The 54958-nt window shown below is 56.9% G+C and carries 61 protein-coding genes, 1 tRNA gene and 2 riboswitches (1 of these 64 cut by a window edge); of the genes, 32 read left to right on the top strand and 30 right to left on the bottom strand.

Features of this window, described 5'->3' with window-relative positions:
- The 4 genes in view from gcvPA to lipA (ACYCZJ_RS10740) are tightly spaced (at most 38 nt apart) and all read right to left on the bottom strand, a layout consistent with a single transcriptional unit that may run on beyond the window.
- Positions 1-394: the beginning of an aminomethyl-transferring glycine dehydrogenase subunit GcvPA gene (gene gcvPA, locus ACYCZJ_RS10755; protein WP_461554220.1), read on the bottom strand. It extends 986 nt beyond the left edge of the window; only the first 394 of its 1380 coding nucleotides appear in the window; its start codon is at positions 392-394; the stop codon falls past the left edge of the window.
- Between the two features lie 38 nt (positions 395-432).
- Complete coding sequence (gcvH, locus tag ACYCZJ_RS10750; RefSeq protein WP_461554219.1) at positions 433-822, bottom strand: glycine cleavage system protein GcvH; 390 nt, start codon at positions 820-822, stop codon at positions 433-435.
- A gap of 28 nt (positions 823-850) precedes the next feature.
- On the bottom strand, positions 851-1924 hold the full coding sequence (gcvT, locus tag ACYCZJ_RS10745; protein ID WP_461554218.1) for a glycine cleavage system aminomethyltransferase GcvT: 1074 nt from the start codon (positions 1922-1924) through the stop codon (positions 851-853).
- On the bottom strand, positions 1917-2846 hold the full coding sequence (gene lipA / locus ACYCZJ_RS10740; RefSeq protein ID WP_461554217.1) for a lipoyl synthase: 930 nt from the start codon (positions 2844-2846) through the stop codon (positions 1917-1919). Before lipA (ACYCZJ_RS10740) ends, gcvT begins: the two co-directional genes overlap by 8 nt.
- A gap of 59 nt (positions 2847-2905) precedes the next feature.
- A riboswitch (glycine riboswitch) is annotated at positions 2906-3019 on the bottom strand.
- A riboswitch (glycine riboswitch) is annotated at positions 3020-3108 on the bottom strand.
- Between the two features lie 160 nt (positions 3109-3268).
- Between lipA (ACYCZJ_RS10740) and ACYCZJ_RS10735 the strand changes: the two genes are divergently transcribed.
- Together ACYCZJ_RS10735 and ACYCZJ_RS10730 are read left to right on the top strand one after the other, a co-directional pair.
- Positions 3269-3610, top strand: a complete 342-nt coding sequence (locus ACYCZJ_RS10735) for a type II toxin-antitoxin system RelE/ParE family toxin (RefSeq protein WP_461554216.1) — start codon at positions 3269-3271, stop codon at positions 3608-3610.
- Positions 3611-3617: 7 nt separating this feature from the next.
- A complete protein-coding gene (locus ACYCZJ_RS10730) occupies positions 3618-3920 on the top strand; it encodes an addiction module antidote protein (protein WP_461554215.1) in 303 nt (100 codons plus the stop codon).
- A gap of 133 nt (positions 3921-4053) precedes the next feature.
- On the opposite strand, the gene ACYCZJ_RS10725 is transcribed toward ACYCZJ_RS10730, so the two are convergent.
- Complete coding sequence (locus tag ACYCZJ_RS10725) at positions 4054-4365, bottom strand: CcdB family protein (protein ID WP_461554214.1); 312 nt, start codon at positions 4363-4365, stop codon at positions 4054-4056.
- A gap of 3 nt (positions 4366-4368) precedes the next feature.
- Positions 4369-4620 (bottom strand): type II toxin-antitoxin system CcdA family antitoxin, encoded by a 252-nt coding sequence (locus ACYCZJ_RS10720; RefSeq protein ID WP_461554213.1) that lies wholly within the window; start codon positions 4618-4620, stop codon positions 4369-4371.
- A 382-nt stretch (positions 4621-5002) separates the two neighbouring features.
- Here ACYCZJ_RS10720 and ACYCZJ_RS10715 point away from each other — a divergent pair, with 382 nt between their 5' ends.
- From ACYCZJ_RS10715 to ACYCZJ_RS10705, 3 genes are read left to right on the top strand one after another with little or no spacing between them, the layout of a single operon-like run.
- Complete coding sequence (locus ACYCZJ_RS10715; protein ID WP_461554212.1) at positions 5003-5746, top strand: dual OB domain-containing protein; 744 nt, start codon at positions 5003-5005, stop codon at positions 5744-5746.
- Positions 5747-5754: 8 nt separating this feature from the next.
- A complete protein-coding gene (locus ACYCZJ_RS10710; protein ID WP_461554211.1) occupies positions 5755-6195 on the top strand; it encodes a DUF488 domain-containing protein in 441 nt (146 codons plus the stop codon).
- A 7-nt stretch (positions 6196-6202) separates the two neighbouring features.
- Positions 6203-6799: a DUF4326 domain-containing protein gene (locus ACYCZJ_RS10705; protein WP_461554210.1), complete on the top strand. Its 597-nt coding sequence runs from the start codon at positions 6203-6205 to the stop codon at positions 6797-6799.
- Positions 6800-7052: 253 nt separating this feature from the next.
- On the opposite strand, the gene ACYCZJ_RS10700 is transcribed toward ACYCZJ_RS10705, so the two are convergent.
- The 8 genes from ACYCZJ_RS10700 to cutA all read right to left on the bottom strand — a co-directional run bounded on the left by ACYCZJ_RS10700 (position 7053) and on the right by cutA (position 14814).
- The gene (locus ACYCZJ_RS10700) at positions 7053-8093 is read right to left on the bottom strand and encodes a zinc-ribbon and DUF3426 domain-containing protein (protein WP_461554209.1); all 1041 of its coding nucleotides are present in this window, start codon (positions 8091-8093) and stop codon (positions 7053-7055) included.
- Positions 8090-8980 (bottom strand): 50S ribosomal protein L11 methyltransferase, encoded by an 891-nt coding sequence (gene prmA / locus ACYCZJ_RS10695; protein WP_461554208.1) that lies wholly within the window; start codon positions 8978-8980, stop codon positions 8090-8092. The genes ACYCZJ_RS10700 and prmA overlap by 4 nt, the downstream gene beginning before the upstream one ends.
- A 5-nt stretch (positions 8981-8985) precedes the next feature.
- Positions 8986-10338 (bottom strand): acetyl-CoA carboxylase biotin carboxylase subunit, encoded by a 1353-nt coding sequence (accC, locus tag ACYCZJ_RS10690; RefSeq protein ID WP_461554207.1) that lies wholly within the window; start codon positions 10336-10338, stop codon positions 8986-8988.
- 136 nt (positions 10339-10474) lie between these two features.
- Complete coding sequence (gene accB, locus ACYCZJ_RS10685; protein WP_461554206.1) at positions 10475-10930, bottom strand: acetyl-CoA carboxylase biotin carboxyl carrier protein; 456 nt, start codon at positions 10928-10930, stop codon at positions 10475-10477.
- Between the two features lie 2 nt (positions 10931-10932).
- Positions 10933-11424: a type II 3-dehydroquinate dehydratase gene (gene aroQ / locus ACYCZJ_RS10680; protein WP_461554205.1), complete on the bottom strand. Its 492-nt coding sequence runs from the start codon at positions 11422-11424 to the stop codon at positions 10933-10935.
- A gap of 103 nt (positions 11425-11527) precedes the next feature.
- Complete coding sequence (locus ACYCZJ_RS10675) at positions 11528-12091, bottom strand: TlpA family protein disulfide reductase (protein WP_461554204.1); 564 nt, start codon at positions 12089-12091, stop codon at positions 11528-11530.
- Positions 12092-12098: 7 nt separating this feature from the next.
- Positions 12099-14363, bottom strand: coding sequence for a protein-disulfide reductase DsbD (locus ACYCZJ_RS10670; RefSeq protein WP_461554203.1), 2265 nt, complete (start codon positions 14361-14363; stop codon positions 12099-12101).
- 127 nt (positions 14364-14490) lie between these two features.
- Positions 14491-14814, bottom strand: a complete 324-nt coding sequence (gene cutA / locus ACYCZJ_RS10665) for a divalent-cation tolerance protein CutA (protein WP_461554202.1) — start codon at positions 14812-14814, stop codon at positions 14491-14493.
- A gap of 23 nt (positions 14815-14837) precedes the next feature.
- On the opposite strand from cutA, the gene ACYCZJ_RS10660 reads away from it, so the two are divergent.
- Positions 14838-15248 (top strand): FxsA family protein, encoded by a 411-nt coding sequence (locus ACYCZJ_RS10660; RefSeq protein ID WP_461554201.1) that lies wholly within the window; start codon positions 14838-14840, stop codon positions 15246-15248.
- A gap of 69 nt (positions 15249-15317) precedes the next feature.
- Here ACYCZJ_RS10660 and ACYCZJ_RS10655 read toward each other — a convergent pair whose 3' ends face one another.
- Positions 15318-15932 carry a DUF4124 domain-containing protein gene (locus tag ACYCZJ_RS10655; RefSeq protein WP_461554200.1) on the bottom strand — a complete coding sequence of 205 codons (615 nt, stop codon included), beginning with the start codon at positions 15930-15932 and terminating at the stop codon, positions 15318-15320.
- A 10-nt stretch (positions 15933-15942) separates the two neighbouring features.
- On the bottom strand, positions 15943-16584 hold the full coding sequence (gene pyrE, locus ACYCZJ_RS10650) for an orotate phosphoribosyltransferase (protein WP_461554199.1): 642 nt from the start codon (positions 16582-16584) through the stop codon (positions 15943-15945).
- A gap of 23 nt (positions 16585-16607) precedes the next feature.
- Between pyrE and ACYCZJ_RS10645 the strand changes: the two genes are divergently transcribed.
- The 13 genes from ACYCZJ_RS10645 to ACYCZJ_RS10585 all read left to right on the top strand — a co-directional run bounded on the left by ACYCZJ_RS10645 (position 16608) and on the right by ACYCZJ_RS10585 (position 29954).
- A complete protein-coding gene (locus ACYCZJ_RS10645) occupies positions 16608-17387 on the top strand; it encodes an exodeoxyribonuclease III (protein ID WP_461554198.1) in 780 nt (259 codons plus the stop codon).
- On the top strand, positions 17384-18637 hold the full coding sequence (locus tag ACYCZJ_RS10640; RefSeq protein ID WP_461554197.1) for an AmpG family muropeptide MFS transporter: 1254 nt from the start codon (positions 17384-17386) through the stop codon (positions 18635-18637). Before ACYCZJ_RS10645 ends, ACYCZJ_RS10640 begins: the two co-directional genes overlap by 4 nt.
- Positions 18630-19301, top strand: a complete 672-nt coding sequence (locus tag ACYCZJ_RS10635; RefSeq protein ID WP_461554196.1) for a sulfite exporter TauE/SafE family protein — start codon at positions 18630-18632, stop codon at positions 19299-19301. Before ACYCZJ_RS10640 ends, ACYCZJ_RS10635 begins: the two co-directional genes overlap by 8 nt.
- On the top strand, positions 19294-20571 hold the full coding sequence (gene rsmB / locus ACYCZJ_RS10630; RefSeq protein WP_461554195.1) for a 16S rRNA (cytosine(967)-C(5))-methyltransferase RsmB: 1278 nt from the start codon (positions 19294-19296) through the stop codon (positions 20569-20571). Before ACYCZJ_RS10635 ends, rsmB begins: the two co-directional genes overlap by 8 nt.
- Complete coding sequence (locus ACYCZJ_RS10625) at positions 20558-21124, top strand: DUF4390 domain-containing protein (protein ID WP_461554194.1); 567 nt, start codon at positions 20558-20560, stop codon at positions 21122-21124. Before rsmB ends, ACYCZJ_RS10625 begins: the two co-directional genes overlap by 14 nt.
- A gap of 10 nt (positions 21125-21134) precedes the next feature.
- Positions 21135-23267 carry a sensor histidine kinase gene (locus tag ACYCZJ_RS10620; RefSeq protein WP_461554193.1) on the top strand — a complete coding sequence of 711 codons (2133 nt, stop codon included), beginning with the start codon at positions 21135-21137 and terminating at the stop codon, positions 23265-23267.
- Positions 23264-24529 carry a sigma-54-dependent transcriptional regulator gene (locus ACYCZJ_RS10615; RefSeq protein ID WP_461554192.1) on the top strand — a complete coding sequence of 422 codons (1266 nt, stop codon included), beginning with the start codon at positions 23264-23266 and terminating at the stop codon, positions 24527-24529. Before ACYCZJ_RS10620 ends, ACYCZJ_RS10615 begins: the two co-directional genes overlap by 4 nt.
- On the top strand, positions 24526-25899 hold the full coding sequence (gene trkA, locus ACYCZJ_RS10610; RefSeq protein WP_461554191.1) for a Trk system potassium transporter TrkA: 1374 nt from the start codon (positions 24526-24528) through the stop codon (positions 25897-25899). Before ACYCZJ_RS10615 ends, trkA begins: the two co-directional genes overlap by 4 nt.
- Positions 25900-27357 (top strand): TrkH family potassium uptake protein, encoded by a 1458-nt coding sequence (locus tag ACYCZJ_RS10605; RefSeq protein ID WP_461554190.1) that lies wholly within the window; start codon positions 25900-25902, stop codon positions 27355-27357.
- Between the two features lie 2 nt (positions 27358-27359).
- A complete protein-coding gene (locus tag ACYCZJ_RS10600) occupies positions 27360-27701 on the top strand; it encodes a tetratricopeptide repeat protein (RefSeq protein ID WP_461554189.1) in 342 nt (113 codons plus the stop codon).
- A 74-nt stretch (positions 27702-27775) separates the two neighbouring features.
- Complete coding sequence (locus ACYCZJ_RS10595) at positions 27776-28471, top strand: glutathione binding-like protein (protein ID WP_461554188.1); 696 nt, start codon at positions 27776-27778, stop codon at positions 28469-28471.
- 69 nt (positions 28472-28540) lie between these two features.
- A complete protein-coding gene (locus tag ACYCZJ_RS10590) occupies positions 28541-29467 on the top strand; it encodes a glutathione S-transferase family protein (RefSeq protein WP_461554187.1) in 927 nt (308 codons plus the stop codon).
- A 139-nt stretch (positions 29468-29606) separates the two neighbouring features.
- Positions 29607-29954: a high-potential iron-sulfur protein gene (locus ACYCZJ_RS10585; RefSeq protein WP_461554234.1), complete on the top strand. Its 348-nt coding sequence runs from the start codon at positions 29607-29609 to the stop codon at positions 29952-29954.
- A gap of 161 nt (positions 29955-30115) precedes the next feature.
- Here ACYCZJ_RS10585 and ACYCZJ_RS10580 read toward each other — a convergent pair.
- A tRNA-Ala gene (locus ACYCZJ_RS10580) sits at positions 30116-30191 on the bottom strand.
- A gap of 286 nt (positions 30192-30477) precedes the next feature.
- Between ACYCZJ_RS10580 and ACYCZJ_RS10575 the strand changes: the two genes are divergently transcribed.
- On the top strand, positions 30478-30681 hold the full coding sequence (locus ACYCZJ_RS10575) for a cold-shock protein (RefSeq protein WP_461554186.1): 204 nt from the start codon (positions 30478-30480) through the stop codon (positions 30679-30681).
- A gap of 90 nt (positions 30682-30771) precedes the next feature.
- Here ACYCZJ_RS10575 and ACYCZJ_RS10570 read toward each other — a convergent pair whose 3' ends face one another.
- On the bottom strand, positions 30772-31389 hold the full coding sequence (locus tag ACYCZJ_RS10570) for a sigma-70 family RNA polymerase sigma factor (RefSeq protein WP_461554185.1): 618 nt from the start codon (positions 31387-31389) through the stop codon (positions 30772-30774).
- Positions 31390-31527: 138 nt separating this feature from the next.
- Between ACYCZJ_RS10570 and ACYCZJ_RS10565 the strand changes: the two genes are divergently transcribed.
- Together ACYCZJ_RS10565 and ACYCZJ_RS10560 are read left to right on the top strand one after the other, a co-directional pair.
- Entirely contained in the window at positions 31528-32244 is a 717-nt protein-coding gene (locus tag ACYCZJ_RS10565) for a winged helix-turn-helix domain-containing protein (protein ID WP_461554184.1), read from the top strand.
- Entirely contained in the window at positions 32244-33734 is a 1491-nt protein-coding gene (locus ACYCZJ_RS10560; protein ID WP_461554183.1) for a sensor histidine kinase, read from the top strand. The genes ACYCZJ_RS10565 and ACYCZJ_RS10560 overlap by 1 nt, the downstream gene beginning before the upstream one ends.
- Before the next feature lie 45 nt (positions 33735-33779).
- On the opposite strand, the gene ACYCZJ_RS10555 is transcribed toward ACYCZJ_RS10560, so the two are convergent.
- The 11 genes from ACYCZJ_RS10555 to gatC all read right to left on the bottom strand — a co-directional run bounded on the left by ACYCZJ_RS10555 (position 33780) and on the right by gatC (position 44318).
- Positions 33780-34238: a DUF302 domain-containing protein gene (locus ACYCZJ_RS10555; protein WP_461554182.1), complete on the bottom strand. Its 459-nt coding sequence runs from the start codon at positions 34236-34238 to the stop codon at positions 33780-33782.
- Positions 34235-35281, bottom strand: a complete 1047-nt coding sequence (locus ACYCZJ_RS10550) for a c-type cytochrome (protein WP_461554181.1) — start codon at positions 35279-35281, stop codon at positions 34235-34237. Before ACYCZJ_RS10550 ends, ACYCZJ_RS10555 begins: the two co-directional genes overlap by 4 nt.
- Before the next feature lie 196 nt (positions 35282-35477).
- Complete coding sequence (locus ACYCZJ_RS10545) at positions 35478-36146, bottom strand: class I SAM-dependent methyltransferase (RefSeq protein ID WP_461554180.1); 669 nt, start codon at positions 36144-36146, stop codon at positions 35478-35480.
- A gap of 60 nt (positions 36147-36206) precedes the next feature.
- Positions 36207-36545, bottom strand: a complete 339-nt coding sequence (locus ACYCZJ_RS10540) for a hypothetical protein (RefSeq protein ID WP_461554179.1) — start codon at positions 36543-36545, stop codon at positions 36207-36209.
- A 125-nt stretch (positions 36546-36670) separates the two neighbouring features.
- Positions 36671-37162, bottom strand: a complete 492-nt coding sequence (locus ACYCZJ_RS10535; protein WP_461554178.1) for a hypothetical protein — start codon at positions 37160-37162, stop codon at positions 36671-36673.
- Between the two features lie 33 nt (positions 37163-37195).
- On the bottom strand, positions 37196-37627 hold the full coding sequence (locus ACYCZJ_RS10530) for a hypothetical protein (RefSeq protein ID WP_461554177.1): 432 nt from the start codon (positions 37625-37627) through the stop codon (positions 37196-37198).
- A 155-nt stretch (positions 37628-37782) separates the two neighbouring features.
- A complete protein-coding gene (glmS, locus tag ACYCZJ_RS10525; protein WP_461554176.1) occupies positions 37783-39612 on the bottom strand; it encodes a glutamine--fructose-6-phosphate transaminase (isomerizing) in 1830 nt (609 codons plus the stop codon).
- A gap of 16 nt (positions 39613-39628) precedes the next feature.
- Positions 39629-41005 carry a bifunctional UDP-N-acetylglucosamine diphosphorylase/glucosamine-1-phosphate N-acetyltransferase GlmU gene (gene glmU / locus ACYCZJ_RS10520; RefSeq protein ID WP_461554175.1) on the bottom strand — a complete coding sequence of 459 codons (1377 nt, stop codon included), beginning with the start codon at positions 41003-41005 and terminating at the stop codon, positions 39629-39631.
- A gap of 58 nt (positions 41006-41063) precedes the next feature.
- On the bottom strand, positions 41064-42563 hold the full coding sequence (gene gatB / locus ACYCZJ_RS10515) for an Asp-tRNA(Asn)/Glu-tRNA(Gln) amidotransferase subunit GatB (RefSeq protein ID WP_461554174.1): 1500 nt from the start codon (positions 42561-42563) through the stop codon (positions 41064-41066).
- 1 nt (position 42564) lies between these two features.
- A complete protein-coding gene (gene gatA, locus ACYCZJ_RS10510; RefSeq protein WP_461554173.1) occupies positions 42565-44019 on the bottom strand; it encodes an Asp-tRNA(Asn)/Glu-tRNA(Gln) amidotransferase subunit GatA in 1455 nt (484 codons plus the stop codon).
- A gap of 11 nt (positions 44020-44030) precedes the next feature.
- On the bottom strand, positions 44031-44318 hold the full coding sequence (gatC, locus tag ACYCZJ_RS10505; RefSeq protein WP_461554172.1) for an Asp-tRNA(Asn)/Glu-tRNA(Gln) amidotransferase subunit GatC: 288 nt from the start codon (positions 44316-44318) through the stop codon (positions 44031-44033).
- A 147-nt stretch (positions 44319-44465) separates the two neighbouring features.
- Between gatC and ACYCZJ_RS10500 the strand changes: the two genes are divergently transcribed.
- The 10 genes from ACYCZJ_RS10500 (at position 44466) to lipA (ACYCZJ_RS10455) (ending at position 53905) form a co-directional block, all read left to right on the top strand.
- Positions 44466-45509 (top strand): rod shape-determining protein, encoded by a 1044-nt coding sequence (locus ACYCZJ_RS10500; RefSeq protein ID WP_147069728.1) that lies wholly within the window; start codon positions 44466-44468, stop codon positions 45507-45509.
- Between the two features lie 63 nt (positions 45510-45572).
- A complete protein-coding gene (mreC, locus tag ACYCZJ_RS10495; protein ID WP_461554171.1) occupies positions 45573-46454 on the top strand; it encodes a rod shape-determining protein MreC in 882 nt (293 codons plus the stop codon).
- On the top strand, positions 46451-46972 hold the full coding sequence (gene mreD / locus ACYCZJ_RS10490; protein ID WP_461554170.1) for a rod shape-determining protein MreD: 522 nt from the start codon (positions 46451-46453) through the stop codon (positions 46970-46972). Before mreC ends, mreD begins: the two co-directional genes overlap by 4 nt.
- Positions 46969-48879: a penicillin-binding protein 2 gene (gene mrdA / locus ACYCZJ_RS10485; protein WP_461554169.1), complete on the top strand. Its 1911-nt coding sequence runs from the start codon at positions 46969-46971 to the stop codon at positions 48877-48879. Before mreD ends, mrdA begins: the two co-directional genes overlap by 4 nt.
- Positions 48863-49966 carry a rod shape-determining protein RodA gene (gene rodA, locus ACYCZJ_RS10480; protein WP_461554168.1) on the top strand — a complete coding sequence of 368 codons (1104 nt, stop codon included), beginning with the start codon at positions 48863-48865 and terminating at the stop codon, positions 49964-49966. The genes mrdA and rodA overlap by 17 nt, the downstream gene beginning before the upstream one ends.
- Positions 49963-50844 (top strand): septal ring lytic transglycosylase RlpA family protein, encoded by an 882-nt coding sequence (locus ACYCZJ_RS10475; protein WP_461554167.1) that lies wholly within the window; start codon positions 49963-49965, stop codon positions 50842-50844. Before rodA ends, ACYCZJ_RS10475 begins: the two co-directional genes overlap by 4 nt.
- 25 nt (positions 50845-50869) lie before the next feature.
- The gene (locus tag ACYCZJ_RS10470; protein ID WP_461554166.1) at positions 50870-52006 is read left to right on the top strand and encodes a D-alanyl-D-alanine carboxypeptidase family protein; all 1137 of its coding nucleotides are present in this window, start codon (positions 50870-50872) and stop codon (positions 52004-52006) included.
- 12 nt (positions 52007-52018) lie between these two features.
- The gene (locus ACYCZJ_RS10465; RefSeq protein ID WP_461554165.1) at positions 52019-52282 is read left to right on the top strand and encodes a DUF493 family protein; all 264 of its coding nucleotides are present in this window, start codon (positions 52019-52021) and stop codon (positions 52280-52282) included.
- Between the two features lie 2 nt (positions 52283-52284).
- On the top strand, positions 52285-52896 hold the full coding sequence (lipB, locus tag ACYCZJ_RS10460; protein WP_461554164.1) for a lipoyl(octanoyl) transferase LipB: 612 nt from the start codon (positions 52285-52287) through the stop codon (positions 52894-52896).
- A 22-nt stretch (positions 52897-52918) separates the two neighbouring features.
- Positions 52919-53905 (top strand): lipoyl synthase, encoded by a 987-nt coding sequence (gene lipA, locus ACYCZJ_RS10455; protein ID WP_461554163.1) that lies wholly within the window; start codon positions 52919-52921, stop codon positions 53903-53905.
- A gap of 231 nt (positions 53906-54136) precedes the next feature.
- Here the strand turns inward: lipA (ACYCZJ_RS10455) and ACYCZJ_RS10450 are convergent.
- On the bottom strand, positions 54137-54958 hold an 822-nt coding region (locus ACYCZJ_RS10450; RefSeq protein ID WP_461554162.1), incomplete at its 5' end, for an N-acyl amino acid synthase FeeM domain-containing protein.

Genomic DNA, 54958 nt, shown 5'->3' with positions numbered 1-54958 from the left:
CGTAGAGCGAGGCGTTGGACACATCCAGACCGGTCAGCGAGGCCATCATGGTCTGGTATTCGTAGATCAGTTGCAGCGTGCCTTGCGAAGCCTCTGCCTGATAAGGCGTGTAGGCCGAATAGAATTCGCCGCGCGTCGTAATCTGCCACACCGCTGCCGGGATGTGGTGCTCGTAGGCGCCGGCGCCGATGAAGTTGAGATAGCGGCCGTCGGCCTCGGCGCGTTCCTGCATCAGGCGGTTGATTTCCATTTCGCTCAGCGCGGTGGGTACCTTGGTGAGCTTGCCGTTACGCAGTGCTGCGGGAATTTCGTCGAATAGCGCGTCGATGGAAGGCGCGCCGATCGCGGCCAGCATGGCCTGGATGTCGTGTTCAGTGTGCGGGATGAAAGGCATGATGTGTCCTGCTGATTCGGTTGAGTGCGCCAGATTTTTTAATGCGCCTCGGATTCCACCAGCGCCTGATAGGCGGCAGCGTCGAGCAGGCTGTCGAGGTCGGCGGCATTATCCGGCTTGAGGGTGAACATCCAGGCGGCGTGCGCGTCCTTGTTGATGGCCTCGGGCGTGGCTTCCACTTCAGCGTTGACGGCGACCACTTCACCGGCGATGGGTGCGTACACGTCGGATGCGGCCTTTACTGATTCCACGACTGCGCATTCTTCGCCGGCGTTCAGTTTGCGGCCCACTACAGGGGCTTCCACGAACACCATGTCGCCCAGCAGATCCTGGGCGTGTTCGGTAATGCCAACGGTGACAGTACCGTCGGCATTGAGTCTGGCCCATTCGTGGGATTGGGTGTATTTCAGATCGGCGGGAATGTTCATTGTGTGCTCCTGGAGAAATGTCGAATGTTTAAACCAAAGCTTTACCATTGCGAGCGAAAGGGTAGTTGACGACCTTCGCCTTGAGTTTTTTGTCGCGGATTTCCACTTCGACTTCCGTACCCGGGGCGATGCCCAGCGGAATGCGCGCCAGCGCGATGGATTGCTGCAGCGTGGGCGAGAAGCTGCCGCTGGTAATTTCGCCGACACCGTTTGCGGTATGAACTTGCTGATGCGCGCGCAGTACGCCTTTATCCAGCAACACCAGACCGACCAGCTGTTGATTGATGTCGCGCGATTGCAGCGCGGGCTTGCCGATGAAATCGCGCTCGCTGTTCAGATCAACCGTCCATGCCAGGCCGGATTCCAGCGGGTTGGTGGTTTCATCCATATCCTGGCCGTACAGGTTCATGCCCGCTTCAAGGCGTAGCGTATCGCGCGCACCCAAACCGATCGGTTTGACGCCCAGCGTGGCAAGCAAGCGCCAGAAAGCTTCGGCATCGGTTGCCGGCAGAATGACCTCGAAGCCGTCTTCACCGGTATAACCGGTGCGGGCAATGAAATATTTCTGGAATGCGACGGCATTAAATGGTTTGAGATCTTCGGTCTCGGCTTGTGCGCCGGGTATGGCAGACCATACGCGAGCTCGGGCATGCGGGCCTTGTACCGCAATCATGGCGAGGTCGCGGCGCGGGGTGATGGCCAGGCCGCGGCCTTCCGCCTGCTTTTGCATCCATGCCAAATCCTTTTCTGCAGTACCGGCATTGACCACAATACGGAACCAGTCTTCCGTCAGAAAATAAATGATGAGGTCGTCGATCACACCGCCCTCGGGGTTCAGCATGCATGAGTACAGTGCCTTGCCCGGCAGTTTGAGCTTGTCCACGTTGTTGGCAACCAGTTTGCGCAGGAAGCCGCGCACGTTGGCGCCTTTCACATCCACGACCAGCATGTGGCACACATCGAACATGCCGGCGTCGGCGCGTACCTGATGGTGCTCCTCAATCTGCGAGCCGTAATTGACCGGCATGTCCCAGCCGCCGAAATCCACCATTTTGGCGCCCATGGAACGGTGCGCGGCGTTAAGCGGGGTTTGTTTAAGCATGGTGGCGTCCTTGTTGTTCTTCGGCGTAATAACTGCTGCGCACCAGCGGGCCGGCCTTGACCCAGGCAAAGCCCATGGCACGCGCATCGTGTTCATATTCGGTAAATACATCGGGGTGGATATATTCCACTACCGGCAGGTGATCCAGTGATGGACGCAAGTATTGACCCAGTGAGACCCTTGCCACGCCCGCAGTGCGTAAATCATGTAGCACTTCCAGCACTTCCGCGCGGGTTTCACCCAACCCCAGCATTAATGCTGATTTGGCTTCTATGCCCGGCTGTTGTGCGGCCTTGTTCAGCATGTCGAGCGAGCGCGCGTATTGCGAACCCTTGCGCGCCGTTTTATACAGGCGTGGTACGGTTTCCACATTATGTCCCCACACCAGGTCGCGGCGCGTGCCTGCGGGCAGGTTCGCCAGTGCATTGTTAATGGTGGCGATAGCCTGATCCTGGCAGGCGCGGAAATCCGGCGTGAGGTATTCCACGCCGATCTGTGCGTCACGCAAGCGTAGTTGCTTCAGGGTGTCAGCAAAAATGCCCGCTCCACCATCGGGTAGGTCATCGCGGTTGACCGAAGTGAGCACGATGTATTGCAGCCGCAATGCCATCACCGCCTCAGCCACGCGACGCGGTTCGTCGGCATCGAACCAGGCGGGCTTGCCGGTTTTGACCGAGCAAAACCCGCAGGCACGCGTGCAGGTATCGCCCAGCAGCATGAAGGTAGCGGTGCCGCGACTCCAGCATTCGCCGCGATTCGGGCAGCGCGCTTCTTCGCAAACGGTGTGCAGGCGGTTGCCATGCACGGCCTCGCCGGTTTTGCCGTAGTGGACGTCGTTGCCGAGATTCTGGCGGATCCAGATCGGCATGCGCGCGGTATTCGGAATGCGTGCAGGCTGGATGGTGAGGGTGTCAGGTGTCATGGACTCGGTAAATAAAATAAAGGGATATCGACCGGCGTATTCAATTGCGCAGTTTCAGCCGTCACCCCCCTGTCCTGTTTACCTGAGAGATTACGATGTGAGTGAAACACCGTGTGCCCCTTCGGTGGACGCTGGCCGTGTGTTTTGGCGCGCCGCTCTCCAGAGATGCCCGTGCTTTCACTGCGGTTCGGGAGCCTGAGCGGTTCTGGGTGAATTACGCCTTCGGCGGCGCGTCGGGCGCGCACTCTCCCGCAATGACTGCGGACAAGCGCGCACTATACCGTATTCGGCAGGCTCTGGACAACCGTAGCGAAGCAGCGTGTTGGCGCAAAGTCAGATGTGTCGACGTTTTTAAAATGTAGAAATATTCGGGTTAAGTCTGGCTTGGAACCCCAGACGTTGGGTTGCCCGTATGGGCACACATGGGCGAAGCAGGCATTGACAATATGTATCCACAAGGCTACATTCGATCCATGTTCGAGATTCGTAAGACTGAAATCTACGCCCGGTGGCTTGATGAGCTGCGCGATATTCGTGCGCGTGCGCGCGTTCAGGTTCGTGTTGAGCGTCTGGCGGCTGGAAACGCGGGGGATACCAAGCCGGTAGGCGAAGGTGTCTCCGAGTTGCGGATCGATTATGGCCCCGGTTACCGGGTGTATTTCACAAAGCGCGGGCGCGATGTAGTCATTCTGCTGGCGGGTGGCGACAAAGGCACGCAGTCCGCCGACATCAAAACTGCCTTGCGCCTTGTACGCAACCTTTAGGAGCACCATGATGAGCAAAACCATGACCACTCGCTACGATGTCGCCGAGCACCTCCGCACCCCGGAGGAAATGGCGGCCTACCTGGAAGCTTGCCTGGATGAGGCCAACGGCGACGCTGCGTTCATCGCCAAAGCGCTAGGCGATATTGCCCGCGCCAAGGGCATGTCACAGGTCGCACGCGATGCGGGGCTGTCGCGTGAAAGTCTTTACAAGGCACTCTCCGGCGAGCGTAGCCCAGACTTCGACACGATCCTCAAGGTTGTGGGAGCGCTGGGGTTGAAGCTGCATGCCGAAGCAGCTCATGGTTGACCCGAAGAATCCGTCGATTCTAACCACATGATCACTTCCTGAAAACTCAGTGACACCGGGTGTCTTCATTCTGCGCAGTAACGATTGTGCTTCACGCAGGCTGGTCTCGGACAACTGCGGCGGCGCAGATCAATCAGTATTCGCCGATTACTTTGTCTATTGCGGGTTTGATTTTTGCACGATCAGGTTTGCTGAGAATGGCGCACGGCGCTTTGAGTCTGGCTGTATCAATCGCGAAAATTTCGTCGGTCGATAAAACGAACTGCCCTTGTCCCGCCACTTCAACCAGTGGCGCCATGATCTCTACAGGCTGGGCATTGGCGCGTAAGGGGATGACAACGGTCGCGCCGGTTTTGCTGCTGATATGGTCATTCTGAATTGCAACGAGATACGGTATTTCGGCTTTTTTTGTGCCTGGATTGGGATAGATGTCAAATTGAGCCAAGGTTTAAATTCGGTCAAATTCAGCACCCGCCAGGCCTGTGTCGGCGATATCTACGCCGTGTGTGGCCAACGCGTCGGCGTTGCGTTCTGCCCAGGCACGGTTCTCAAGTTCTTCGAGCATGCGCGCAAGCAACTGCTCGGCTTGCGCGGAAAAATTCAGCTGTTGCTTATAGGGTTCGAGGCGGTCCAGCAGGTCTTGATTGATCGACAAGGACAGGCGGCCTTTTTTGGCGGTTGGATTGTAATGGGTTTGCATGGCGTATCCGCTCGGGGAACAAGATACGTACGATCATACGCATCCTTATCCTTGCGTCAACGCTTTTTCAGACTTGGAGAATGTAACCCGCGCAAGGTGCAATGTAGGGTGCCAATAAGCGAAGCGCATTGCATCGGATGTTTTGCGAGTTGGACGGCAAGTCCCCCATCCCTGCGAACCCCATTTCATTCGGCGCAATAACGATTGCGCCCTACGCGGTCTGGTAATATTAGACTGTTTTTGGGACAAAAATCTTGCAGTGCAAGACACGACCATCACCCTCTTGAAAGATTGGTTGATCAGGCAGAAAGTGTAGTGAATGTTTGTGAGATTTTGGGCAGGTTTTCTGCGTCAAAATTTTCGTTAAGCTCGTGGGAGGAAAATGGACTGGAAGACCATTGTGGTGTTGGCCAAGTCTTACAAGAATAATAAATGGTGTATTGCAGGTAGGGAGTTGATTAAAGCAGAAAACGGAAAATATCAGATTCATGGCTGGGTTCGCCCTACCTCTGAGGAACAGCATGGTGCGATTTCCAGCCAGCAATGCATTCTAAACATTGGTCGAGAAGTGCAGGTTCTTGATATTGTGCGTGTCCCAATTGCTATGCATGCCCCAACATCAGGGCAGCCAGAGAACTATCGTATCGACGATAGTACTTGGCAATATGAAAGAATTTTTCCGTCTGGGTATTTGAGTAAACTTATCGAAAAGCCAATAAATATATGGCTTGAGGACGAAGATGAAAGTGACTCGGTTAGTTCAATTTATGTGGAACAGGAATCTATTAATCATTCATTGTTCTTGATAAAACCGGAGCTACTCTGCGTAAAGCTAGCACTAAATTGGAATGACCATGATCAAAAATATAAGGGAAAGATGTCTGCTGAATTTCAGTATGCAGGTAAAGCATATAGCGGGCTATCAATCACAGACCCTAAGGTTCGAAAAATGCTCAAGAACCAATTTCCTGAAGAGGGCACAGAACCTCGTACAGTAAAGCTGATTAAAGAGGACAACTATTATTTGTGTGTCAGCTTAGGCCCACTATTTGGTTATGAAAATCGCCACTATAAATTCGTCGCAGCTATCTTTGATTTTGATGGCTACTTGCAAAATAATTACTGAAACTGCTTATGCGCATACTAACAATTGGTTTTACCAAGAAAAATGCAGAAAAATTTTTTGGCATCCTTCGTAGGAGCGAGGCTAGGCGAATTATCGATGTTCGGCTTAATAACGTCTCGCAATTGGCCGGCTTTGCTAAAAAAGAGGACTTGCAATTCTTTCTGAAAGAAATTTGCGAGATGGAATATTTGCATCTTCCAGAATTGGCGCCTACCAAAGACATCCTTGACTCATATAAAAACAAGAAAATGTCTTGGGACGAATATGAAGCTAGATACTTGGATTTAATTTCTCAGCGAGATGTTGCAAGAACGGTGGGTAAAGAAATTCTGGATGAGGGCTGCCTATTGTGCAGTGAGGACAAACCACATCAATGCCATAGGCGCTTAGTCGCGGAGTATTTGAGCAAAGAGTGGGGAGGGCAGATTGAAGTGAAGCATTTGTGGTGATTATTCGATGGAATCTAAAATCGTCCTAATCGCATATCCGCCAGAATTTGGTTGCCTCGAAAAATTTAAGAGGAAGGCAAACCGAATTTTGTCCTCACTCAATAACTTCACGATCATATATCTGGAGGATCGGCGAGGGTTTATCGAGTCCACATTTCGTGGTGATCAAAGCATCCTCAAAATCGAACGTATAGATAGGACACTATTGGGGGAAGTAGGTATTACCCATGCAATTATCTTTGGCGACGGGCAGACGTTTATTGATCTAATTGATATGCTAGATACCGCAGGGGCTGTTGTTAGAAGAGTTGCAGTCAAGATAACTCGGGTTGTCAATGTGGACAAGGGCCAGCTCTACGATGAATACATCGGTCGGGGAACTGATTGGGGTAATCCCTACGCAATTGGTTTCAGCGGTGATCGTGAGGAAGTCATTCGTAAGTATAAGTACGACTTTGATAAAAACTATATTCGCGATGGATATGGCTTCAAGCAACGTTTAAGAGCGCTGGCTGGAAAACGGCTGGGTTGTCACTGCAAGCCGCTTGCATGTCATGGCGATGTTTTTGCGGAATACCTCAACTGTTTAGATGACGGTGAGTAAACTAAAGTCAACTTAAGTTGAGGGCAGGGTAGCGTCTTGCATTACAACATTCCGCCTTCGACTTGCTTACATTGTTGCATTTTCGGGACGAAAGCCGATGAACCAAGTGCGATGGTGTCTGCATTGACGAATTGCGATACTGCCAAGGCGCCTTGCAAAATGCCCGCTGCCGCTGTGGAATTCCCCGCGCCATTTGGCCCGGCAATCAAGATAACGTGCGGCATGATTTAGACGCTCAATTCCGTCAACGAACTCAGGGATAAAACACCAGTACGCGGTAACCGGTAGCGGCCAGATTGCCGATATCCAGCAGCAAATCGACACTGGCTTCGCTACCCGGCCTGATACCGGCAGCTTCCTTGCCGGGCGTGCGGAGATATTCGTTCGGCGCAAAAATGCGTTTTGCCAGCGCGGCATCGTGAGTGTCGGTGAGAGTGAGTTCGATATGCGGATAGGCTTCGGCATATCCCGCTTCATTGGCGATCAGCAAGCTGACCTGGATGCGCGCCGGATGCGCGGGATCGGAGAGCAGATCCGAACTGGAAATTTTAATGGCATCGGAATCGCGCGGCAGCGGCACATTGCAACCCAGAGCCGTACATGCGGCGACCAGCCAGGGTTTGACGGCGGGGATGCGGGCTGCGATCGGTGTGCGCATCACGTAGATCAGTTGTGCGGCCAGCAATATGGCAAGGGCGGCACTGCCCATGCCGAGCAGTGTTGAACGGAGACGTTTGCGCCGCACCAGACGGGCGGTGTTTGTTAAGGCTTCCGAGGGCAAGGACGATGGTACAAATTCCTTGGGCTGCTCTACACCGGATGGTTCTTCTGCCCACTCAACCGGCGTCTCGATGGGTGACGCCTGTTCTTCGAGACGTTGCTCATATTCTTCAAAGTGTTCAGATTCTTTAACGGACGGTGTTATTTCCGCGGCCGGTTCGGTCGGCATGTCGATTGCCGGAATGCTGATTTCTACCGCTTCAGCCTGTTCTTCAACGGGAGGCGTTATTTCTTCCGCCGGTGTAGCCGATATGTCCGTTGCAGGGATGCCGATTTCCAGCACTTCGGCTTGTTCATCCGGGCTGTTTAAGGGTTCTGCAGCAGTCGAATCGCTGGTCTCGGTTTGAGGTGTTTCAGCAGAGATGTTTGGGTAGATTTCCGGCGTCAGATATTCACGCGCGTCGAATACGCAGCTGCACACTCCGCAACGCACTTGCCCATCGCGTGCTGCCAGGATTTCCGCAGGAACGCGAAATACCGTATTGCAGTCAGGACAGGAGGTGAGTATGTTCATGCGCGTTTTGTGCCAGCCAGACACGCCCAGCCATCTTCGGCGCGCCACAGGCGGATATCGAACCAGTCGGTGTAGGCAGTGATCACCTTGTCCAGTTGTTCAACCAGGATGCCGGACAGGACGACGTGTCCATTCTCCCGGCAGGCATTGGCAAGTAGCGGGGCGAGTGCCAGCAAGGGGTTGGTGAGGATGTTCGCGATCACGATGTCGGCAGGGGCATCCGGCGTGGCATCGGGCAGGGAAAAATCCGCCTGCACGGCGTTGTTGCGCGCATTATCCTGTGCGGTGGCGACCGCTTGCGCATCGATGTCCACACCGCACGCGTAGCCGGCGCCGAATTTCAGCGCGGCGATGGCCAGAATGCCGGAGCCGCAGCCGTAATCCAGCACGCGCTCGCCGCCCGCGATATGGCTGTCCAGCCATTGCAGGCACAGACGCGTGGTGGGGTGGGAGCCGGTGCCGAATGCCAGGCCGGGATCCAGTTTCAGGTTGATGGCGGCGCTATCCGGGGCTGCGTGCCAGCTGGGGATGATCCACAGGCGTTCGGAAATGCGGATCGGATCGAATTCAGCCTGGGTGAGTCGTACCCAGTCCTGCTCGGCGACTTGCTCGATACGGTATGCAGGAACAGTAAAACCGGCGGTTTGCGCGGCCTCTGCAAGGATCGTTGCTACATCAGCAGTTTGCGCAAATAGCGCGAGGACTTTATTGTCGCGCCAGAGTTCGTCCGCGGGCATGCCCGGCTCGCCGAAAATCGGTGCTTCCGCAGCGGTGCCGGCTGCGGCGTCCTCGATGCTTACCGACAGCGCACCTGCTTCCATCAGCGCATCGGACAAACGTTCTGCCTCGTCTGCAGTAGCGGCCAGGGTGACAGATTGCCAGGGCATGGTGGTTAGGCCGTGGACGGTTTGGCGAGCTTTTGCTCGAGATAGTGGATGCTGGTGCCGCCCTCCACGAATGCGGCGTCGTACATCAAATCCTGGTGTAGCGGAATGTTGGTATTGATGCCTTCCACGATCATTTCCAAAAGCGCGGTACGCATACGCGCGATGGCCTGCTCGCGGGTGGCGCCGTGCGCAATCAGTTTGCCGATCATGGAATCGTAATGCGGCGGCACGAAATAATTCTGGTATACATGCGAATCCACCCGGATGCCCGGCCCGCCGGGTACGTGATAGGCGGTCAAGCGGCCAGGTGAAGGGACGAAAGTGTAGGGGTGTTCGGCATTGATGCGGCACTCGATGGCGTGGCCGCGAAACTCGATATCTTTTTGCTTGTAGCGCAGCTCTTCACCGGCAGCGATACGGATTTGCTCCTGCACGATATCCACGCCGGTAATGAGTTCGGTAACCGGGTGCTCGACCTGCACGCGGGTATTCATTTCAATAAAGAAGAATTCGCCGTCTTCGTAGAGGAATTCAAATGTACCGGCGCCACGGTAGCCGATTTTGCGGCAGGCGGCGGCACAGCGTTCGCCGATTTTGTCGCGCAGTTTGCGGTCCAGACCGGGCGCGGGGGCCTCTTCGAGTATTTTCTGGTGGCGGCGCTGCATGGAACAGTCGCGCTCGCCGAGGTGGATGGCATGACCGTGTTCATCCGCCAATATCTGGATTTCAATGTGCCGCGGTTTTTGCAGGTAGCGTTCCATGTACACCACCGGGTTGCCGAATGCACTCTGCGCTTCGGCCTGGGTCATGGCTACCGCGTTGAGCAGCGCGCCATCGCTATGCACCACGCGCATCCCGCGCCCGCCGCCGCCGCCTGCAGCCTTGATGATGATCGGGTAACCTACCTGGTTGGCGATGCGCATGATTTCTTCCGGATTGTCCGGCAATGCACCGTCAGAGCCGGGGACACACGGTACACCGGAGGCTTTCATGGCGTCTTTGGCAGAAACCTTGTCGCCCATCAGGCGGATGGTTTCCGGGCGCGGGCCGATAAACACGAAGCCGGATGATTCCACGCGTTCGGCAAAGTCGGCGTTTTCCGACAGGAAGCCATAGCCGGGGTGAATCGCCTCGGCATCGGTGAGTTCTGCTGCGCTGATAATTGCCGGCACGTTCAGGTAGCTCAGCGCCGAGGCGGCAGGGCCGATACACACCGATTCGTCGGCGAGCTTGACGTATTTGGCGTCGGCGTCCGCTTCGGAGTGGACGGCGACGGTCTTGATACCCATTTCGCGGCAGGCGCGCTGGATACGCAAAGCAATTTCGCCGCGGTTGGCGATGAGGATTTTTTCAAACATGGAGTGCCTGTTAAATGATAGGGCCGTATAACCAGGGTATGTTGCAGGGTGAGCAGGAAGTTCCTTCTACTTGATCCCGCTAAATAATGTTGAATTACCTGTGCAGCTTAAAATCCTGCTGATCCTGCCTGGTGTGTCAGCCAATAATAAACATCGGCTCGCCGTATTCCACCGGCTGACCGTTTTCCACCAGAATCGCCTTGATAACGCCACCCTGGTCGGCTTCGATTTCATTCAGCAGCTTCATCGCTTCTATGATGCATAGTGTTTCGCCGGCGGATACTGTTTGTCCGACCTCTACAAATGATTTGGCACCCGGACTGGACGAGCGGTAGAACGTACCAACCATGGGTGATTTGACAATATGTCCCTCTGGGGCAGCAGCCTCGACGGGTGCCGGCGTTGCCACAGGTGCCGGGGGAGCAGCGGGGGCAGCAGATGCATAGCCCGGCATATTGCTCATGTAGATGGGTTGGGTGTTTGGTGCGGTACGGGTAATGCGGACTTTTTCTTCACCCTCGGTGATTTCGAGTTCGGCAATACCGGATTCTTCCACGAGGTCGATCAGTTTTTTAAGTTTTCTCAGATCCATAGTCAGGCCTTGATTGTCAGTTGGGTGAGCGCGTATTCCAGCGCCAGTTCGTATCCTTGCGCGCCGAGACCGCTAATGACACCGACCGCCAGATCGCTGAAATAGGAATGATGGCGGAAGGGCTCGCGGGCAAATACATTCGACAGGTGGACTTCAATGAAAGGAATGGCGACGGCGGCCAGCGCATCGCGTAGTGCAACACTGGTATGGGTGAAAGCTGCCGGATTGATGAGAATGTAGCTGGTGTGCTGCCGGGCCGAGTGAATGTGCTCAATCAGCGTCGCTTCGCTATTGCTTTGCCAGCATTCAAGGGTGACCCTGGCTGACTTGGCACGCGCCGCCAGACGCGCGTCGATATCCGCCAGGGTAGTGCTGCCGTAATGTTCCGGTTCACGCGCCCCCAGCAAATTCAGGCTTGGGCCGTGCAGCACCAGAATATGGGGTGGTTTAGCCTTGGTTGCGGACTTGGTGGAGCGTGTGCGCTGGGAATTCATGGGCGCAAGTTTGCCGCAAGTTGGGTGAAGTTGTCCAGACGTTTAACGAAAATGCCGCCAAATCCATGTTTTAACAAGATGCGGCGTGATGCCGCATTCCGGGTCAGGGAGTGGCCAATAATGGTTTCAGCGTGGCTTCAAGTTTGGCTGTGCTTAATCCCCCCAGTTCAGTACCGACAATTTTACCCGACCGATCCAGAATAAGCGTGTATGGCAAGCCGCCCAGACGGTTGCCGGTGGCCTGCGATAAAGCGACTGCATCGAGATCGCCCACCAATACCGGATAGTTCATGCCCATCTGATCGGAAAAAGCCTGGACCTTGGCCGTTTCGTCAATGGCGATACCCACAAACTGCAAACCTTGAGCGCCATATTTGCTTTGTAATTTGATGAATTCGGGGATCTCCTTGCGGCATGGGGGACACCAGGTAGCCCAGAAATTGACCACCAGTACTTTGCCGCGCCATTGCGACAGTGGTTGGCGGATGCCTGCGAGATCCTTGAATCCGGCCTTGAACAATGTGGCGGCAGCGTCACTGTTGTCAATGGCGGTAGTGACTGGTGCGACGGCGGATGATGCCCGGTTGTGCTGGTATACATAGTAGCCACCGCCCAGCGCCAGTGCGCCAATCAAAACAAACAGGATCAGGGATAGATTTTTTTTCATATGGGGGTCAGCGTAAAGCCGCGTCCAGACTATTCAGGAATTGTGCGGGAGGCTCATAGCCGATGACGCGGTAAGTGACTTCTTTACCGTCACGGTCAAAAAATATCAGCCCGGGCGGCCCATACAGGCCAAAACGTTTAAGCAGTGCCTTGTCGTCGGGCGTGTTGTCGGTGACATCTGCCTGCAGCAACACGGCATCCTTGAGTGCTGCCTGCACTTTCGGGTCGGTAAAGGTGTTGTGTTCCATTTCCTTGCAGGACACACACCAGTCAGCATAAAAATCCAGTACGACAAACTTTCCCTTTGACTGGCTAATCCTGCTGTCGAGTTCAGCCAGGCTTTTGACGCGGGTAAATTGCAATCCGGCTTGAGTGGCGTTCGCGCTGCCCGCGCCACCCTTGAACACGGACAGCGGTTGTAGCACATCGCGTCCACCCGCCAGCAACCCAACGATGAGTGCAATGCCGGCCAGTAATGCAATGACGCCCAGCCCCTTCCACAGACGGTGCCAGCCGGAGGCATTGACTGCCAATGGTTCAATCGCCTTGAGGTGCATGGCTGAAGCGATCAGCAGGGTTGCCCACAGCAGCATTTGAATCCACGCCGGGATCAGCGGGGTTATCAGCCAGATGGCGATCGCCAGCATGAGTACGCCGAAGAAATACTTTACAGCGTTCATCCAGCCGCCGGCGCGAGGCAGGAGCGCACCAGCCGAAATACCTACCAGCAACAGTGGTACGCCCATGCCGATCGCCAGCGCAAACAATGCCCAGCCGCCCAGTACAGTGCTCCCGGTTTGGGCGATGAATGCCAATGCGGCGGCCAGCGGCGGCGCGACGCAGGGGCCGATAATCAGCGCTGACAACGCGCCCATGACAAAGACGCCAATGAAATTGCCGCCCTTTACTTTATTGCTGGCATCGGAAAACTTGCTCTGGATGAAGCTGGGCAGCTGTAATTCGAAAAAACCGAACATGGACATGGCCAGCAGCACGAAAACGCCCGCCCCGATGGAGAGCGCAATCGGATTTTGCAGGGCATTGGAAATCAGCGTACCGGATAAGGCCGCTGCGACACCGGCCAGCGCATAGGTAATGGCTACCCCCAGCACATACGCGAGGGACAGCAGGAAACCGGACAGCCGCGTGACGTTTTTTTGTCCGGCAATGATACCTGACAGAATCGGGATCATCGGAAAGACGCACGGTGTGAGCGACAGCAACAGACCGGCGCCGAAGAACGTGGCAATGATGGTCCAGAAGTGGCCACCTTTGAGGACGCGCTCGATTTGCGATGATTCCGAGAGCGGCGCTTCAGCAGCGGCCGCCGGCAGGGCTGCCGCAACTGCCGGGGCTGGTTCCGGATTTGACCCGGCGCCAGCGACATCCGCAGCGGTGGCTGCCGGTAAAGTTAGCGTAAAGTTTTTGGTAATCGGCGGGTAGCACACACCTTTTTCACTGCATCCCTGATAGGTTGCCTCCATTACGATTTTATCGGCTCCGCCAGCGGGACGATTGAGACTGATGTTGCCGGTAAAGTTATGGTGGTAAACCTCGAGGCGGCCGAAATTGGGGTCTTCCTCTATATCCCCTGCCGGCAGGGCAACTTTGGCTACCTGAACGTTTGCTGGTGATTTGACGGTGAAGTGAATTTTGTTTTTGTATAGATAATAGGAAGGCGCAGGAATGAAGTCAGCCTTCAAGGTCCGGCCATCAATAACGCTCAGATCTAATTTGAATGCTTCGTCCGGCGGCAAAAACTGCGGGGGTGCATTGCCGGTAAGGCGGTCGCCGAGATTGCTCAGGCCTGCTAATATGCCGGTGGGTTTTTGGGATGCCGGCAGCGTGGAGGTGGTATTGGCCGCGGTGAGCTTGATGGTGGCTGTGCTGTCCATGGGGGTGTAGCAAACACCGGCATCTGCACATCCTTGTGACACTGCCTTGAGCGTGACGCTCTGCGCGCCGCCGGTTGGGGTAAAGGGCAGTTTGACGCGGACTTCGTTGCGGTAGGTCTCTACCTGCCCGAACGTCGGGTCTTCGTGCATCTTGCCGGCAGGGAACTGTGGTGTACCCAGGGTGCCGCCATCCAGGCTGAATTTGAACCGTTTGCGGTACATGTAATAGCCATCTGCAATCTGGTAACGCACTTCCAGATGGTTTGCGTCAGCCTGCTGCGCAGAGAATTTGAATGCCTGTTCGGGCTCGAGCAAATCCGCCGCATATACTTGGACTGCACTGATGAAAAACAAAAATAAAAAACCAAAGATACGCATCTAATTCAGTCTCCAGGCGTTATGTACTTATTGACACGGTATGATTCAGTCTATTAAGACCACTATATTCTTACGATTTTTGCACCGGTATCGCTTTAACTTTTCAGAAATGTCCTAATCTGAACACTCACACGCCCTCTGGGGTCTCTGCGAGAATCCATCCGAGATAATCAGGCAGTCCTGCCACAACAGGCAAGGCTATGATTTCAGGCACTGTGTAGGGATGACATGCGCGGATGGTTTGTTCAACCGCATTGTAATGACATCGCCGGGTTTTTATCAGGACGGGCACTTCGGTGGTGGATTCAATTGCGTCGTGCCACCGGTAAGTGGACAGGCAAGGTGCCATAATGTTCACACAAGCCGCAATTTTTGTTGCAACCAACTGCTTTGCCAGGCGTTGAGCACTATTGTCGTCGGGCAGGTTGGTTAAAATAACGATTGCTTCCATATTAATCTTAGAAGGTTTCCTCGATGCGCGTCTTGTTGGGCATGATTATAGTGCTGAGTTTCCCGGCGCTGGAGATTTATACCCTGGTTCAGATATACCATTATATTGGTTGGTGGATTCTCGCTCTGCTGCTGGGCAGCATGCTGGCGGGATGGTCGCTGATCGTGGGTGAGCGCCTGGCTTTCGTGGCGCGGATGAGTATGACCATACAGTCCGGCGGATCTCCGTTGCGAGCATTGATTGATAGCGGACGTACCATGATTGCGGGCGCATTGTTCATTTTCCCTGGTGTAATCAGCGATGTACTGGCCATATTGGTGCTGTTTTTACCATTGCGTCTGATCGGTGGCCGTTCTCGGCAGCAAACGCAAGCAGATAATGGCGTGATCGAAGGCGAGTACCGGCGTGAGCATGATGACAGGCTGGAACGCTGAACCCGGTTTGAGTCCCAGCCAGATTGCATATGTGTCGCACAGTAGTTTAGCCGGGATTTTGCGCAGCGATTAAGGGCTGGGACGAGCGGGTCCGGTCAGTTCGATAAAGCGTGCCTTGTCAGCGTTGAATCGGGTCTGGATGTCAGTTATTTCCTTGTTTTTTTGCGCTATGGCCCGTTCCAGCTGGGTAATTTCGCGAGCATTGGCATCATTGGCTGCCGCGATGTGGGCTGGCACAGGGTGTTTGTTGCGCGTAGCAAGCGCGATTTTCTGGTCCAGTTGAGCCTGCTGGGCGCGCAGTTGAATTAATCGGGTTTGACTGCCTTTGATGGCTGCTTTGGCCTGTTCCAGGTTGCGGTCGCGCGCCAGATCAATTTCTGCAGGTGAAGTGTATGTATTCAATAGTGCAGTGTCACGCTGCTTTTGTTCGGTTTTGACCAGCTGCTCCTGTTGCTGACGCAACAGTTCCGCCGCGCGTAATTGCCGCTGCTCCGGCGTTAGGGCGCCGGCATTTTTCTTGATTGTCAGCCCCTGCTTGTCCAGTTCCACATTGGCGCGTCCGGTGGCTTGCTGCGGCAATGTATCGCCGTAATGGGTGTGACCATGATCATCCACCCATTTATACATGGCAGCTTGTGCGGGGAGCGCCAATCCAAAAATCATCATCCAGAGCAAAACGCGCATTTTTATTCTCTTAGGTCACACCGTAAACTTCGCGGTAACGGGCTACTGCGTGCAAATTCTGTTCCATCGTGGCATGGTCATGCAAATAGGCAAGCAGGTCGGCAAGATTGGCAATGGCAAATACCGGGATGTTGTATTGTTTTTCAACTTCCTGCACCGCAGACAAGGCACCCTGGCCGCGTTCCATGCGATCCAGCGCAATGACTACGCCAGCCGGCGTGGCGCCATGACTGCGAATCAGTTCTACGGACTCGCGCACCGAGGTGCCGGCCGAGATGACATCGTCAATAATCAGGACACGTCCGTGCAAAGGCGCGCCCACGATGCTGCCGCCTTCGCCATGATCCTTGGCCTCCTTGCGGTTGAAACTGTACGGCACTTTCTGCCCCTGAGCGGCCAGCGCCACGGCTGTTGTGGCGGCCAGCGGGATGCCTTTGTAAGCGGGTCCGAACAGCACATCAAATTTGATTCCGGCAGCGAGTATCGCTTTCGCGTAAAATTCGCCAAGTTGTTTCAGGGCCATGCCATCGGAAAATAGCCCGGCATTGAAGAAATACGGGCTGAGGCGCCCGGCCTTGGTTTTGTATTCGCCAAAACACAACACATTTTGTTCAATGGCGAAGGTCAGAAATGCTTGACGGAAGTCGGACATGATTAATTCGAGGAAATAGACATTTGCGCATTATAACCGCCAACCTCAATGGTATCCGCTCTGCCGGCAGTAAAGGTTTCTTTGAATGGCTTGCCACGCAAGACGCCGATGTCGCGTGTGTGCAGGAACTGAAAGCGCAGATGACCGATATGCGCCGTGAAATGCTCCAGCCCGATGGGTTGTATGGCTACTTCCATTATGCGGAAAAAAAGGGCTACAGCGGGGTAGGCATTTACGCCAAAAAACAACCCGATACGGTGATTGAAGGGCTGGGCATTGCCGATATCGATGCTGAAGGGCGTTACATTGAGGCGCAATTCGGTAATCTCAGCGTCATTTCGCTGTATTTGCCATCCGGCTCCAGTTCCGATGAGCGTCAGCAGGTCAAATTCCGCTTTCTGGAACGGTTTTACCCGCATCTAACCGAACTGAAAAACGGTGGGCGTGAAGTCATTCTGTGCGGTGACTGGAACATCGCCCACAAGGAAGTTGATTTGAAAAACTGGAAATCCAACCAGAAAAATTCCGGATTCCTGCCGGAAGAACGTGCCTGGATGAGCAAGGTTCAGGATGAGCTCGGATTTGTGGATGTGCATCGCATGCTCTGCCCGGATGCCACCGGAGAAGCATATACATGGTGGAGCAATCGCGGCCAGGCGTGGGCCAATAACGTAGGCTGGCGCATAGATTATCAGATCGCAACGCCCGGGATTGCCGCGCAGGCGCGTGCTGCTAGCGTGTATAAAGACACGCGTTTTTCCGATCATTCGCCCCTCATTATCGACTACGCAGACCACCAATGACCGGGTACGTACCGAAGCCTGGCTGGCAGGAAACGCTGAAATCCATTTTTAGCGGCCGTATGCTGGTGGCGCTGGTGATGGGGTTTACCTCCGGACTGCCGCTGTTGCTTACCGGTTCGGTATTGCAGGCGTGGTTGAAAGATTCCGGCGTCAGCCTGGCTGCGATCGGTGCAGCGTCGCTCATCGGCTTGCCGTATACGTTGAAATTCCTGTGGGCACCGCTGTTTGATCGTTTTACGCTGCCCCTGCTCGGCCGGCGGCGTGGCTGGCTGCTGCTCGTACAGGGCGTGCTGGCAGCAACCCTGGTGGGTTTGAGCCTGTCCAACCCGGCCGTCAATCTGTGGGGTGTTGCCTTGGCAGCGTTGCTGGTGACGTTCTTTTCCGCTTCGCAGGATATAGTCATTGATGCCTATCGACGTGAAAGCCTGCACGACGTGGAGCTGGGTTTCGGTTCGGCGCTTTTCGTCAATGGTTATCGTGTCGGCATGCTGCTGGCCGGTGGTGGCGGGCTGATTCTGGCCGACCTGTTGAGTTTCCCCGTCATGTACCAACTCATGGCGGCATTTATGAGCGTGGGGATCATTACCACGTTACTGGCGCGTGAACCGAGTCTTCCTCCGGGTGTGCCGCGCACGCTGAAAAGCGCAGTCATTGATCCGTTTGTGGAATTCTTCAAGCGTGAAGAAGCATGGTTGATCCTTGCGTTCATTCTGTTTTACAAACTGGGCGACACGCTTGCGACAGCCATTTCTACGCCGTTTTATCTGGATCTCGGGTTCTCCAAGACCGAAATCGGTGCGGTGGTCAAATTGTTCGGTTTCTGGGCCACCATACTGGGCGGCACTTTGGGTGGCATCTGGATATTGCGGCTGGGTATGTACCGGGCACTATGGGCGTTCGGCATACTGCAAATGCTATCGACGTTCGGTTTTGTCTTGCTGGCGCACATGGGGCCGCATCTTACCGGGCTGGCGGCGGTGGTGGCGGTGGAAAATTTCACCGGCGGGCTGGGTACGGCGGCATTTGTCGGGTTCATGGGTGCCATGACCGACAAACGTTTCACTGCCACCCAGTATGCGTTGTTGTCGAGCCTGATGGGCGTGCCGCGGGTGATCCTGTCTGCACCAACCGGGTGGATGGCTGAAACCATGGGCTGGACCCTGTTTTTCCTGACCTGCACGCTACTTGCGCTGCCCGGTTTGTGGCTGCTGCGCCGGTTTAAAGGATGGGTGGAGCCAGGCAATGCCTGAAATTTCCTACCTGTCGGTATTTCTGGTGGGCTTGTTGGGAGGCGTACACTGTGTCGGCATGTGCGGCGGCATTGTCACCGCACTGTCATTGTCTTCGGCGACCAATCGTCCCGCAGTGCCGACTTTGCTGGCCTACAATTTCGGACGTGTCACCAGCTATGCACTGGCTGGCGCCATTGTCGGGGCAATCGGTGCAAGCACTTTATTGCTGGACAGGTTCATGCCCGCAGAGCGTGTATTGTATGGTTTGGCCAATGTCATGCTGATCATGCTCGGGCTGTACCTGGCCGGTTTATCGCGCGCCGTCCTGGCGCTGGAGCGTGCGGGTAGCGTGGTATGGGCACGCTTGCAGCCACTGATGAAACGATTTATCCCGGTGCGCACACTGCCGCAGGCGTTTTTTACCGGCGCAGTGTGGGGCTGGTTGCCATGCGGATTGGTGTACTCAGTGCTGATATCGGCGCTGGCCACAGGCAGTGCTGCACACGGCGCGTTGCTGATGCTGGCTTTCGGCGCGGGCACATTACCCAATTTGCTGGCGATGGGTTTATTCGCCAAGCGTCTTCAAACCCTCACCCGCAAACCGATGGTGCGACTGGCAGCCGGGCTGATGGTAGCGGCATTTGGTGTATGGGGATTAACCCGGTTGATTTTATATGTCTGATCCCGTCCATCAACCTCCATTGCGTCAACTCTTGAAACGCGCCGCCTATGCGGTGGACGCGGTGGTGCACAAGGGCCAGAACCTCAATCGCGTGTTGGCGCAGCAGCCTGTTGAAGGGCGCGCCACCGTACAGGATATCTGCTACGGTAGTCTGCGCGAGTATGCATTGCTGGCAGCATTGCGCGACGCGTTGCTGAGCAATCCGCTCAAGGATAGCGTTGTCGCCGCGCTGCTGGTGGTGACATTGCGCCAGTTGCGACTGCGTCCCGATGCGACACATACCGTGGTCAACGAGGCTGTGGAAGCCGCCGCAGCGACTCAGCCATGGGCGCGTGGCCTGGTTAACGGCGTATTGCGCAACTACCTGCGTCAGGCTGAAGCGCTTACTGCCACGGTCATCCAGAAAGAAAGTGTGTATTGGAACTACCCGCAGTGGTGGATCGACCGAGTGCGCGTAGCCTATCCGGAACACTGGCAAGCTGTGCTGACGGCAGGTAACCAGCATGCGCCGATGACGCTGCGGGTGAATCAGCACCACGGCAGCACTGTCGCGTACCAGGAATTGCTGCGTGATGCGGGTGTGGAAGCCACCCAGACCGGCGAATTTGCACTGCAACTGGCCCAGCCGATTGCAGTGGCTCAGCTACCGGGTTTTGCATCCGGCCGCGTATCGGTGCAGGATGCCGGCGCGCAGCTTGCCGCGCCTTTGCTGGATTTGCATGACGGTCAGCGCGTGCTGGATGCCTGCGCAGCGCCGGGAGGCAAAACCGGACATATTCTGGAAACAGCAGATGTAACGTTGACGGCGCTGGATTCAGATACGACCCGCCTGCGACGAGTAGGTGAAAATCTTGATCGTTTGCGCCTTAATGCCACTCTGGTTGGCGGTGATGCCGCGCAGCCCGGCACCTGGTGGGATGGTCAGCCGTTCGACCGCATCCTCGCCGATGTACCTTGTTCGGCATCAGGCGTGGTGCGGCGTCATCCGGATATCAAATGGTTGAGACGGCCTGACGATATTGCGTATTTTGCGGCGCAGCAGGCTGCCATGCTCCCCGAACTCTGGCGATGTCTGGCGCGCGATGGTAAATTGCTTTACATAACCTGCTCCATTTTCCCTGAAGAAAATCAGCATCAGGTGGATGCCTTTCTGGACCGGCACAAGGATGCCATCCAGCTGGATCTGGATGGTGAATGGATCAACCCTGGTCAGCTGTTACCCGATGAACAACACGACGGTTTCTTTTATGCGTTGCTTGCCAAGAACTGAATTTTTGGCGCTGTTGCTGGCGCTATTCGTGCAACTCATGCTGTTCGCTCCCGTTGCCGGCGCAGCCAGCGAGGGCATCCATATCAAATCCGCAGAACTCAAACTGGTGGATGAGGTATATCAGCTCAATGCACATCTGACCATCACGCTTGGCCCGACCCTGGAAGAGGCTGTCAAGAAAGGTCTGGCGCTTAACTTCATTACCGAATTCGATTTCCGTCGCCGGCGCTGGTACTGGTTCAACGAAGAAATTGCCAAAGTCACCCGTAATACGCGGCTGACCTATAATCCGCTGTTGCGCCAGTATTTGCTGGCGGAAGGTTCGCAGCAGCTTAGTTTTGATACGCTTGCGGATGCACTTGCGTCGCTGGGGGAAATCAGCGCCTGGCCGGTGCTGGATCGACGCCTGCTCTACAAGCGTTACAGTTATGTGGCAAGCCTTGGTATGCGTATGGATGTGTCGCAACTGCCCAAGCCACTGCAAATCAACGCCATCAGTTCGCGTAAATGGGACCTTGAATCTGCGCCATTCGAGTGGAGCATGTCGCCGTGAACAGAAATAGATGAAATATCTGGTCCTGCTCGGGTTCGGCATTGGTGCCGTGCTGGTATACCTGCTGTCCAGCGCCAGCGCCAATACCGAACTGTTCGCACGCAACTTCCCGTATCTGCTGGCAGTCACTGGCGCATTGGTAACTGCATTGCTGGTGCTGGTGGGCTATCAGATCATCCAGCTGCGCCACAAGATCAAGCATGGCGTATTTGGTGCCAAACTTACGGTACGCTTGATGCTGGTCTTCGGTTTGATGGCGCTGCTGCCGGGTGCGGTGATATATGGCGTATCGGTGCAGTTTCTGTCAAAAAGCATCGAGTCCTGGTTTGATGTGCGCGTGGACAATGCCCTGGGTAGCGGCCTTAATCTGGGGCAGGCCGTGCTCGACAACCTGCAGCGTGAACTCACCAAAAAAGCTGAATCCATGGCACTGACACTGGCTGACAAACCACCCGCCACGCATATTCATTTGCTGAATACGCTGCGCGAACAGTCTGGTGTGCAAGAAGCCACCTTGTTCAGCGAACGGGGAAAAATCATCGCCTTTGCCGGCAACGAGCGCGCCGGCATGCTGCCGATCATTCCCGGCAACAGCATCCTGTGGCAGGTACGTCAGCAACAACCCTATGCACGTATCGAGTCCATCCCCAATCGCGGCCTGTTTGTTCGCGTGGTGGTTCCAGTCAACCTGCTGTCGTTCACTGAAAATATCCGCGTGCTGCAGCTGCTGCAACCGGTGCCGCCCAAGCTGGCAGAAGATGCCGAAGCCGTGCGCACGGCGTATCAGGATTACCAGGAGCTGTCATTATCCCGGTTGGGGTTGAAGCGTTTGTATGGCTTGACGCTGACGCTGATCATGTTGCTGGCATTGCTGGTCATGATCGCGTTGGCATTTCTTATCAGCGAGCAGATGGCCGCGCCGCTGCGCGCCCTGGCAAAAGGTACGCGCGCTGTGGCAAAAGGGGATTTCACCCAGATGCATCCAGTGCATAGCCGCGATGAATTGGGAATACTGACACAATCGTTTAATCGCATGACGCGGCAACTGGCTGAAGCACGCAATGCTGCTGAGGTCAGCCGTGAGCAGATCGAAAAATCCCATGCCTATCTGGAAAACATACTCGCCAACCTGACCTCGGGTGTGGTCGCATTCGACGAACAATTGCAGGTGCGCAGCATTAACCCGCTGGCAGAACAGTTGCTGGACGTGACGACCGGTACCTTGCGTGGCGCCCAGCTATATCAATGGGGAAACCGTGCGCCGGCGCTCGCTGAATTTGCTGCCGGGATTGCTGCCCAATTCAAGCTGCATGGCGACGTCAGCTGGCGTCAGCAGATTGAATACGGTATGGAGGGCAACAAGCGTACGCTATTGGCCCACGGCACACACTTACCGAGCGGGGTGGATAATGGTTATGTCCTGGTGTTCGATGACATTACCCACATGATCAAGGCGCAGCGAGATGCGGCCTGGGGCGAAGTGGCGCGGCGTCTGGCACACGAAATCAAGAATCCGCTTACCCCGATTCAGCTTTCCGCCGAACGTATCCAGCACAAATTTGTCGCCAAGCTGGCCCCTGCGGATGCCGAGATGCTTACGCGTTCGACCCAGACTATCGTCAATCAGGTTTCGGCAATGAAAGAAATGGTCAATGCGTTTGCAGAATACGCACGTACACCCGCTGTGCAGCTGGAGGCTATCGAACTCAATGCCTTGGTACGCGAGGTGTTGAGCCTGTACGAGCTCGGCCCTGGCATGGCACTTCATCTGGCCGACGATTTGATGCAGGTATTGGCAGATCGAAAGCTGTTGCGCCAGGTTATTCATAATTTGTTGCAAAATGCGCAGGATGCACTGGCCGATTCGGCTGATCCGCACATCATGCTGACGACGGCACAGGGCGAAAGCGGGGTGCAATTCAGTATTGTGGATAACGGACCAGGTTTCCCGCCTGCGCTGATGGAGCGCTTGTTTGAACCTTACGCAACGACCAAACCCAAAGGTACGGGCTTGGGGTTGGCTATTGTGAAGAAAATCATCGAGGAACATCACGGCATGATCCGCATTGAGAACATCAAACCGCACGGTGCCAGTGTGTGTATTCGCCTGCCTGCGGCACCTGCTCGGGAGACCAGCGTATGAGCGGTCAGATTTTAGTGGTAGACGACGAGCCGGGCATCCGGGAACTGCTTTCGGAAATTCTGACCGATGAAGGCTATGACATCAGCCTGGCGGAGAATGCCGGTGCCGCGCGTACCTCGCGTCACAAGGCGCGGCCTGATCTGGTGCTGCTGGATATCTGGATGCCTGACACCGACGGCATTACCCTGCTCAAGGAATGGGCAGGTAACGGTCAGCTCACCATGCCGGTGGTGATGATGTCCGGTCACGGCACCATTGATACCGCAATCGAGGCAACGCGTCTGGGCGCGGCGGACTTTCTGGAAAAGCCCATTGCGCTGCATAAATTATTGTCCACGATCAAGCGGGTGCTCAAGCCCGGCGAAGCCCGTGCCCAGCCCAGCATGAACCTGGCCGGGCTGGGGCGTGGTGCACTGATCCAGCATTTGAAAGAGCAGCTCACTCGCATCGCCAATCTGAAAACGCCAGTATTGCTGCTGGCTGAGCCAGGCAGCGGTGCGCGCATCTGCGCGCGTTTTTTGCAGCCAGCCAACAGTAACTGGGTGGAGCTGGACGACACCAGTCAGCTGGCGGATGCGCCGCTGGATCTGCTCCAGCGGGCGCGCGATGGCGTGTTGTATATTCCGGAAGTCGCCAACCTGGGCAAGCTCGCGCAAAAGGGCCTGGCATTGGCGCTGGAACGCGCGGAAAAATATAACGTGCGCGTGGTATGCGTCAGTAGTGATGATTTGTCGCGTTGTGCCGCCGAGGGTGAATTCGACAGCCGCCTGTATTACGCGTTGGGTGCGCTCACCATTCGCGTGCCCAGCCTGCGCGAGCATCGCGAAGATGTCCCGGATATTGCTGCCTATATGCTGGCACAACTGGTGGAAGCCAATCAGTTGCCGCCGCGCCGGTTTGGTACCGCCGCTTTGAATGCATTGCGCAACGCTGACTGGCCTGGCAACCTGCCGCAGCTGGATAATGTCGTTCATACTCTGCTGATGACAGCGGATAGCGATGAAATCAGCGCTGAAGCCGTACAACATGTAATGCGCCCGCTGGTGCCGCGCGCCACCCCGCCGGCCGCGGTGGATGTCGCGATAGAACTGCCCCTGCGCGAGGCGCGCGATGCTTTCGAGCGCAGTTATTTCGAGCGCCTGATTGCGCAGGAGGATGGCAACATGAGTCGTGTAGCGGAGCATGCCGGCGTAGAGCGCACCCATCTGTATCGAAAATTAAAGCAACTCGGCATCAGGTTTGGTAAAAAGGCCGTCCCTTGAAGATCATCATTCTCGGCGCCGGCCAAGTCGGCGCCACCTTGGCGGAAAACCTGGTTTCCGAAGCGAACGATCTGACCATCGTCGATCTCGATGTGGAAAAATTATCCCAGCTGCAAGACCGCCTGGATTTGCGTACGGTGGTGGGATCGGCTTCCCACCCTTCCGTACTGCGTGCCGCAGGCGCGAAGGATGCCGATATGCTGGTGGCGGTAACGCAGAGCGATGAAACCAACATGCTGGCGTGCAAGCTGGCCAAAGTGTTATTTAATATCCCCACCAAGATTGCGCGCATACGTTCAGCCGATTATCTCAAGCACCCGCAAATATTTTCAGATGAAAACCTGTGCGTGGACTACACCATCAGCCCGGAGCAGGAACTGACTGATTATTTGCGCCGCCTGATCGACTACCCCAGCGCCTTGCAGGTACTGGATTTCGCAGCCGGGAAAGTCCGGCTGGTTGCGGTGCGCGCTTATCATGGCGGCCCGCTGGTAGGGCATGAGTTGCGTGATATGCGCAAACATTTGCCGAATCTGGATGCGCGTGTGGCGGCGATTTTCCGGGGTAACCGCGCGATTGTGCCGGAAGGCAGCACGGTGATTGAGTCGGGTGATGAAGTGTTTGTGATCGCGGCCGCAGAAAACATTCGCAGTGTAATGAAAGAACTGCGTCGTCTCGACAAAAAAGTAAGCCGGGTAATGATTGCTGGCGGCGGTAATATCGGGCGCCGACTTGCCGCAGCACTGGAAAACGACTTTCAGGTCAAACTGATTGACCATAACAAAAACAACGGCGCACGACTTGCTGCCGAATTGCACAATACCCTGATTCTGGTCGGTGATGCGACTGACGAAACGCTACTCGTTGATGAAAATATTGATGACATGGATGTGTTTTGTGCCCTCACCAACGATGATGAGGACAACATCATGGCTTCGCTGCAGGCCAAGCGTCTGGGCGCACGCAAAGTCATTGCGCTGATCAACCGTGCCAGCTATGTGGACCTGGTGCAAGGCGGCCAGATCGATATTGCCGTCTCGCCTGCCCATGCGACCATTGGCCCCCTGCTTGCCCACGTGCGCCGCGGTGACATGGCCGTCGTGCACAGTTTGCGCCGGGGTGCGGCGGAGGCGCTGGAAGCCGTGGTGCACGGCGACGCAAAAACCTCCAAGCTGGTGAGTCGCCGGGTGGATGAGGTGAAATGGCCGGAAGGGGTCAGCGTTGGCGCCATCATTCGCGGCGAGAAAGTCATTATTGCGCACCACGATACGATGATTGAAGCGGAAGACCATATCATTCTGTTTGTGCCCAACAAGCGTATGGTGCCCAAGGTAGAGAAACTATTCCAGGTCAGTTTCGGGTTTATCTAAATGCTGCGTGTTTTTCCTATCCTGAATGTGATCGGTCTGGTCGTGTTGCTGTTCGCCTTCACCATGCTGGCGCCCCTTGCAACCTCCTTTTACTATCAGGACGCGGCAGGCCACGCTTATCACGAAGCCATCCTCATTACCTTTGCCACCGGCCTGGTATTGTGGCTTGCCACGCGCAGCATGCGCAGCGAACTGAAAACCCGCGATGGCTACCTGCTGGTTGTGCTGGTCTGGGCAGTGCTGCCTGCCTTCGCTACGCTGCCACTGTTGATTTACATGCCGAACCTGTCGTTCACCAATGCCTATTTCGAAACCATGTCAGGCTTGACGACGACAGGCGCCACGGTGCTGACAGGCCTGGATCAATTGCCGCCCTCCATCAATCTATGGCGACACCTGCTCAACTGGCTGGGCGGTATGGGTATCATCGTGCTGGCAGTCGCCATCCTGCCGCTGCTCGGTGTGGGCGGACGCCAGCTGTACAAGGCGGAAACACCGGGGCCGATGAAGGACAGCAAGCTGACGCCACGCATCGCGCAAACGGCCAAATCCTTGTGGCTGGTGTATGCAGGCATTACCGTGGCCTGCATTATTGCCCTGAAATTCGCCGGCATGGGTTGGTTCGATGCGGTGTGCCATGCTTTTTCTGCGATGAGTCTGGGCGGGTTTTCCACCCATGATGCGAGCGTCGGCTATTTCAATTCGCCCAGGATTGAAGCGGTGCTGATTTTTTTCATGCTGATTGCCGCGATGAATTTCGCCACCCATTTCCTTGCCTTGCGCGGACGTTCCATGCGTGCCTACCTGCATGATCCGGAAGTCCCCGCCATGCTGGTCCTGATCGGCGCAAGCTGCGTTGGTATCGCGTTTTACATCTGGTATCACGGCATCTACGCCAGCTACTGGACTGCGTTACGCTATGTCAGCTTCAACCTGGTATCGATCGCTACCGACTGCGGTTTTGCCAATACCGATTATGGCAAATGGCCGGTATTCGCGCCGCTATGGATGTTGCTGCTAAGTTGCGTCAGTGCCAGTTCGGGTTCCACCGGCGGTGGTATCAAGATGATCCGTGCCCTGTTGATGCTCAAGCATGGCAAGCGCCAACTGGAAAAGCAGATTCATTCCACCGCCTTGCTACCCGTTAAAATCAATCATAGCGTGATCAGTAATCAAATCGTATTTGCGGTGCAGGCATTTGCCATGTTTTATGTCGTCAGTCTGGTGCTGTTGAGCCTGATTCTGGTCGCCAGCGGTATGGATTTCATCTCGTCCTTTACCGCCATCGTTGCCTGCATCAACAATGCCGGTCCCGGGTTAAGTCTGGTGGGGCCTGCTTCTACCTATGCCATACTGACCGACTTCCAGACTTGGGTATGCACGTTCACTATGCTGCTTGGCCGCCTGGAGATTTTTACCCTGCTGGTTTTGTTTACCCCGGCTTACTGGCGCAAATAATCATGACGACACCCATCATTCAAAACTTCGAAAAAATGCTCGCGGCAGGCAAGGACAATGCCCTGCTGCGCTTCTCTCTGGGCAATGAATATCTCAAGATCGACGATCCGGCCAATGCTGCTACCCACCTGAAGCAGGCAGTCGTGCAGGATCCGAAATATTCCGCAGCCTGGAAATTATTGGGCCGTGCCCTGGTCGAATCAGGGCACCCTGTCGAAGCACTGGCGGCCTATCGTGACGGCATCGCCGTGGCGGAGGCCAAGGGTGACAAACAGGCCGCCAAGGAAATGACCGTATTTGCGCATCGCATTGAAAAACAGCTCGCTGCAACCGACGGGAAATAACCGCCAGGATTGATTCGGAACTGTTATATCTGTGAGCGTCAAACAATTCACGTATTACCAGCAATGGGGATGCAATGATTGATGTTTACTACTGGACCACGCCGAATGGTCACAAAATCACGATCTTCGTGGAAGAGGCGGGAATACCATACAAAATCGTACCCGTTAACATTGGTACCGGAGACCAGTTCCAGCCTGATTTCCTTAAAATCGCACCGAATAACCGCATGCCGGCGATCATCGACCACGCGCCAGCAGATGGCGGTAGTGCGATCAGCGTGTTCGAATCCGGCGCTATTCTTCAATATCTGGCGGAAAAAACCGGAAAATTCCTGCCAGCCGATATGCGTGGTCGCACCGAAGTCATGCAATGGTTGTATTGGCAAATGGCCGGACTGGGCCCGATGGCCGGGCAGAATCATCATTTTGTGCAATATGCCCCCGAACACATTTCCTATGCCGTCGAGCGCTACGTCAAGGAAACCAACCGCCTCTATGGTGTACTGAACAAGCGTCTGGCAGATCGTGAATTCGTGGCCGGCACCTATTCGATCGCTGATATGGCGATTTATCCCTGGATTGTGCCCTACGAGCGCCAGGGTCAAAAACTTGAAAATTTCCCGCACTTGAAACGCTGGTTCGAAACGATACAGGCACGACCTGCGGTACAGCGGGCATATCAGGTGGCACAGGAGATTAACGAACGGCCAGTGGTTTCCGATGCTTCGCGCTCAATCCTGTTTGGACAAACCGCCGGTGTCGTGAAATAAATCTTCAACCGTGCCCGAGCAGTTTCGCAGCCAACTCTTACAATCAATGCAAATCAAGGAATGCACAGCGTGACTGAAATCATTATTCATCATTATCCAGCCTCCCCTGTTTCCGAGAAAATCCGCGCCGGAATGGGTATCAAGCAACTCGCCTGGCGTTCAGTTGAACACAACCGTTTGCCGGATCGTCCGGAGCTATTTGCCATGACTGGCGGCTACCGCCGCATTCCGGTCATGCAAATCGGCGCGGATATCTATTGTGATACGCAATGTATCCTGCGCGAACTGGAACATCGTGTGCCCAGCCCGAGTTTTTTCCCGGGCAATGGCGCAGGCCTGCCTTTTGCCCTGTCGCGCTGGAGCGATGGCGAGATGTTCGAGCTGGCATTCCGGGTAGCGTTTGCGCCGGTTGCCGACAAGCTGCCAGCGGCACTGATCGCCGACCGTACACGCCTTTATCTGGGCGAACAGGGCGATTTAAAATACGAAGCCGAAGACCTGCCGCATACGCTGGCCCAATTACGTCCGCAGTTTGGCTGGCTGGAAGCCTGCCTGACGAACGGGCAGCACTTTATGCTCGGTAACGAGCCGGGCATGGTAGACCTGCTTGCCTGGTATCTGATCTGGTTCGTGCGTGAGCGGTATGCGGCGGCACCCGAATATCTTGGAGAGTTTCCGATGCTGAATGCCTGGATACAGCGCATGCAGGCGATTGGCCACGGGACTTCGACACCCATGTCAGCTATCGAGGCGTTGGCGGTAGCGAAGGCAAATGAACCAGCAACGCCGGAAAAAACGGATAAACATGACCCGCAGGGGCTGAAGCCGGGGATGCACGTCACGGTCGTACCGGTCACTCAAGGTGGGGACCGGCCAGTCGAAGGCCGAATCCTGGCCGTAGATCGTGACACGATTGCTCTGACGCGTGAGCATGCGGATTGCGGGCGGGTGGCCGTGCACTTTCCGCGAGTGGGCTATCGCGTGCGCCCTTGTTGATATCGAAATGCAGGACGGAATCAGCAAGTGCAACTATTTTGATGGACGTATGTCCACCTTCCGGGACTGGAAATTCTGAACTAGAATAACGCCGTAGCTGATATTGCAATAGACGATTGGCTGCGGTTTTGTGGATAGAATGCCATGCCGGGTTCTATATTTATGGGTTTGTTTTTCTTTCTTACTGGAGATTAAATTGGACACGTTAAATAGCAAAAAGGTCAACCGCCGTTCATTCCTGAAAGGCGCCGCTCTATTGGCAAGTATCGCAGTCGTACCGGCTGTCGCAAGCAGGCAGGCATCTGCCGCCGCCAAGGCGAGTCAAGCATCCATGCAGTATCAGGATCACCCAAAAGGGAAACTGGAATGCAGTAACTGTATTCAGTTTGTTCCTGGCAAAACAGCCAAGGCGATGGGCACCTGCAAGGTAGTGGAAGGCGCGATCCATCCTCAAGGGTATTGCATCGCTTACGCACCTAAAGCCTGAACTTTCCGGCAAGCGCATCATTTGGTGATTTACAAGCGACGAACAGCAAGCATTTGGACGCTGTCTGCCGTAGTCGCTGGTTAAATGGTGCGCCGCTTCAAATTCTTTCGCTAATTAATAAAGCCGACAATTGAATATCAATTGATCGAAGATTGTCCTGATGGTGGAGACGAGGAGGATCGAACTCCCGACCTTCGCATTGCGAACGCGACGCTCTCCCGGCTGAGCTACGTCCCCACGTTGAAATGGGATTCTACACCAAGATTTTTCGCGAATGGCTGGTCACAATAGACGGGCCGGCAGATGTCGATGAGGCTCATGGGGGAGTGCTTTTTTCTTTATCTGCGCATTATTCTGGAATGCCTGAAAAAAAATAAACCCAAATCGATTGAAAATGCTGTAGCCTTGTACGCGTTCTATGGAATTCAAGCACCAAATTGCGGTACGTTAAGTTGGCCCTGTTTTTTCTTGATTCGATAGACCACGGGCGACCGCCCAAACGACTTATGAGTTAGGAAAAAAAATGGCATTAGGTACTGTTAAATGGTTCAACGACGCTAAAGGTTTTGGTTTTATTACTCCCGATGATGGTGGCGATGATTTGTTCGCACACTTCTCGGCAATCAATGCAGCTGGTTTCAAAACCCTGCAAGAAAACCAGCGCGTCAGCTTCGATGTGACCACCGGACCCAAGGGCAAACAAGCCTCGAACATCCAGGCCGGCTAAGTTTTACCGGACAACAAAAAACCCCCGCTGGTCGGGGGTTTTTTGTTGTCCGCGATTTAGAATTGCTAACCACGAAAAAGCGCCGGGCGGTTAAGCGGTGGCTAGTGTTGTCCGCGCTTGCCGGCGTACCACGGTGGATGGGCGACGATGCCCACCCTGACCGGTTGAAGTCAAAAATGCCTGCATTGCCTTGCGTGCACGGTGTACCCGTACCCAGACATTTGCCTCGCTGATCGCAAAACGCCGTGATACGGTTTTTGCGGATTCACCCTCGATTTCACGGGCATAAAATACTGCCGAGATGCTGGCCGGCATGGCCCGAAGCGCCTGGTCCACCCCTTGCAAGAATTGGTTCAGTTCGATGGATTTTTGCGGGTTCGGCAGCAGGCTATCGGCTACCTGGTGCAGGCTGAATGAATCGGGATCGTGTTCCAGCAGACTGTCGCCGGCTTCATTTTCCAGGCGCAGATGACGCCCGCGGTCACGAAAGGCATCCAGCATTTTGTGTTTGAGTATGCCGGTAAGCCATACACGATAAGTGGAACGTGCAGCATAGTCACTGGTACTCTGTAACGCGGCGAGCAATGTTTCCTGCACCAGATCGTCGGCCAGATGGGCATCCCTCACGTGCTTGAGGGCAAAATGATAGAGATAGGCGCGATGCTCGGCGGCTGCGTGTTCGAAGTTGATTTCCGGATTGTGTAACATGATGCGTCTCCGCTTGCTTTGAATGACAGCCTCAGTTTGCGGGCTGATAATCTCGGCTGCGTTGCGCGAACATATCGTTTTGATAACAAAATTTGTGCATCTGGTGTCAGGTTGGGTGCGCAGATCAGACTAAGGGGCATGGATATGCTCAATGATTGCCGCACCCTGGTGGTGGAGGACACTGCAGAAATTGCCGGTCTGATCCGTTTGCATCTGGAGGATTTGGGCTTGCGGGTGACGTGCGCCGCCGACGGTATTGCCGGGCTGGAGCTCGCGCGCAACGGCACATTTGACCTGATCGTGCTGGATCTGATGTTGCCCGGTCTGGATGGTCTGGAGATATGCCGCGCACTGCGTTCGGATCCCCGATACTACACACCGATTTTGATGCTGACTGCCAAGGCCAGTGAAATTGATCGTGTGGTCGGGCTGGAACTGGGGGCGGATGATTACCTGGGCAAGCCGTTCAGCATCCCGGAGCTGCAGGCGCGTGTCAAAGCGCTGCTACGGCGCTCTGAAAAGATGCGTGGTGTCGTTCCCCCGAATGAGGTGTCCATGGTGCGTGCAGGCAGCCTGGAGATCGATACAATGCGTCACGAAGTCCGTCTGTGCGGCAGGCTCATCCCGTTAACCGCCAAGGAGTTCGATCTGCTGTTGTTTATGGCGCACAATCCGGGCCGGGTCTATTCGCGCGCGCAACTGCTGGATGCCGTTTGGGGCACCACGCTTGAATCCTATGAGCACAATGTGAATACCCATATCAACCGCCTGCGCGCCAAGGTCGAAGCCGATCCCGCCAATCCGCAATACGTGCTGACCGTGCGCGGCGTCGGTTACCGCTTCGCAGACTGCTGATGCGGATATTGGCAGACAGCCTGCGTGCACGCATCACCGCACTGGTCATCGGATTTTGCATACTGATTGCAGCGATATTTACTTTAGCCGTGCATTTTGCCCACAGCGCCTACAATGACGAGCTGCGTCAACAGCAGGGCTTGCAGTTTACCCATAACGTCGCGCTGATGTATCCGGAGCTGGGTAAATTAGAGCACATCCAGCGCGACAGGATTGAAACCCAGTTTGAGCAGATGTTGTTGCTGGAGCCATCCAGCGCGCTGTACCTGATCGACGATCAGGGCCGGGTACGCGTCGGTTATTCCAAGCAGCGTTCAATTGGTGGCAGCAGTCATGTGAACCTGGCACCCATCCGGCAATTGCTGGGCCACCCCGGCGGCAAAATCGTGTATGGCAGCGATCCCGATTTCCCGGGCATGAAATGCCTGTTTGCCGCCGCGCCGATCTATGATGGCAACGCACAATCCGGTTATCTTTATATGTTGATGCGGCCGCCGGAAACCAATCCAGGGCAGTTGCTGGCATCCAGCTATGCCAATCGCACCGCGTTGCTGGTCGCCTTGAGTGCGAGCTTGCTGATTGCCCTGTTCGTATGGGTGGTGATGGCGCAAATTACACGCCCTTTACGTCGTTTGGCAAGTGCCGCCGACCAAGTGCGTACGGCGGAAATTGCCGACATTCCTGACCCAGCCAGTTTCCCGCATCAGGATCGGCGCGATGAGATTGGTCATTTATCGCGCGCATTTCGTGACATGGTGCAACGTTTGCACGAGCAAGTGTTGCGAGTGCGGCGCATGGATGCCACGCGGCGTGACTGGGTGGCCAGTATTTCGCATGATCTGCGTACCCCGTTGACCTCACTGACCGGCCATCTGGAAACGGTTATCCTGCGTGGTGAGCGCCTCGGTGAAGCCGAGCGCGAACGTTTCCTGCAGGTTGCGTTGAAAAATGCGCAACATCTGGATCGTTTGTCGGCCTCTCTATTTGATTTTGCCCGGCTTGACAGTGATGCAGTGCGTCTTGAAAAGGCGCCGACCCACCTGGGCGAACTGGTAGATGACATCGCGCAGCGCTTCACACCCGCTGCCGAGACACGCGGCGTACATATTGAATGCGGTTATCCGGAAGCCCTGCCGCTGGTGGCGGTCGATGCGGCGTTGATAGAACGCGCGATCGCCAACTTGATGGAAAACGCATTGCGCCATACGCCCGTGGGCGGCACCATCCGTCTTGTTGCACAACCGCGCAATGACGGCATCGAGCTGGTTGTGACCGATACCGGCGCAGGGATTGCATCTGCCGATGTTGCCAAGGTGTTCGAGCGATTTTTTCAGGGCAGCCAGCAACGCGAAGGCCATGGTCATGCGGGTCTGGGCTTGGCTATCGTCAAGCGTGTGGCAGAGCTCCACCAGGGCCATGTGCGGGCGGGTAACCAGCCGCAGGGTGGGGCGTGTTTTACCTTGTGGCTGCCATTGAATGCGGCGGAATAGTGCCCGGCCGTTGATACCCCAATCAGCCGGGCAGGTGCCGTATGGCTATTTCGATTTGCGTACTTCGTCCAGGATCGCTGCCACATCTTTTTCCCAGCGTTCAAACATGGGTTTCATGGCAGGATCGGGAAAGAACGCTTCCAGCATCCGTGGATGGCTCGCCACCAGGATGGCCTGATCGCCTTCCGCAAAAATGGTGATGCTGAGCGGCAGGAACGGTATGAGCGTCGGGTGTGTGGCTGATGCCTGTTTGATTTCGTCATATTTGCCGAAATACACCACGCGATACATGTCGCTCTTGAAATGGCGCTTCGCCAGGTTTTCATTCACTTGCTGCAGGCGCGTGATCTTGTACCCATGTGACGAAATAGCACTTTGCAACAAGGTCATCGCTTCCGGAAACTGATTGTCCGTACGCGCCATCAACAAACCCTCTGCCATGGCCGGCGCGCTTAAAAATAGCGTCAGGCTGGCGAGGCCCAGCCACTGCATCAGCTTGTTCATAGTGTCGCCTCCTCCATGATGGTGGTGTAATTTTCCTTCATCTGCGCGCACAGGAGATTCAGCTCGGAATTATTGAAGAGCTTGCTGAGCACATCAGGATTGACCGACATCACCTGTACCTTGCCGTTGTGCTCAACAATGGTGATGCGGCAGGGCAGGAACATGCCCACGCGCGGGTCAATGCCCAGCGCCTGATTGAGCAGGCTGATGTTGCAGAAATAGACGATAATCTGTTTGGGGTTTTCCTTGTCCGGTGTGGTCAGCCCATAGTCCAGCGTCTGTACCCGGCCATAGAAAAAATTGTTGTTGCTGACTGCCTGTTTCACATTTTCCACGGTAGTTTTCATGTCGTAGGGCGAATCGCGCACTATGACCGGATTCTCCACCTGCAACAGCTTCGCGCTATCCGCCAGCGGCATCTTTTCAAAGCTGCGCACGTAGCTGACGATGTCGTTGATATCGCTCTCTGTGAGTCCGCGCTTGATGAAAGAAGTCATCGGTGTGCCTTCCCGGCCCTTGATCAGCGTGGCTTTGATCATGGCATCGGTAGCCGAGGCAAGAAACCCGGGATTGTGTAGTGCCGGCGCCATGATCGGTAAATTGCGCGGGCGCGAGAAAGTAACACCGGTGCCCTGGCTGCCCCCCCCACTGACGCCGTGACAAGCCGCACAGTATTGCGCGAACAGCTGCTTGCCATGTATCGCGTTGCCTTTCACCGGCTGGGTGGAATAGGTGACGGCTGGTCCTTTGTTCCAGGCGCGCACATAGCCGACGATGGCTTCGATCTCATCCGGTTTCAAATTGCTGAACGATGGCATCACCCTGCCAGGCCGGCCGATACGTATAGTCCGCCGCAGGTAATCGTCACTGATGCTGGCTTGAAAAGAGGGTAGCGCAAGCGGCACGCCGATCCCGCCGGTTCCGGCAGAGCCGTGACAGGCAGCACAGTTGCGTGCGTATAGTGCCGCGCCATCCGGCACAGCAAGGGCCTGGGAGATTCCCAGCCCGGCGAGTAAAACGGTAATCAGCAGACGGTATAACATCGCTCTCCCCTTAGCGTTGATTCACCATGTCATGGTACTGCTGATAGGCTTGAAGTGCATTGATTTGTATCAAACGCATGCGAATCAACCTTATCGGGTGCGGAATAGAGAAATATGGATTTTGCCGGTTTGAAAATGGCCTGAAAACCGTCCAGCCGGATACTCAAGGGGGATGCTCACAACAGGTCGCAGTCTGTTAGGGGCGGCGGTAGCAGGCGAAGAAGTGCGGCACCGGCGGATTCTGGTCATCATCATAAGCCACGAAACCGTCTTCGCGCAGTCCTGCACGGACGAATCCGTCTATTTCCGGCCGGTCGAGCGGCAGCGGAAATGTATCTTCCTTTTCTCCGCTATTGCGGCTGCGGCAAGAGACCAGGGCGACACCACCGGGGGCGACCATGGCGGCAATCGTGTTCAGGGCGCGCAAGCGATACTCGCCGGGCAAGACCTGAATCGTGTTGCATTCGAACACCAGATCGAATCCGTGTACCCAATTTTCGGGGTGGTCAAACAGGTCAGCCACGACATACTCGACGCGGCTGTCGGGATAGCGCCTGCGGCACAAATCAATCGCAGCCGGAGAAATATCAAACGCGGTAACCTGGTAGCCGTGTGCCGACAGGGCTTCAGCGTCGTCGCCCACGCCGCAGCCGATAGTGATCGCGCGCGGCTCGCTGCCAGTGCTTATCGGGTGCTCTTCGAGCCAGGAAACCAGATAAGGGTTGGGAACCAGATCGGCCCAGAAAACGGCCGTAAAATCACCGCCGGCATCGCGATACACCTGATCGCACCATCCACTGGGGTCCCCGCGCTCCTGATGTGCCTTGACCATGCGCAGAAATTCGCGCCGGGCGGCCTCATCCATGACGGGCAGCTCCCGGGCTATGTGTATTTACGGTTTTGGTCACTTGAAAATCTGGCAAACTCAATGCTTCGCCGCAGAGGAAGAGGTGGATGATGCGTCCACTTTTCTTTCCACTGTCTTGGCCGCGCGGGCCGTTGCGCTGGCACCGCGTTTGACGCCTTTCGATGTCGCCTCCATGCCGCGTTCAACCCCATGGGCTGCTGCGTGCGCGCCGCGCTTGACGCCGCGTTCGCCTGCAGCCACACCAATTTTGACACCCTTGACGGCGGCCTTCGCACCACGCTCTACGGCTTTCTCCACCTTTACGACTACAGGCGTAGATTCTTCCGCACCAGCCGAAGCACCGTAACAGAATAAGACGGCCAGAAACACAAGCTTGATTCCAAATGGTCTGTTCATGATCGTGAAATCCATAAAAATATAAGGGTTGGGGTGACTGTGAAACACATCAGCCACCCTGATCAGACACAAAGGCAAAGAATTGGTGCCATGACCCAACGATAGCTTTGCAACAGCCTGCCCTGCTAGCCTGCGTCGCCCAGCCTGGCATTCAGACTCGGCTTTTTAAGCCATTCCAGAATATCATCCGTAATTTCCTCACTGAGCGACTCCAGTGTCCCGCAAGCCCGGTATGAACCACGTATCGTCTGGCGCCTGACTTCGAAATTCCCCAGCAGTTTGTTACCCTGCATCAGCTTCCCTTCCAGCACCAGCCACTTCGGCCCGGTCCAGCTACTACCACCGATCGTATGAAGATTGGTTGCTACCAGCACCAGCTTCTTGCCGGTGACCGCATCAAGGTTTTGCTCCGTGACTCTCACGCGCCCATCGGATTCCTTGTCCAAATAGAGCGGCATGGTGGTATTCCAGTTGCACTCCTTGCGAACGGCTTCATTCGCAACCTCATCGTTTTGATAAGGAATGAGTGAAGACACTTGCACAACGTCCTCGGCGAGAGCAGGCACGGTCACGCTGCAGGCAGTGACCAGAAAAAATAATCCATGTATGGCTTTCACAAACTCCCCTTAATATATCGCGTTTAGACAAACCTACTTTAGCTTCTGGTCTTCCCGTTTTGCGTCAGCCATGGCCTCCGGTTCCAATTCCTCTGCTGAGCGATTGAGATAGATGAATAGGCCCCAGGCAGCGAGAAGTACTCCCACCGCCACAAGAATACTTGCCGCATACGGGAGTTGGGCGGGATTTTCGTGCAGGGCCCGGAATGTGGCAACCAGTCCTTCAATGGCCAGCGCGACAATGATCACTACAAAGAACCGGGACAGGAATCGTCGCACTCTGGTTGGCGCGCTGATGTCGGCATCGCGGATGACTTCTTCTTCAAAAATGGTTTCGGCAATCTGCAGCGCGACGACGGCTGCAGCCAATAACCCCACAGCCTCGATAATCGATTGGGCGGCAGCCCGATCCAGTCCGCCGCTGAAGGCCAGCCAACCTATACGGGTAGAAATTGCAATGAGCATGAGCGCGGCGCAGGCAAATAAAAGGGCCATTACCGCGTGAATGAATCGGAATATACGCAAAAGAGATCGCATTTTTGTCCTCTCACCAATGGTTACGTGTTATCGCGGATACACGTGTTTCATTGTTACCTTGCTTGTCACGCCCGCGTAATGGCTTATTCCACAGTAACCGATTTTGCCAGATTTCGCGGCTTGTCCACGTCCGTGCCTTTTTGCAGGGCGGCGTGGTAAGACAGCATTTGCAGCGGGATGGTATGCAGGATGGGCGACAGCGGCCCGGCGTGGCCGGCCAGTTGCAGCACGTGGATGCCTTCGCTGGGGGCGATGTGGGTGTCGGCATCGGCAAACACGTAGAGTTCGCCGCCACGCGCGCGAACTTCCTGCAGGTTGGATTTGAGTTTTTCCAGCAGGGTGTCGTTGGGGGCGATTGCCACCACCGGCATGTCCTTGTCCACCAGCGCCAGCGGGCCGTGCTTGAGCTCGCCCGCCGGGTAGGCTTCGGCGTGGATGTAGGAGATTTCCTTGAGTTTCAGCGCGCCTTCCATGGCGATCGGATAATGCATGCCGCGCCCCAGGAACAATGCGTGCTGCTTGTCTGCAAAGCGTTCCGCCCAACGTTCCACTTCGGGTTCCAGCGCCAGCACCTGCTGTACCTTGCCGGGCAGCTCGCGTAGCGCTTGGATGTGCGCGGCCTCGGCAGCTGGGGTGAGGCGCCCGCGCTGTTTGGCGAGCAGCAGCGTGAGCAGGAACAGCGCGGCCAGCTGGGTGGTGAATGCCTTGGTGGAGGCCACGCCAATCTCCGGACCGGCGCGGGTCAGAAAACGCAGCCTGGACTGGCGTACCAGCGCCGATTCCGGCACGTTGCAGATCGACAGGGTGTGCTGGTGGCCGAGCACCTTGGCGTGGTTGAGCGCCGCCAGGGTATCGGCGGTCTCGCCCGATTGCGACAGGGTGATAACCAGCGCATCGGGATTGGGGACGCTGTCGCGGTAGCGGTATTCGCTGGCGATTTCGGCACGGCACGGGATGCCGGCCAGCGCTTCGATCCAGTAGCTGGCGACCTTGCCGGCGTGGAAGCTGGTGCCGCAGGCAAGGATGGTGACGGCGTTGATGCGGCCGAACACCTCGGCGGCTTCAAAGCCGAACAGCTCGGGCAGCAGGCTTTCCCCGGCCACGGCGTCGTGCAGGGTGTCGGCCAGCGCGCGCGGCTGCTCGTGGATTTCCTTCTGCATGAAATGGCGGTAATTGCCCAGTTCGGCCATCTCCGAAGACTGCTCGGAGATGTGCGCGGCGCGCTCCACCCGGTTGCCGCCCGCATCATAAATACGGATGTTGAGCAGGCCGATGTCGGCCACGTCGCCTTCTTCCAGATAAATTACTTTTTGCGTGACCGGCAGCAGCGCGGAGATGTCCGAGGCGATGAAATTTTCCTCGATGCCCAGGCCGATCAGCAGCGGGCTGCCGCGCCGCGCGCACACCAGCTGGTGTGGTGAGTCATGCGCCACCACGCCGATGGCATAGGCGCCGTGCAGTTCTGCGACGGCGCGGCGCACCGCGCTGAGCAGGTCCTTGTCGGCGTGATAGTAATGGTGGATGAGATGGACGATGACTTCGGTATCGGTCTCCGAGGTGAACACATAGCCCAGTTCGCGCAGGCGGCTGCGCAACAACTCGTGGTTTTCGATGATGCCGTTGTGCACCACCGCCAGGTCATCGCGGCTGATATGAGGGTGGGCATTGAGCTCGGTGGGCGCACCGTGGGTGGCCCAGCGCGTGTGCGCGATGCCGAGGTGTCCGTGGGTTTTTTGCGCCATTGCGGCCTCGGCCAGTGAAGCGACGCGGCCGATGCTGCGTACCCGGTTCAGGCCGCCATCGACGGTCACCAAACCAGCAGAGTCATAACCGCGATATTCCAGGCGGCGTAAGCCTTCGAGCAGGATGGGGACTACATTGCGTTGCGCGACGGCGCCGACGATTCCACACATAACGGTTTCCTCTTGCTTATGCTTTCGGTTTTTTAACCGGCCGTTGCCAGCCGGCAATGCTCAATTGCTTGCTGCGCGACAGGGTGAGTTCGCCTGCCGGTGCATCCCTGGTAATCGTGGAGCCCGCGCCGATGGTGGCACCCCGGGCGACGGTGACTGGTGCGACCAGTTGCGTATCCGAGCCGATAAACACATTGTCCTCGATTACAGTGCGGTGCTTGTTGGCACCATCATAGTTGCAGGTAATGGTGCCTGCACCGATGTTCACCTTCTTGCCCACCGTGCTGTCGCCGACGTAAGACAGGTGGTTGATCTTGGAGCCGTCGTCCACCTGGCTGTTCTTGATCTCGACAAAGTTGCCGACATGCACATCACTGGCCAGTACCGTGCCGGGCCGAATGCGCGCGTACGGGCCGATGTGGTTATGGCTGCCCAGTGTGGCCTCGACGATGTGCGAGAACGGGGCAATTTGCGTGCCCTTGCCCACCCGCACATCGCGCAAAACACAGTTGGCGCCTATATTCACGCCATCTTCCAGCTCAACCCGGCCTTCGAATACGCAGTTCACATCGATGCTCACATCGCGCCCGCACCGCAACGTGCCGCGCACGTCCAGGCGCGCCGGATCAAGCAGCGTCACGCCTTGTTCCAGCAAGGTATGTGCCACATTGGCCTGATGCAGGCGCTCCAGTTGCGCCAATTGCACCTTGCTGTTCACGCCGAGGATTTCCCATTCATGGCGCGGGCTGCAGGTGCGTACCGGCACACCGTCAGCCACCGCCATGCCGATGATGTCAGTGAGGTAATACTCGCCCTGCGCGTTGTGGTTGGTCAGCCGTGCCAGCCAGCCGGCGAGCAACTGCGTGGGCAGCGCCATCAGGCCGGTGTTGACTTCGTGAATGGCGCGTACGCCGGCATCGGCGTCCTTGTGCTCGACTATGCGCGCGACGGCACCGCTGCTGTCGCGCACGATGCGGCCATAACCGCTCGGGTCGGGCAGCTCGATGGTGAGCAGCGCCAGACTGTCCTGCGCGGCGAGCGCAGACAGCTCGCGCATGGTTTCCAGCGTGGTGAGGGGCACGTCGCCGTACAGAATCAGCGTCACGCCGGAGCCGCCCAGATGCGGCAACGCCTGCATGACCGCATGGCCGGTACCGTGCTGTTCGGCCTGCAGCGCCCAGGCGATGTTGGGGTCGGCGATGGCCTGCGGCACCGCATCGCCGCCGTAGCCATACACCACGCAGATTTGTACCGGATCGAGGCGGCGCGCAGTGTCCAGCACATGCGCCAGCAGCGGTTTGCCGGCCAGCGGATGCAGCACCTTGGGCAGGGTGGATGCCATGCGCGTGCCGCGTCCGGCGGCCAGTACGACAATATTGAATGGAGCGGTCATGGTGTTCTCACGGGATCAGGATTCCGCGCAAGTATACCCAATTGCTGTGCTGGGCGAATTAACCCAGCTTGCGCTTGAGAATGTCATTCAACTGCTGCGGATTGGCCTTGCCTTTCATGGCTTTCATGGCCTGGCCGACAAAGAATCCGAACATCTTGTCCTTGCCGCTGCGGTATTCGGCGACCTGGTTGGGATTGGCGGCAAGAATTTCATCGACGATGGCTTCGATCGCGCCGCTGTCGGACACCTGTTTCAGCCCGCGCGTTTCGATAATCGCATCCACTTCGCCCTCGCCCTGCCATAGCGCTTCGAACACCTCCTTGGCCAGCTTGCCGGACAGCGTGCCATCGGTGATGCGTTGTATCAGTGCAGCGAGCTGGCGGCTGGATACCGGGCTGTCGGCGATGTCGAGTTCGTTGCGGTTGAGCGCGGCGGAGAGGTCGCCCATCACCCAGTTGGCGACAAGTTTTCCAAGTAGAGTCTCGACAGGCTGGGTTGTGTCATTTCTCTCGATTGGGCCTGGAACAATGGGAAGCCCGGTGAGCCTGGCTGTTTCGGCAACCGCGTGTTCGAAATATCGAGCGATAGTGATAGACGAAGTCAAGAAACGCGCGTCATATTCAGTTAACAGGTAGTCGTGCATAAATCGTATGCGCATCGCCTCCGGCAATTCCGGCATGGCAGCGCGCGTGCGTTCTATCCATTCTTCGGAAATCACCAGCGGCAGCAGATCCGGGTCCGGGAAATAACGGTAATCGTGCGCGTCTTCCTTGCTGCGCATGGTGCGGGTTTCGTTGCGGTCCGGGTCGTACAGGCGGGTTTCCTGGCGGACGACACCCCCATCCTCGATGATCTCGATCTGGCGTCGCGCCTCGTATTCGATGGCGTGTTCCAGAAAGCGGAACGAGTTGAGGTTCTTGATTTCGCAGCGTTTGCCGAGCTCGGTCTCGTCCATGCGGCGCACCGAGACGTTGGCGTCGCAACGGAAGCTGCCTTCCTGCATGTTGCCGTCGCAGATTCCTAGCCACACCACCAGGCTGTGCAAGGTTTTGGCGTAGGCCACGGCTTCGGCCGAGCCGCGCATGTCGGGCTCGGAAACGATCTCCAGCAACGGCGTGCCGGCGCGGTTCAGGTCGATGCCGGTCATGCCGTGAAAGTCTTCGTGCAGCGACTTGCCCGCGTCTTCTTCGAGGTGGGCGCGGGTGATGCGGACGGTTTTTTCAGTCGCGCCGACCTGAATCGTGAGGCTGCCGCCTTCCACCACCGGCAGCTCCATCTGGCTGATCTGGTAGCCTTTGGGCAAGTCCGGGTAGAAGTAGTTTTTGCGCGCGAACACCGAGCGGCGGCTGATATGCCCGCCGATTGCCAGGCCGAGTTGTACCGCACGTTCTACCGCGCCCTTGTTCAGCACCGGCAGCACACCGGGCAGGGCAATATCTACCGCGCATGCCTGGGTGTTGGGCGCAGCACCGAAGGCAGTACTGGCGCCGGAGAAGATTTTTGAGCTTGTGGAGAGTTGCGTGTGAACCTCAAGCCCGATGACGATTTCCCAGTTCATGTTATTGGGCCTCCGGCATGCGTGTGTGCCAGTCAGTAGCAAGCTGGTATTGGTGGGCAATGCCCAGCATTTTCGCTTCGGCAAAATAGTTGCCGATGATCTGCAGACCCACCGGACAGCCGTTGGCGCCGAAGCCGCACGGCACCGACATGCCCGGTAATCCGGCCAGATTGACAGCGATGGTGTAGATGTCGGACAGATACATTGCCACCGGGTCGCCGGCTTTTTCGCCAAAGTTGAACGCGGTGCTGGGTGTAGCGGGTCCCATGATGATGTCGCATTGCTGGAACGCGGCATCGAAATCCTGCGCGATCAGGCGGCGGATTTTTTGCGCCTGCAGGTAATAGGCATCGTAATAGCCGTGGCTCAATACGTAAGTGCCGATCATGATGCGGCGTTTGACTTCACTGCCGAAGCCTTGCGCGCGGGTTTTCTGGTACATATCGGTGAGGTCGGTGTAATCCGGTGCGCGATAGCCGTAACGCACGCCGTCGAAGCGCGACAGGTTGGTGGACGCTTCCGCCGGCGCCAGCACGTAGTACACCGGGATCGATAGTTGCGTGTTGGGTAGCGAGATATCCACTGTGGTCGCGCCGAGCTTGCGGTATTCGGCCAGCGCGGCTTCCACCGCAGCACCCACATCGGCGGAGAGACCTTCAGCGAAATATTCGCGCGGCAGGCCGATTTTCAGCCCGGCCAGCGGTTGCTCCAGATCGCGTGTGTAGTCCTCGGCCAGACGATCCAGGCTGGTCGAGTCGCGTTCATCGAAGCCTGCCATCACGTTCATCAGCATGGCGCAGTCTTCGGCGGATTTGGCCATCGGCCCGGCCTGGTCCAGGCTGGAAGCGAAAGCAATCATGCCGTAGCGCGATACCACGCCGTAGGTGGGTTTCAGCCCGGTGATGCCGGTCAGCGCGGCGGGCTGGCGGATCGATCCGCCGGTGTCGGTGCCGGTGGCGGCAGGCGCCAGGCGCGCCGCCACGGCCGCTGCCGAGCCGCCGCTGGAACCGCCGGGAACGGTATTCACGTCCCACGGATTTTTCACCGTACCGAAATACGAGGTTTCGTTGGAAGACCCCATGGCGAACTCGTCCATGTTAGTCTTGCCCATACTTACCATCCCCGCTGCCTTGAACCGGCTGATGACATGGGCGTCGTAAGGCGCGATGAAGTTATCCAGCATTTTCGAGCCGCAGGTCGTGCGCCAGCCGTCGGCGCAGAAGATATCCTTGTGCGCGATGGGAATGCCGGTGAGCGGTGCGGCGTTGCCGGCGGCGATGCGGGCATCGGCGGCACGGGCTTCGGCCAGTGTGATCTCTGCGTTGAGCGTGACAAAGGCATTCAGCGCCGGATTGTGCGTCTGGATGCGTTCCAGGTAAGTTTGTGTCAGTTCCAGGCTGGAAGTTTTTTTTCCGGCCAGCAAGGCGGCGAGTTGTTTCAGGCTTGCATTGATCATGGGATTAAAGGCTATTCGATAACTCTGGGTACCAGGTATAACCCGGCTTCGACTTGTGGTGCGACGGCCTGGAACTTTTCGTGCTGATCGGTTTCTGTCACCGTGTCGTCACGCAAGCGTTGATGCACATCCTGGGCGTGTGACATGGGCATCACGCCCGTCGTGTCCACGGCCTGCATGGCTTCAATCAGGCTGAAAATGCCGTTGAGCTGTTGTTGATAGGCGGCCGCTTCCTCATCGGTGACAGCAATGCGGGCGAGCATGGCGACGCGTTTTACGTCTTGCAGGGTGAGTGACATACAGCTTAAATCTTCACAGGAAACAAGCCTGTTAGGGTAACATATACAGATTATGCAAGGCTAATCCTGGGTGTGCCGGACTCAACAGTCTTCGAGCCCGCGGCCTTGGCCTTAAACCTCCGGTTCTACTTTAGCGGAAACACACACATGTTCGGATTTTTACGCGGTTATTTTTCTACTGACCTGGCCATTGACCTCGGCACCGCCAACACGCTGATTTACGTGCGCGGCAAAGGTATTGTGCTGGACGAACCGTCGGTCGTGGCGATACGCCAGGACGGCGGCAGTGCCAAGAAAACCATCCAGGCAGTAGGTCTGGAAGCCAAACAGATGCTCGGGCGTACCCCGGGCAATATCACTGCCATTCGTCCGATGAAGGACGGCGTGATCGCCGATTTCACCATCACCGAGCAGATGCTCAAGTATTTCATCAAGAAAATCCACGATACGCGCATGTTTCATCCCAGCCCGCGCATCATCATCTGCGTGCCGTGCGGTTCCACCCAGGTGGAGCGGCGTGCCATTCGCGAATCGGCCATCGGTGCCGGCGCGCGTCAGGTATACCTGATCGAGGAGCCGATGGCCGCAGCGATTGGCGCCGGCCTGCCGGTGGCGGAAGCGACCGGTTCGCTGGTGGTGGACGTCGGCGGCGGCACCACCGAAGTCGGCGTGATCTCGCTGGGCGGCATCGTTTATGCCTCGTCGGTGCGTGTGGGTGGCGACAAGTTCGACGAAGCCATCATCAATTACATCCGCCGCAATTACGGCATGCTGATCGGCGAAGCCACCGCGGAAAACATCAAGAAGGGGATCGGCTCGGCCTTCCCCGGCTCCGAAGTGCGCGAAATGGAAGTCAAGGGGCGCAATCTGGCAGAGGGCATTCCGCGCAGCTTCACCATTTCCAGCAACGAAATTCTCGAAGCGCTCACCGACCCGCTCAACAATATCGTCAGCGCGGTGAAATCCGCATTGGAGCAAACCCCGCCCGAGCTGGGTGCCGACATTGCCGAAAAAGGCATGGTGCTGACCGGCGGCGGCGCGTTGCTGCGTGATCTGGATCGCCTGTTGATGGAAGAAACCGGCCTGCCGGTGATTGTGGCAGAAGATCCGCTCACCTGCGTGGTACGTGGTTCGGGCCGGGCGCTGGAAGAAATGGACAAGCTTGGTGCAGTATTCGCCCAGGATTCCTGATTCGTAATGTTGTATCGCATTATCCCATCGTCTTTTCCAATCTACGGAATACCTCGATAGCTCATGCCCATCCGGGACGAACAGCTGCAACTTTTTCCGCGCGGTCCCGGCGCGGGCGCACGGCTGCTGATTTATGTGCTGATCAGTATTGCGGTCATCGTCGCGGATACGCGCTTCAAGGTGTTGGGCGGCGTGCGCAGCGCACTCTCGACGCTGCTCTACCCCATGCAGGAGGCGGTGCAAACGCCGTTGAATGTCTATGACAAGGTCAGCGGGTTTTTTGTCAATCACGCGGAACTGCAGCGCGACAACGCCATGCTGCGCCAGCGCAATCTGGATTATGCGGGCGCCGTCCTGCGCTATCGTGATCTGGAACAGGAAAATACCCGCCTGCGCACCCTTTTGCACGCGCATCTGCGCACCCCCTTGCATACCAGCCTTGCGGAAATCATCTCGGTGCCGCGTGATCCCTATAGCCGCAGGATCATCGTTGACCGCGGCAGCCAGGACGGTGTGCGCGCCGGCCAGCCGGTGATGGATGAAATCGGTCTGCTGGGCCAGGTTACCCGCGTCTATCCCTACACCAGCGAAATCACCTTGCTCACCGACGCAGGCCAACCGGTGCCGGTGCAGATTCAGCGTAATGGTTTGCGTGCCATTGCGTTCGGCGTGGGGACGGACAATGTGATTGATGTGCGCTATCTGCCGCAGGGCGCGGATATCCGCAAAGGCGACCTGCTGGTGACTTCCGGCATCGGCGATGTCTATCCGGCCGGTTTGCCGGTGGCCACGGTAGCCAATGTCGAGCACAGCGCGAACCGTGCATTCCTGCGTGTTGAATGCATTCCGGAAGCGGCGATCAATAGTTATCGGCAGGTATTGATCGTGAACGACATCCCTGCTGTCAAACCCGTACGGCAGGTTCCCGGGGGCAAGAAAAAATGACCTTCGCCACCCCCAGGGGGCCGACGATACCGGTCGCCGCAAACCCCCTGCTGATTGTGTTCAGCCTGTTGGCGGGATTGGCGCTCAACCTGTTGCCCTGGGTGGGGGCGGCACAGTGGTGGCGCCCCGATTTTTTACTGGTCATCCTGCTTTACTGGGTCGTGCAGCAACCGCGGCGCGTGGGCATGGGCGTGGCGTGGATGCTGGGATTGCTGACCGATATGGCGAATGGCGGCGTGCTCGGCCAGCATGCCATGGCTTATACCGTGGCGGCGTTCGGGACACTGATGTTGCAACGTCGCATCATCAACTTCAATCTCTGGCGGCAGACCCTGCAGATGTTGCCGCTGTTGCTGGTTGAACAATTGATGAGCATACTCGCCGCCACTTTTGCCGGGCATGCATTCAGCGGAATTGAATATTTCCTGTCGGTACTCAGCGGTACCTTGTTGTGGTTGCCGGTTTCCCTGTTGCTGCAGTGGCCACGCAATGCAACGCGTGCCGCGGATGCCTCATGATCCGGCCTACCCAGCTCAGAAACTACCAGCTTGAACTAGCCGGATTTCGCAAACGTGTGATCATCGCCGCAGGCGTGGTGGTGGTGATGCTCCTGCTGTTGCTGGCACGATTTTTTTATGTGCAGGTGCTGGAATACCAGCGCTACCATACCCTGGCTGAAAACAACCGCACCACCGTGGTACCCATCCCCCCCAATCGCGGCGCGATTCTTGACCGCAACGGCGTGGTGCTGGCGCATAACTATTCCGCCTACACACTGGAAATTACGCCGAGCAAGACTGACAACCTGGAAGACACCATCAATGGCCTGGCAAAGCTGGTCGAGATTACCCCGGTCCAGCGCAAGCGTTTCGCCAAGCTGATGGCCGAGAGCCGCAATTTCGAGACCTTGCCGCTGCGGAACCAGTTGAGCGACGAAGAAGTGGCGAAACTGGCAGCCAATCATTACCGTTTCCCGGGCGTTGAGGTCAAGGCGCGCCTGTTTCGACAGTATCCTTTGGGCGAGACCGCTGCGCATCTGGTGGGCTATGTCGGGCGCATCAATGATGCCGATCTGCACCGTCTCGATGAAGCCGGCGTGCTGGACAATTACCGGGGTACTGACCATATCGGCAAGGTCGGTATTGAGCAGAGTTACGAAACCGAGCTGCATGGAATCGTTGGCTCGGAACGAGTGGAAACCGATGTGAATGGCCATGCCGTGCGCACCTTGTCGCGCATCAATCCGGTATCCGGCAACCGCCTGGTGCTGAATGTGGACAGCAAACTGCAGGCGATCGTGGAAAAAGCTTTTGGCAGCTATCGCGGCGCACTGGTGGCAATCGACCCGAAAACCGGCGGGGTACTGGCATTTGTCAGCATGCCCGGCTTTGATCCCAACCTGTTCGTCAACGGGATAGATACGGCAAACTGGAATGCGCTCAACGATTCGCCCGACAAGCCCTTGCTGAACCGCGCGTTTCGCAGCGCCTATCCGGAAGGCTCCACCATCAAGCCGTTCATGGCGCTGGCAGGGCTGAGCTACGGTGTGCGCAAGCCGGGCGATACCATTTTCGACCCGGGTTATTTTTCGCTGCCCAACAGTACCCACCGCTACCGTGACTGGAAGCCCGGCGGCCACGGCACGGTGGACATGCACAAATCCATCGTGCAATCGTGCGACACCTATTATTACCGTCTCGCCAATGATCTGGGCATCGACCGCATGCATGCCTTTCTCTCCCAGTTCGGCTTCGGCCGGAAAACCGGCATCGACCTGGACGGTGAAACGGCCGGCGTACTGCCTTCGCGCGAATGGAAGGCCAGACGCTCAAGACAGCCCTGGTATCCGGGCGAGACGGTCATTGCCGGTATCGGCCAGGGCTATAATCTGGTCACGCCGCTGCAGCTGGCCGTGGCGACCGCCGCACTGGCCAATGGCGGCACGGTTTATCGTCCGGAACTGGTGCAGGCGATTATCGATAGCCGTACCGGCCAGCGCCGCGTTATCGCGCCGCACGTGGTCGGCCATATCGATATCAAACCGGCGGATCTGCAGGTTGTCGTGTCTGCAATGGTGGACGTCACCCGTCCCGGCGGTACCGCGGTGAGCGCGAACGTGGGCGCACCCTACCTGATTGCCGCCAAAACCGGCACGGCCCAGGTGGTGGGCATCAAGCAGGGTGAAAAATACGATGCCAAGCGCATACTGGCCAGCCACCGCGACCATGCGGTATATATTGCCTTTGCACCGGCAGATAACCCGAAAATTGCCATCGCGGTGCTGGTCGAAAACGGCATGCACGGCGGCAGCACGGCGGCGCCGATTGCGCGGGCCGTGATGGATTATTATCTGCTCGGAAAATTGCCCAGGGCTGAGGTGATTAAAGCGCCGGCAGTTGCGCCAGGAGATGTGCATGCGGATTAGACGCGGATTGCTGAAGGTGCTGTCGCACATTGATGTGCCCTTGCTGCTGTTGTTGTTGACGCTGATGGTGCTGAGCCTGTTTGTGCAGTACAGCGCGGCCAGCCAGAGCGAAGCGCGGCTCATTTCGCATGGCATCAACATGCTGGTGGCATTGGGCGTGATGGTGCTGGTGGCCAATATTCCGCCGCAGTACCTGCTCAGCCTGGCGTTGCCCTTGTATGTGGTGGGCGTGCTGCTGTTGCTGGGCGTGGCCACGGTAGGCGAGGTAGTTAATGGCTCGCGGCGCTGGTTGAATCTGGGAATAACGCGTATCCAGCCTTCCGAGATCATGAAAATCGCCATGCCGTTGATGCTGGCCTGGTACTTTCACCACCACGAGGCCGTCATCCGCCTCAAGGATTACGGCATCGCTGCCTTGTTGCTGGCGATCCCGGTGGCACTGGTCGTCAAACAGCCCGATCTGGGGACCGCATTGCTGATTTCCGCATCCGGATTTTACGTATTGTTTTTTGCCGGTCTGCCCTGGCGCATCATGCTGGGCATGCTGGTGGCAGTGGGTGCCAGCCTGCCGGTCGTCTGGCATTTTATGCATGATTACCAGCAGAAACGCATCCTGACGCTGATTGATCCGACCCGGGATCCGCTGGGCTCGGGTTACCATATCATCCAGTCCACCATCGCCATGGGTTCGGGCGGCAGCTTTGGCAAAGGCTGGTTGCAGGGCACCCAGACCCATATGGGTTTTTTGCCGGAACGCACCACAGACTTTGTCTTTGCGGTATTCGGCGAAGAATTCGGGCTGCTTGGCAACGCCTTGCTGCTGACCCTGCTTCTGGCCATTATTGTACGCGGCCTGATGATCGCCGCCGGCGCGCCCACCCTGTTTTCACGGCTGATGGCAGGCAGTCTGACGCTGGCATTTTTCACTTACGCATTCGTCAATATGGGTATGGTCAGCGGCATCCTGCCGGTGGTGGGTGTGCCGCTTCCGCTGATGAGTTATGGAGGAACAGCCATGGTTACCGTCATGCTGGGATTTGGCATATTGATGAGTGTGAAAACCCATAGAAAGTTGCTCAAATCATGAAATCACAACAATTTGGACTCTACCTGGCCGTTCTGCTACTGGCCGGTTGTGCGGGCCAGCCATTGCGCACTGTGCCGGAAACACCAGCCAAACCGGCGGGGGCGGTCACCAAGCCCGGCCAGCCCGAGGCCAGTGGCACGACCGCTAAATCCGTAAAACCGGGTGGCTATTATCTGGACGACGGCCCGGGTGACAATCCGCCACCCGATCTGGACGCGATACCCGATGCGGTGCCCAAGGTCGAGCCGCTACGCGAAGCCAACAACAAGCCGTACATGGCATTGGGCCGTGAATATACGCCGTTGCCCACCAACAAGGGTTATAAGGCGGAAGGCCTGGCCTCCTGGTATGGGCGGCGCTTTAATGGCAAACCGACAGCATCCGGCGAACCCTACAACATGTATGCCATGACCGCCGCGCACCCGACCTTGCCGCTGCCCAGCTACGCGCGGGTCACCTCGCTGACGACCGGCAAATCCGTGGTGGTGCGTATCAACGACCGCGGCCCGTTTCACAAGGGGCGTATCATTGATTTGTCCTATACGGCCGCCCACAAACTCGGCATTGTGCAGGGCGGTAGCGGCCGGGTAGCAGTTGAAAGCATTACCCCCGGGGAGATTGCACGCGAGCATGATGCCGGGACCGAATCCGGCACCTATTTGCAGCTGGGCAGTTTCAGCCGCCGCGCCAATGCTGAAAAACTGCTGGCACGTGCCACTACGCAGCTCGATGCCAAAAGTAACGATCTGGTTATTTTCGACCATGACGACCGCTACCGGGTCGCGCTGGGGCCATATGCGGATGCGGATAGCGCCGATGAGGCTGCCCGCGATGTGCAACAGCGCATGAACCTGAAGCCGATCCGCATTGTCCGTTAAACCCAACTTTGTATTGATTGCCTCGATGAAAAAGATTTTTGCCTTACTGTTACTGATTATTTCCTGCACGGTGATGGCAGTGCCGGCCGACTTGCCCGCAGAGCCGCCGCCCAAGTTGACGGCCAAGGCCTGGTTGCTGCTGGACATGCAAAGCGGACAGGTGCTGGTCGAGCATAATGCCGACCAGCGTATCGAGCCGGCATCGCTGACCAAGCTGATGAGCGCCTACCTGACTTTTGCCGCGCTGCACCGGGGCCAAATCAAATTGACGGGCAGCCTGCCGGTTTCGGAAAAAGCCTGGAAAGCCGAGGGCTCGCGCATGTTCATCGAGCCCAACAAACCGGTCAGCGTATCGGACTTGCTGCGCGGCATGATCGTGCAATCCGGCAACGATGCCACCATGGTGCTGGCCGAAGCCATCGGCGGCAGCGAGGCCGGGTTTGTCGAAATGATGAACAAGCAGGCCCAGAAACTGGGCATGAGCAATACGCATTTCACCAACCCCACCGGCCTGCCGGACGCCCGGAACTATTCGACCGCACGTGATCTGTCGCGCCTGGCCGTCGCCCTCGTGCGTGATTTTCCCCAATACTATCCGTTGTATTCGATCAAGGAATATACCTACAACGGCATTACCCAGCCCAACCGCAACCGCCTGCTATGGACCGACCCCAGCGTGGACGGCCTGAAAACCGGGCACACGCAGAATGCCGGTTATTGCCTGATCGCCTCATCGCATCGCGGTACGCGGCGCTTGCTGTCGGTCGTGCTCGGTACGGAGTCCGACTCGGCCCGGGCGATGGAAAGCCAGCGCCTGCTCAACTATGGTTTCCAGTTTTACGATAGCGTCAGGCTGTATGCAAAAAACCAGATCGTGGCGAACCTGAAAGTCTGGAAAGGCTCATACGGTACCCTCAAGGCCGGCTTCACCCGCGATATCTACCTGAACCTGCCGCGTGGTCAATCCAAAGGCATCAAGGCCACCATGACCACGCGCCAGCCCCTGCTGGCGCCGCTGGTGGCGGGGCAGCAGGTCGGTACCGTCACGATTACACTGGATGGCAAACAACTGGCGCAATATCCCCTGCAGGCGCTGCATAGCGTCGGCGTCGCCAATATGTTCGGACGCGCCTGGGACAGCCTGCGCCTGCTCTTCAAGTGAAACGGAGGCCGGATGAGCGAAGAAAGCCTGATTGAGTATCCCAGCGATTTTCCCATCAAGATCATGGGCGCGGCGCACCCCGAGTTTGCCCAGACCATCCTCGAAGTAGTGCTGCAGCACGCGCCGGATTTCGACGCCGCCACGATGGAAATGCGCCCCAGCAGTGGCGGCAACTACATCAGCGTGACCTGCACCGTGCGCGCCACCTCGCGTGAGCAACTGGATAACCTGTATCGGGCGCTGACCAGCCATGCCATGGTCAAGCTGGTACTGTAAGCTTGGCCGATGTGCTGATTCGCCACCTCGGGCGGGTAGAATACCTGCCCACCTGGCAGGCCATGCAGGAGTTCACCGCCCGGCGTGATGACGCGACCGCGGATGAAATCTGGCTGCTGCAGCACCCGCCGGTGTACACACTCGGCCAGGCCGGCAAGCCGGAACACCTGCTGGATGATATCGGCATCCCGCTGGTCAGAATCGACCGCGGCGGCCAGATTACCTACCACGGCCCCGGCCAGGTGGTGGCCTATTTGCTGGTGGATTTGAAACGAGGCGGGTTCGGAGTGCGCGAACTGGTTACCCGCATGGAGCAGGCCGTCATCGACCTGCTGGCCGAGCACAACATTCACGCCGAACGCCGCGCCGACGCCCCTGGTGTGTATGTGGCGGGCGCCAAGATCGCCGCGCTCGGGCTGCGCATCAAACGTGGCTGCAGCTACCATGGACTGGCGCTGAATGCGGACATGGATTTAACCCCGTTCAGCCATATCAACCCGTGCGGCTACCCGGCCATGGCGGTGACGCAAACCCGCGATACCGGCATCGCCGCGACCCCGGCCGAACTGGCCGAAACGCTGGCCGCGCACCTGACCCGACACATCACGCTGTGAAGCACAGCAAAGGAACCTGAACATGGCCGACATCAAACTCCACAAAGGCGAAGCCAAAACCGCGCGCATCCCGATCAGGATCGTGCCGCAGGAGCGCCTCAAAATGCCGTCCTGGATTCGCGCCAAATCACCCAACTCGCCCGAAGTCGCCGAACTCAAAGCCATCCTGCGCGAGCAAAAGCTGCATACCGTGTGCGAAGAAGCCTCCTGCCCCAATATCGGCGAATGCTTCCGTCATGGTACCGCCACCTTCATGATCCTTGGCGATCTGTGCACCCGGCGTTGCCCGTTCTGCGACGTCGGCCACGGCAAACCGCTGCCGCCCGATGTCGACGAGCCCGCCCACCTCGCCCACACCATCGCCGCGATGAAGCTCAAATACGTGGTCATCACCAGCGTCGACCGTGATGACTTGCGCGACGGTGGCGCCGGCCATTTTGCCGAGTGCATCCGCGCCGTACGCATGGCTGCGCCGCAGACCCGCATCGAAATCCTCACCCCGGATTTTCGCGGACGGCTGGATATTGCGCTGGATATTTTAGGCAGCGCACCGCCCGACGTGATGAACCACAACCTGGAAACCGTGCCGCGCCTGTACAAGGCCGCCCGCCCCGGCGCCGACTACGCCCACTCGCTGCAACTGCTGCGTGACTTCAAGGCGCAGCATCCCGGCATTCCCACCAAATCCGGCATCATGGTCGGCCTCGGTGAAACCGACGCCGAAGTGCTCGACGTCATGCGCGACCTGCGCGCCCACGACGTCGACATGCTCACCATCGGCCAGTATCTGCAACCCTCCAGCCACCACATCTCGCTCACCCGCTACGTCACCCCGGAGCAGTTCGCCGTATTCGAGGCTGCCGCCGCCGAAATGGGCTTCAAGCACGCCGCCTGCGGGCCGATGGTACGCAGCAGTTACCATGCGGATCAGCAAGCGCAGGGAGTGACTGGACATGTTGCGAATTCCAACGATAAAAACGGCGACTTATCCGCGATAAATATATTATAAATCAATGTATTGTATTTATTTAAGTCATTCACCCATCGGGCGATGATCCACAGCTTGTTATTTCTTTGAATATTTTGCGAGCTTCCGCCTTACGACGAAATGCCTGCTTACCCCATTTTGTGCTTTTTGTGCTTTTGCGATTTATTGCTCAAGGGCAATACCCCTGCGAGAATCGTTTCGTGGACAACTACTTTTCTGGCAGCGAAGAAGACCGCCAAATTCAGGCGGCTCTCAGAACGCGTTGGCAAGCCGTAGCGGTTTGGATCGCAAGCCGCTACGGTTATCGGTCCCGTGCAGCAGGCGCTGGGTGATTCTCTCTTCCTCCCGCTTCGAAAATCCATGCGGGTACAAGGATTTTTCGCCTGGCGGTTTTTGCGCCAGACCGCCCAGTTTTTCAATCTGCTGCGCGGCATAGGATAAATCCAGTCGCAGCAGCACGGCCGCCGCATTGACGCGATTGCACATGCGCTCCTCGCCTAACAGCTCAAAGCCCAGCATGCGCCGATAAAATCCCACATGCCGCGGATTCACTTCGATTACAAAATCCGTTCCCTGGTGGATATTGCGGCCATAGATGAAAGAGATATGAAACAGCGCTGCGAGAACGGGCTTGGAACCCAGGCGTTTATCCAGCGCAAGCTTGATGATCTCGCATACCCGCCGTCCTTGGGCGCGCAGACTATCCACTTCCGGTTTGTACAATTCGTCCACCAGCAAGCCGACCGACGAGTCCAGGCCCAGGCTGAGCGTCCCGACGATCTTGTCGATATCGAATGCAAGTAGCGTGATGCGGTTCGGGTCTTGATCCATCTGCCTGCTCTGATAACCGCGCCAGGAATACATTTTTTGAACCAGCAGGCTGGCTGACTGTACCCGGTCCTCGTCGCTGGCCAGCCGGATCTTGAATTTCTGCTGATCACCAGCAATATTTGCGACGCCAGCCTGCGCGCTGCTTTGCGAGATGCACAGCTCTTTCAGCTTATGGGGCGACGGAAACGCGACGATGGTCTTGGACCACTCGTCTGCCGGTTTGCTGTGTCGAATCGCTTTCAT

The organism is Sulfuriferula sp. (assembly GCF_054605375.1).
The sequence above is the reverse complement of the archived record's forward strand: the minus strand, read 5'-3'. Positions and strand labels throughout refer to the sequence as shown.

What these genes read in the sequence shown, in the direction of transcription:
- gcvH (WP_461554219.1), bottom strand. Translation starts at nt 822, where the DNA reads ATGAACATTCCCGCCGATCTGAAATACACCCAATCCCACGAATGGGCC.
- gcvT (WP_461554218.1), bottom strand. Translation starts at nt 1,924, where the DNA reads ATGCTTAAACAAACCCCGCTTAACGCCGCGCACCGTTCCATGGGCGCC.
- lipA (WP_461554217.1), bottom strand. Translation starts at nt 2,846, where the DNA reads ATGACACCTGACACCCTCACCATCCAGCCTGCACGCATTCCGAATACC.
- ACYCZJ_RS10735 (WP_461554216.1), top strand. Translation starts at nt 3,269, where the DNA reads ATGGGCGAAGCAGGCATTGACAATATGTATCCACAAGGCTACATTCGA.
- ACYCZJ_RS10730 (WP_461554215.1), top strand. Translation starts at nt 3,618, where the DNA reads ATGATGAGCAAAACCATGACCACTCGCTACGATGTCGCCGAGCACCTC.
- ACYCZJ_RS10720 (WP_461554213.1), bottom strand. Translation starts at nt 4,620, where the DNA reads ATGCAAACCCATTACAATCCAACCGCCAAAAAAGGCCGCCTGTCCTTG.
- ACYCZJ_RS10715 (WP_461554212.1), top strand. Translation starts at nt 5,003, where the DNA reads ATGGACTGGAAGACCATTGTGGTGTTGGCCAAGTCTTACAAGAATAAT.
- ACYCZJ_RS10710 (WP_461554211.1), top strand. Translation starts at nt 5,755, where the DNA reads ATGCGCATACTAACAATTGGTTTTACCAAGAAAAATGCAGAAAAATTT.
- ACYCZJ_RS10705 (WP_461554210.1), top strand. Translation starts at nt 6,203, where the DNA reads ATGGAATCTAAAATCGTCCTAATCGCATATCCGCCAGAATTTGGTTGC.
- ACYCZJ_RS10700 (WP_461554209.1), bottom strand. Translation starts at nt 8,093, where the DNA reads ATGAACATACTCACCTCCTGTCCTGACTGCAATACGGTATTTCGCGTT.
- prmA (WP_461554208.1), bottom strand. Translation starts at nt 8,980, where the DNA reads ATGCCCTGGCAATCTGTCACCCTGGCCGCTACTGCAGACGAGGCAGAA.
- accC (WP_461554207.1), bottom strand. Translation starts at nt 10,338, where the DNA reads ATGTTTGAAAAAATCCTCATCGCCAACCGCGGCGAAATTGCTTTGCGT.
- accB (WP_461554206.1), bottom strand. Translation starts at nt 10,930, where the DNA reads ATGGATCTGAGAAAACTTAAAAAACTGATCGACCTCGTGGAAGAATCC.
- aroQ (WP_461554205.1), bottom strand. Translation starts at nt 11,424, where the DNA reads ATGAATTCCCAGCGCACACGCTCCACCAAGTCCGCAACCAAGGCTAAA.
- ACYCZJ_RS10675 (WP_461554204.1), bottom strand. Translation starts at nt 12,091, where the DNA reads ATGAAAAAAAATCTATCCCTGATCCTGTTTGTTTTGATTGGCGCACTG.
- ACYCZJ_RS10670 (WP_461554203.1), bottom strand. Translation starts at nt 14,363, where the DNA reads ATGCGTATCTTTGGTTTTTTATTTTTGTTTTTCATCAGTGCAGTCCAA.
- cutA (WP_461554202.1), bottom strand. Translation starts at nt 14,814, where the DNA reads ATGGAAGCAATCGTTATTTTAACCAACCTGCCCGACGACAATAGTGCT.
- ACYCZJ_RS10660 (WP_461554201.1), top strand. Translation starts at nt 14,838, where the DNA reads ATGCGCGTCTTGTTGGGCATGATTATAGTGCTGAGTTTCCCGGCGCTG.
- ACYCZJ_RS10655 (WP_461554200.1), bottom strand. Translation starts at nt 15,932, where the DNA reads ATGCGCGTTTTGCTCTGGATGATGATTTTTGGATTGGCGCTCCCCGCA.
- pyrE (WP_461554199.1), bottom strand. Translation starts at nt 16,584, where the DNA reads ATGTCCGACTTCCGTCAAGCATTTCTGACCTTCGCCATTGAACAAAAT.
- ACYCZJ_RS10640 (WP_461554197.1), top strand. Translation starts at nt 17,384, where the DNA reads ATGACCGGGTACGTACCGAAGCCTGGCTGGCAGGAAACGCTGAAATCC.
- ACYCZJ_RS10635 (WP_461554196.1), top strand. Translation starts at nt 18,630, where the DNA reads ATGCCTGAAATTTCCTACCTGTCGGTATTTCTGGTGGGCTTGTTGGGA.
- rsmB (WP_461554195.1), top strand. Translation starts at nt 19,294, where the DNA reads ATGTCTGATCCCGTCCATCAACCTCCATTGCGTCAACTCTTGAAACGC.
- ACYCZJ_RS10620 (WP_461554193.1), top strand. Translation starts at nt 21,135, where the DNA reads ATGAAATATCTGGTCCTGCTCGGGTTCGGCATTGGTGCCGTGCTGGTA.
- ACYCZJ_RS10615 (WP_461554192.1), top strand. Translation starts at nt 23,264, where the DNA reads ATGAGCGGTCAGATTTTAGTGGTAGACGACGAGCCGGGCATCCGGGAA.
- ACYCZJ_RS10605 (WP_461554190.1), top strand. Translation starts at nt 25,900, where the DNA reads ATGCTGCGTGTTTTTCCTATCCTGAATGTGATCGGTCTGGTCGTGTTG.
- ACYCZJ_RS10600 (WP_461554189.1), top strand. Translation starts at nt 27,360, where the DNA reads ATGACGACACCCATCATTCAAAACTTCGAAAAAATGCTCGCGGCAGGC.
- ACYCZJ_RS10595 (WP_461554188.1), top strand. Translation starts at nt 27,776, where the DNA reads ATGATTGATGTTTACTACTGGACCACGCCGAATGGTCACAAAATCACG.
- ACYCZJ_RS10585 (WP_461554234.1), top strand. Translation starts at nt 29,607, where the DNA reads ATGCCATGCCGGGTTCTATATTTATGGGTTTGTTTTTCTTTCTTACTG.
- ACYCZJ_RS10575 (WP_461554186.1), top strand. Translation starts at nt 30,478, where the DNA reads ATGGCATTAGGTACTGTTAAATGGTTCAACGACGCTAAAGGTTTTGGT.
- ACYCZJ_RS10570 (WP_461554185.1), bottom strand. Translation starts at nt 31,389, where the DNA reads ATGTTACACAATCCGGAAATCAACTTCGAACACGCAGCCGCCGAGCAT.
- ACYCZJ_RS10565 (WP_461554184.1), top strand. Translation starts at nt 31,528, where the DNA reads ATGGATATGCTCAATGATTGCCGCACCCTGGTGGTGGAGGACACTGCA.
- ACYCZJ_RS10560 (WP_461554183.1), top strand. Translation starts at nt 32,244, where the DNA reads ATGCGGATATTGGCAGACAGCCTGCGTGCACGCATCACCGCACTGGTC.
- ACYCZJ_RS10555 (WP_461554182.1), bottom strand. Translation starts at nt 34,238, where the DNA reads ATGAACAAGCTGATGCAGTGGCTGGGCCTCGCCAGCCTGACGCTATTT.
- ACYCZJ_RS10550 (WP_461554181.1), bottom strand. Translation starts at nt 35,281, where the DNA reads ATGTTATACCGTCTGCTGATTACCGTTTTACTCGCCGGGCTGGGAATC.
- ACYCZJ_RS10545 (WP_461554180.1), bottom strand. Translation starts at nt 36,146, where the DNA reads ATGGATGAGGCCGCCCGGCGCGAATTTCTGCGCATGGTCAAGGCACAT.
- ACYCZJ_RS10540 (WP_461554179.1), bottom strand. Translation starts at nt 36,545, where the DNA reads ATGAACAGACCATTTGGAATCAAGCTTGTGTTTCTGGCCGTCTTATTC.
- ACYCZJ_RS10530 (WP_461554177.1), bottom strand. Translation starts at nt 37,627, where the DNA reads ATGCTCATTGCAATTTCTACCCGTATAGGTTGGCTGGCCTTCAGCGGC.
- glmS (WP_461554176.1), bottom strand. Translation starts at nt 39,612, where the DNA reads ATGTGTGGAATCGTCGGCGCCGTCGCGCAACGCAATGTAGTCCCCATC.
- glmU (WP_461554175.1), bottom strand. Translation starts at nt 41,005, where the DNA reads ATGACCGCTCCATTCAATATTGTCGTACTGGCCGCCGGACGCGGCACG.
- gatB (WP_461554174.1), bottom strand. Translation starts at nt 42,563, where the DNA reads ATGAACTGGGAAATCGTCATCGGGCTTGAGGTTCACACGCAACTCTCC.
- gatA (WP_461554173.1), bottom strand. Translation starts at nt 44,019, where the DNA reads ATGATCAATGCAAGCCTGAAACAACTCGCCGCCTTGCTGGCCGGAAAA.
- gatC (WP_461554172.1), bottom strand. Translation starts at nt 44,318, where the DNA reads ATGTCACTCACCCTGCAAGACGTAAAACGCGTCGCCATGCTCGCCCGC.
- ACYCZJ_RS10500 (WP_147069728.1), top strand. Translation starts at nt 44,466, where the DNA reads ATGTTCGGATTTTTACGCGGTTATTTTTCTACTGACCTGGCCATTGAC.
- mreC (WP_461554171.1), top strand. Translation starts at nt 45,573, where the DNA reads ATGCCCATCCGGGACGAACAGCTGCAACTTTTTCCGCGCGGTCCCGGC.
- mreD (WP_461554170.1), top strand. Translation starts at nt 46,451, where the DNA reads ATGACCTTCGCCACCCCCAGGGGGCCGACGATACCGGTCGCCGCAAAC.
- mrdA (WP_461554169.1), top strand. Translation starts at nt 46,969, where the DNA reads ATGATCCGGCCTACCCAGCTCAGAAACTACCAGCTTGAACTAGCCGGA.
- rodA (WP_461554168.1), top strand. Translation starts at nt 48,863, where the DNA reads ATGTGCATGCGGATTAGACGCGGATTGCTGAAGGTGCTGTCGCACATT.
- ACYCZJ_RS10475 (WP_461554167.1), top strand. Translation starts at nt 49,963, where the DNA reads ATGAAATCACAACAATTTGGACTCTACCTGGCCGTTCTGCTACTGGCC.
- ACYCZJ_RS10470 (WP_461554166.1), top strand. Translation starts at nt 50,870, where the DNA reads ATGAAAAAGATTTTTGCCTTACTGTTACTGATTATTTCCTGCACGGTG.
- ACYCZJ_RS10465 (WP_461554165.1), top strand. Translation starts at nt 52,019, where the DNA reads ATGAGCGAAGAAAGCCTGATTGAGTATCCCAGCGATTTTCCCATCAAG.
- lipA (WP_461554163.1), top strand. Translation starts at nt 52,919, where the DNA reads ATGGCCGACATCAAACTCCACAAAGGCGAAGCCAAAACCGCGCGCATC.